Source organism: Pseudomonas sp. I8001, assembly GCF_013385345.1.
Classification (GTDB): domain Bacteria; phylum Pseudomonadota; class Gammaproteobacteria; order Pseudomonadales; family Pseudomonadaceae; genus Aquipseudomonas.
On sequence record NZ_JACAQC010000001.1, the window covers coordinates 155,319 to 212,374 of the forward strand.

General features: G+C 59.9%; 50 protein-coding genes and 1 pseudogene (1 of these 51 only partly in view). 23 read left to right on the plus strand and 28 right to left on the minus strand.

Features of this window, described 5'->3' with window-relative positions; all coding sequences use genetic code 11:
• Positions 1–300 precede the first annotated feature (300 nt).
• The 3 genes from HX839_RS00735 to HX839_RS00745 all read left to right on the plus strand — a co-directional run bounded on the left by HX839_RS00735 (position 301) and on the right by HX839_RS00745 (position 2,801).
• Entirely contained in the window at positions 301–705 is a 405-nt protein-coding gene (locus HX839_RS00735; RefSeq protein ID WP_003214706.1) for a TraR/DksA C4-type zinc finger protein, read from the plus strand.
• Positions 706–1,252: 547 nt separating this feature from the next.
• On the plus strand, positions 1,253–2,473 hold the full coding sequence (locus HX839_RS00740) for a methyl-accepting chemotaxis protein (protein WP_371315616.1): 1,221 nt from the start codon (positions 1,253–1,255) through the stop codon (positions 2,471–2,473).
• A 124-nt stretch (positions 2,474–2,597) separates the two neighbouring features.
• Positions 2,598–2,801, plus strand: a complete 204-nt coding sequence (locus tag HX839_RS00745) for a hypothetical protein (protein ID WP_003214710.1) — start codon at positions 2,598–2,600, stop codon at positions 2,799–2,801.
• Between the two features lie 4 nt (positions 2,802–2,805).
• On the opposite strand, the gene HX839_RS00750 is transcribed toward HX839_RS00745, so the two are convergent.
• The 3 genes from HX839_RS00750 to HX839_RS00760 form a co-directional block, all read right to left on the minus strand.
• Positions 2,806–3,042, minus strand: coding sequence for a DUF2789 domain-containing protein (locus tag HX839_RS00750; protein ID WP_087694069.1), 237 nt, complete (start codon positions 3,040–3,042; stop codon positions 2,806–2,808).
• Between the two features lie 83 nt (positions 3,043–3,125).
• Complete coding sequence (locus HX839_RS00755; RefSeq protein ID WP_003214713.1) at positions 3,126–3,356, minus strand: hypothetical protein; 231 nt, start codon at positions 3,354–3,356, stop codon at positions 3,126–3,128.
• A 141-nt stretch (positions 3,357–3,497) separates the two neighbouring features.
• Entirely contained in the window at positions 3,498–3,752 is a 255-nt protein-coding gene (locus tag HX839_RS00760) for a hypothetical protein (RefSeq protein ID WP_083853233.1), read from the minus strand.
• Between the two features lie 415 nt (positions 3,753–4,167).
• Here HX839_RS00760 and HX839_RS00765 point away from each other — a divergent pair, with 415 nt between their 5' ends.
• From HX839_RS00765 to HX839_RS00775, 3 genes are all read left to right on the plus strand, one after another.
• Positions 4,168–4,617: a hypothetical protein gene (locus tag HX839_RS00765; RefSeq protein WP_003214715.1), complete on the plus strand. Its 450-nt coding sequence runs from the start codon at positions 4,168–4,170 to the stop codon at positions 4,615–4,617.
• Positions 4,617–4,814, plus strand: a complete 198-nt coding sequence (locus HX839_RS00770; RefSeq protein WP_003214716.1) for a hypothetical protein — start codon at positions 4,617–4,619, stop codon at positions 4,812–4,814. The genes HX839_RS00765 and HX839_RS00770 overlap by 1 nt, the downstream gene beginning before the upstream one ends.
• Before the next feature lie 123 nt (positions 4,815–4,937).
• Entirely contained in the window at positions 4,938–5,954 is a 1,017-nt protein-coding gene (locus HX839_RS00775) for an ABC transporter substrate-binding protein (RefSeq protein ID WP_008437166.1), read from the plus strand.
• Positions 5,955–6,110: 156 nt separating this feature from the next.
• On the opposite strand, the gene HX839_RS00780 is transcribed toward HX839_RS00775, so the two are convergent.
• A complete protein-coding gene (locus HX839_RS00780; protein WP_003214718.1) occupies positions 6,111–8,237 on the minus strand; it encodes a TonB-dependent siderophore receptor in 2,127 nt (708 codons plus the stop codon).
• A gap of 95 nt (positions 8,238–8,332) precedes the next feature.
• Positions 8,333–8,722 (minus strand): DUF2946 domain-containing protein, encoded by a 390-nt coding sequence (locus HX839_RS00785; protein ID WP_003214719.1) that lies wholly within the window; start codon positions 8,720–8,722, stop codon positions 8,333–8,335.
• A 93-nt stretch (positions 8,723–8,815) separates the two neighbouring features.
• On the opposite strand from HX839_RS00785, the gene HX839_RS00790 reads away from it, so the two are divergent.
• Positions 8,816–9,253 carry a DUF3995 domain-containing protein gene (locus HX839_RS00790; protein WP_003214721.1) on the plus strand — a complete coding sequence of 146 codons (438 nt, stop codon included), beginning with the start codon at positions 8,816–8,818 and terminating at the stop codon, positions 9,251–9,253.
• An 88-nt stretch (positions 9,254–9,341) separates the two neighbouring features.
• Here HX839_RS00790 and HX839_RS31775 read toward each other — a convergent pair whose 3' ends face one another.
• The 3 genes from HX839_RS31775 to HX839_RS00800 form a co-directional block, all read right to left on the minus strand.
• Positions 9,342–9,725 (minus strand): hypothetical protein, encoded by a 384-nt coding sequence (locus HX839_RS31775; RefSeq protein WP_371315617.1) that lies wholly within the window; start codon positions 9,723–9,725, stop codon positions 9,342–9,344.
• A gap of 106 nt (positions 9,726–9,831) precedes the next feature.
• Entirely contained in the window at positions 9,832–10,236 is a 405-nt protein-coding gene (locus tag HX839_RS00795; protein ID WP_177066605.1) for an Imm50 family immunity protein, read from the minus strand.
• Positions 10,233–10,481: an HNH/endonuclease VII fold putative polymorphic toxin gene (locus tag HX839_RS00800; RefSeq protein ID WP_177066606.1), complete on the minus strand. Its 249-nt coding sequence runs from the start codon at positions 10,479–10,481 to the stop codon at positions 10,233–10,235. The genes HX839_RS00795 and HX839_RS00800 overlap by 4 nt, the downstream gene beginning before the upstream one ends.
• Before the next feature lie 45 nt (positions 10,482–10,526).
• Here HX839_RS00800 and HX839_RS00805 point away from each other — a divergent pair.
• Positions 10,527–10,655, plus strand: a pseudogene (locus HX839_RS00805) (helix-turn-helix domain-containing protein); the annotation flags it as partial.
• A gap of 91 nt (positions 10,656–10,746) precedes the next feature.
• Here the strand turns inward: HX839_RS00805 and HX839_RS00810 are convergent.
• Both HX839_RS00810 and HX839_RS00815 read right to left on the minus strand, forming a co-directional pair.
• On the minus strand, positions 10,747–11,163 hold the full coding sequence (locus tag HX839_RS00810; protein WP_003214727.1) for a hypothetical protein: 417 nt from the start codon (positions 11,161–11,163) through the stop codon (positions 10,747–10,749).
• Between the two features lie 2 nt (positions 11,164–11,165).
• On the minus strand, positions 11,166–15,947 hold the full coding sequence (locus HX839_RS00815) for an RHS repeat-associated core domain-containing protein (RefSeq protein WP_177066607.1): 4,782 nt from the start codon (positions 15,945–15,947) through the stop codon (positions 11,166–11,168).
• Between the two features lie 365 nt (positions 15,948–16,312).
• On the opposite strand from HX839_RS00815, the gene HX839_RS00820 reads away from it, so the two are divergent.
• The 7 genes from HX839_RS00820 (at position 16,313) to HX839_RS00850 (ending at position 23,756) form a co-directional block, all read left to right on the plus strand.
• Positions 16,313–17,716, plus strand: coding sequence for an amidase (locus tag HX839_RS00820; protein WP_032899092.1), 1,404 nt, complete (start codon positions 16,313–16,315; stop codon positions 17,714–17,716).
• Between the two features lie 212 nt (positions 17,717–17,928).
• A complete protein-coding gene (locus HX839_RS00825) occupies positions 17,929–18,687 on the plus strand; it encodes a DeoR/GlpR family DNA-binding transcription regulator (RefSeq protein ID WP_177066608.1) in 759 nt (252 codons plus the stop codon).
• Positions 18,665–19,945 (plus strand): M20 family metallo-hydrolase, encoded by a 1,281-nt coding sequence (locus tag HX839_RS00830; protein WP_177066609.1) that lies wholly within the window; start codon positions 18,665–18,667, stop codon positions 19,943–19,945. Before HX839_RS00825 ends, HX839_RS00830 begins: the two co-directional genes overlap by 23 nt.
• A gap of 8 nt (positions 19,946–19,953) precedes the next feature.
• Positions 19,954–20,910, plus strand: a complete 957-nt coding sequence (locus tag HX839_RS00835) for an aminoglycoside phosphotransferase family protein (RefSeq protein ID WP_177021418.1) — start codon at positions 19,954–19,956, stop codon at positions 20,908–20,910.
• Positions 20,907–21,842 (plus strand): choline kinase family protein, encoded by a 936-nt coding sequence (locus tag HX839_RS00840; RefSeq protein WP_003218516.1) that lies wholly within the window; start codon positions 20,907–20,909, stop codon positions 21,840–21,842. Before HX839_RS00835 ends, HX839_RS00840 begins: the two co-directional genes overlap by 4 nt.
• Positions 21,843–21,972: 130 nt before the next feature.
• Complete coding sequence (locus HX839_RS00845) at positions 21,973–22,227, plus strand: hypothetical protein (protein WP_003218518.1); 255 nt, start codon at positions 21,973–21,975, stop codon at positions 22,225–22,227.
• Positions 22,224–23,756 (plus strand): sodium:solute symporter, encoded by a 1,533-nt coding sequence (locus HX839_RS00850; RefSeq protein ID WP_177029347.1) that lies wholly within the window; start codon positions 22,224–22,226, stop codon positions 23,754–23,756. Before HX839_RS00845 ends, HX839_RS00850 begins: the two co-directional genes overlap by 4 nt.
• A gap of 134 nt (positions 23,757–23,890) precedes the next feature.
• Here HX839_RS00850 and HX839_RS00855 read toward each other — a convergent pair whose 3' ends face one another.
• Positions 23,891–25,717 (minus strand): sigma-54-dependent Fis family transcriptional regulator, encoded by a 1,827-nt coding sequence (locus HX839_RS00855; protein WP_177008211.1) that lies wholly within the window; start codon positions 25,715–25,717, stop codon positions 23,891–23,893.
• Between the two features lie 259 nt (positions 25,718–25,976).
• On the opposite strand from HX839_RS00855, the gene HX839_RS00860 reads away from it, so the two are divergent.
• From HX839_RS00860 to HX839_RS00885, 6 genes are read left to right on the plus strand one after another with little or no spacing between them, the layout of a single operon-like run.
• Positions 25,977–27,071: an ABC transporter ATP-binding protein gene (locus HX839_RS00860; protein ID WP_003218524.1), complete on the plus strand. Its 1,095-nt coding sequence runs from the start codon at positions 25,977–25,979 to the stop codon at positions 27,069–27,071.
• Positions 27,071–28,168, plus strand: a complete 1,098-nt coding sequence (locus HX839_RS00865) for an ABC transporter ATP-binding protein (protein ID WP_177066610.1) — start codon at positions 27,071–27,073, stop codon at positions 28,166–28,168. The genes HX839_RS00860 and HX839_RS00865 overlap by 1 nt, the downstream gene beginning before the upstream one ends.
• The gene (locus tag HX839_RS00870) at positions 28,165–29,031 is read left to right on the plus strand and encodes a carbohydrate ABC transporter permease (RefSeq protein WP_177066611.1); all 867 of its coding nucleotides are present in this window, start codon (positions 28,165–28,167) and stop codon (positions 29,029–29,031) included. Before HX839_RS00865 ends, HX839_RS00870 begins: the two co-directional genes overlap by 4 nt.
• Before the next feature lie 10 nt (positions 29,032–29,041).
• On the plus strand, positions 29,042–29,842 hold the full coding sequence (locus tag HX839_RS00875; protein WP_008433050.1) for a carbohydrate ABC transporter permease: 801 nt from the start codon (positions 29,042–29,044) through the stop codon (positions 29,840–29,842).
• Positions 29,843–29,852: 10 nt separating this feature from the next.
• A complete protein-coding gene (locus HX839_RS00880; RefSeq protein WP_003218532.1) occupies positions 29,853–30,125 on the plus strand; it encodes a DUF2160 domain-containing protein in 273 nt (90 codons plus the stop codon).
• Between the two features lie 35 nt (positions 30,126–30,160).
• Positions 30,161–31,903, plus strand: coding sequence for an ABC transporter substrate-binding protein (locus HX839_RS00885; protein ID WP_003218534.1), 1,743 nt, complete (start codon positions 30,161–30,163; stop codon positions 31,901–31,903).
• A 171-nt stretch (positions 31,904–32,074) separates the two neighbouring features.
• Here the strand turns inward: HX839_RS00885 and HX839_RS00890 are convergent, their stop codons facing one another.
• The 9 genes from HX839_RS00890 to HX839_RS00930 form a co-directional block, all read right to left on the minus strand.
• Entirely contained in the window at positions 32,075–33,715 is a 1,641-nt protein-coding gene (locus tag HX839_RS00890; protein ID WP_177066612.1) for a BatD family protein, read from the minus strand.
• A complete protein-coding gene (locus HX839_RS00895; protein ID WP_177066613.1) occupies positions 33,712–35,454 on the minus strand; it encodes a tetratricopeptide repeat protein in 1,743 nt (580 codons plus the stop codon). Before HX839_RS00895 ends, HX839_RS00890 begins: the two co-directional genes overlap by 4 nt.
• Entirely contained in the window at positions 35,451–36,539 is a 1,089-nt protein-coding gene (locus tag HX839_RS00900; protein ID WP_003218538.1) for a VWA domain-containing protein, read from the minus strand. Before HX839_RS00900 ends, HX839_RS00895 begins: the two co-directional genes overlap by 4 nt.
• A complete protein-coding gene (locus HX839_RS00905; RefSeq protein WP_003218539.1) occupies positions 36,532–37,026 on the minus strand; it encodes a DUF4381 domain-containing protein in 495 nt (164 codons plus the stop codon). The genes HX839_RS00900 and HX839_RS00905 overlap by 8 nt, the downstream gene beginning before the upstream one ends.
• Entirely contained in the window at positions 37,023–37,955 is a 933-nt protein-coding gene (locus HX839_RS00910; protein WP_177066614.1) for a DUF58 domain-containing protein, read from the minus strand. The genes HX839_RS00905 and HX839_RS00910 overlap by 4 nt, the downstream gene beginning before the upstream one ends.
• A gap of 5 nt (positions 37,956–37,960) precedes the next feature.
• Positions 37,961–38,920: a MoxR family ATPase gene (locus HX839_RS00915; RefSeq protein WP_003218556.1), complete on the minus strand. Its 960-nt coding sequence runs from the start codon at positions 38,918–38,920 to the stop codon at positions 37,961–37,963.
• A 311-nt stretch (positions 38,921–39,231) separates the two neighbouring features.
• Positions 39,232–39,588: a hypothetical protein gene (locus HX839_RS00920; protein ID WP_003212949.1), complete on the minus strand. Its 357-nt coding sequence runs from the start codon at positions 39,586–39,588 to the stop codon at positions 39,232–39,234.
• Between the two features lie 83 nt (positions 39,589–39,671).
• The gene (locus HX839_RS00925) at positions 39,672–41,420 is read right to left on the minus strand and encodes an ATP-binding cassette domain-containing protein (protein WP_371315613.1); all 1,749 of its coding nucleotides are present in this window, start codon (positions 41,418–41,420) and stop codon (positions 39,672–39,674) included.
• Between the two features lie 6 nt (positions 41,421–41,426).
• The gene (locus tag HX839_RS00930) at positions 41,427–42,617 is read right to left on the minus strand and encodes a YcaO-like family protein (RefSeq protein ID WP_256344656.1); all 1,191 of its coding nucleotides are present in this window, start codon (positions 42,615–42,617) and stop codon (positions 41,427–41,429) included.
• 1,020 nt (positions 42,618–43,637) lie between these two features.
• Here HX839_RS00930 and HX839_RS00935 point away from each other — a divergent pair.
• Positions 43,638–48,497, plus strand: coding sequence for an NAD-glutamate dehydrogenase (locus tag HX839_RS00935; RefSeq protein WP_102604668.1), 4,860 nt, complete (start codon positions 43,638–43,640; stop codon positions 48,495–48,497).
• 196 nt (positions 48,498–48,693) lie between these two features.
• On the opposite strand, the gene HX839_RS00940 is transcribed toward HX839_RS00935, so the two are convergent.
• The 3 genes from HX839_RS00940 to HX839_RS00950 all read right to left on the minus strand — a co-directional run bounded on the left by HX839_RS00940 (position 48,694) and on the right by HX839_RS00950 (position 51,558).
• Positions 48,694–49,380 carry a GntR family transcriptional regulator gene (locus tag HX839_RS00940; RefSeq protein ID WP_102369279.1) on the minus strand — a complete coding sequence of 229 codons (687 nt, stop codon included), beginning with the start codon at positions 49,378–49,380 and terminating at the stop codon, positions 48,694–48,696.
• A gap of 17 nt (positions 49,381–49,397) precedes the next feature.
• The gene (locus HX839_RS00945; protein ID WP_102369278.1) at positions 49,398–50,102 is read right to left on the minus strand and encodes a FadR/GntR family transcriptional regulator; all 705 of its coding nucleotides are present in this window, start codon (positions 50,100–50,102) and stop codon (positions 49,398–49,400) included.
• A gap of 145 nt (positions 50,103–50,247) precedes the next feature.
• On the minus strand, positions 50,248–51,558 hold the full coding sequence (locus tag HX839_RS00950; protein ID WP_008433031.1) for a C4-dicarboxylate transporter DctA: 1,311 nt from the start codon (positions 51,556–51,558) through the stop codon (positions 50,248–50,250).
• Positions 51,559–51,790: 232 nt separating this feature from the next.
• Between HX839_RS00950 and HX839_RS00955 the strand changes: the two genes are divergently transcribed.
• Positions 51,791–52,420: a DNA-3-methyladenine glycosylase I gene (locus HX839_RS00955; RefSeq protein ID WP_102604667.1), complete on the plus strand. Its 630-nt coding sequence runs from the start codon at positions 51,791–51,793 to the stop codon at positions 52,418–52,420.
• 134 nt (positions 52,421–52,554) lie between these two features.
• On the opposite strand, the gene HX839_RS00960 is transcribed toward HX839_RS00955, so the two are convergent.
• The 5 genes from HX839_RS00960 to HX839_RS00980 form a co-directional block, all read right to left on the minus strand.
• The gene (locus tag HX839_RS00960; RefSeq protein WP_003210770.1) at positions 52,555–52,956 is read right to left on the minus strand and encodes a cupin domain-containing protein; all 402 of its coding nucleotides are present in this window, start codon (positions 52,954–52,956) and stop codon (positions 52,555–52,557) included.
• A gap of 83 nt (positions 52,957–53,039) precedes the next feature.
• Positions 53,040–54,473 carry a PLP-dependent aminotransferase family protein gene (locus tag HX839_RS00965; RefSeq protein ID WP_177066616.1) on the minus strand — a complete coding sequence of 478 codons (1,434 nt, stop codon included), beginning with the start codon at positions 54,471–54,473 and terminating at the stop codon, positions 53,040–53,042.
• Positions 54,474–54,532: 59 nt separating this feature from the next.
• Complete coding sequence (locus HX839_RS00970) at positions 54,533–55,300, minus strand: SDR family oxidoreductase (RefSeq protein WP_003210776.1); 768 nt, start codon at positions 55,298–55,300, stop codon at positions 54,533–54,535.
• A 19-nt stretch (positions 55,301–55,319) separates the two neighbouring features.
• Positions 55,320–56,387, minus strand: a complete 1,068-nt coding sequence (locus HX839_RS00975) for a phosphotransferase family protein (protein ID WP_003210778.1) — start codon at positions 56,385–56,387, stop codon at positions 55,320–55,322.
• A gap of 130 nt (positions 56,388–56,517) precedes the next feature.
• Positions 56,518–57,056 carry the 3' end of a pilus assembly protein TadG-related protein gene (locus HX839_RS00980; RefSeq protein WP_177047336.1) on the minus strand. It continues 1,318 nt past the right edge of the window, so only the last 539 of its 1,857 coding nucleotides appear in the window; the start codon falls outside the window, past its right edge; it ends in the stop codon at positions 56,518–56,520.

Here is a 57,056-nt window from a genome sequence, read left to right on the forward strand (position 1 = left end):
CAAGCCCGCTCCCACATTTAACCGTTTGTCTTCTATATAGCTCCACAACACTGAATTTCTTGCTATAAACGCACTCCGATGACCATTCGCCGAGCCCGTCCTGGTGCCTTTGCGGGTTATCTTGGAAAAAATGCCTGTCATTTCAGTTGCTGAGCCCTCAAGTCGGCCTTAGACTGCCGCCCCTCGTAAATTGAGTGCCGGGTGGCGCTTGAAATGGACGGCGCCTTTCCGAGACCTGCAGAGGTCGGCCGGAACGCTCCCTTATTCGCCTTAATGCACGTATTTTTTATAGAGAAATCAATGACAAAGGAAAAGTTGCTGGCCATGCCGGCGGATGACTACATGAATGCCGAGCAGCACGCTTTTTTCGAGAAGTTGTTGCAGGACATGAAAGTGGAACACCACGAGCGCATCGAGCAGAACCGCATCGCCATTGAAAGCCTGGACACCCCGGCAGACCCGGCCGACGCTGCTTCTGTCGAAGAAGAGCGCACCTGGCTGGTGAACGCCATCGACCGCGACCAGCGCATGCTGCCGCAACTTGAGCAGGCCCTGGGCCGTATCAAGGAAGACTCCTTCGGCTGGTGCGACGACAGCGGCGAGCCTATCGGCCTCAAGCGCCTGCTGATCAGCCCGACCACCAAGTACTGCATCGAAGCGCAAGAGCGCCACGAGCAAATCGACAAGCACCAGCGTCAAGCCTGATGCGGTGAACTGCTGGAGCCGGGTTACCCGGTTCCCAGCAGAAAACAGCCGTTTCCCCCCGTTTATTGATCTGCTGCAAGCCCCCCACTAAAGGCCCATGGATAATGGCCACATAGTGGCGTCTAATGCAGTCACAATAACGACAAGCAGCGGGGTAACGAACATGGCTGGAGACGGATCTCTCATGGGCGCAGCAGTGTCACCACCCGTGGTGGCGCGACAGTTGCCCGGCTGGTTGACGCCGCTCCTGCAAAGTACCGCCCTGGTGCTGTTGCTGTTGGGCCTGGCGTTCGCCCAACTCTCGATTTACCTGTGCCTGCCGGTGGCCCTGCTGCTGATCTGGCTGCCCCGCCTGAAACATCGCACCCACAATGCCGCACCGGCCGAAGCCACCGATGCAATCGGCGAGCTGACCCGCGACCTGTCCTACACCACCAGCCATAACGCACTGTCTGCTGCCGGCGTAGCCTATGCGGTCAAGCAACTGGCGGCCAGGCTGCAATCTCAATTGGGCGCGGCGAAGCAGATCGTCAGCAGTGCCGAAGTGATGATCGGCACCGAGAAGGTCACCTCGCAACTGAGCCGCCAGGCCCTCGGCGCGGCCAGCCAGGCCCATCAGCGCAGTACCGAAGGGCGTGAGGTGCTGGCGCAGTCCATCACCCGCATGCACCAGCTCAGCCAGCGCGCCAACGACAGCCGCCAATTGATCGAGGCCTTGAGCCAGCGCAGCGAAGAAATCCAGCGCGTCACCCTGGTGATCCAGTCGATCGCCAGCCAGACCAACCTGCTGGCCTTGAACGCGGCGATTGAAGCCGCGCGGGCCGGTGAGCATGGTCGCGGGTTTGCGGTGGTCGCCGACGAGGTGCGTGGCCTGGCCGGGCGAACCGCCACGGCGACCGATGAAGTCGGGGTGATGGTGGCGGATATCCAGCAGCGTACCGCCCAGGTGGTGGAGCAGATCCGGCAATTGTCGGCGGATCTGCAATCCGGTGTAGAGCAGGTGGAGCACGCCGGCGAGCAACTGGACAGCATCGCCAGCCTGGCGGCGGATGTCGAAGGCCAGGTCAATGAAATCGCCCAGGGCACCGACACCAACCGCGCCCAACTCGACAGCCTGTTCCATGCGGTGGAGCAGATGCGCAGCGATTTGACCGTCAGCGACCAGCAGACCCAACAGTTGGCTGCCGCCGCCGTACAAATGGAAGGCCAGGCCGAAACCATCAGTGAACGCCTCGCCGAGGTCGGCCTGGACGACTACCACCAGCGCATCTATGACCTGGCACGCGAAGGCGCGAGCCGCATTGCCGCGCAGTTTGAAGCCGACGTCCTGCAAAACCGCATCAGCCTCGATGACCTGTTCGACCGCAGCTATACCGCCATTCCCAACACGCGGCCAAGCAAGTACCACACGCGTTTTGACGGCTACACCGACCAGGTGCTGCCCGCCATCCAGGAAGCTCTGTTGCCCCGGCATGAGGGCCTGGTATTCGCCATCGCCTGCACGCCACAGGGTTATGTGCCGACCCACAACAAGGTGTTTTCCCAAACGTTGACCGGCGATGCCCAAGTGGACGCGGTACAAAATCGTACCAAGCGCAAGTTTGAAGACCGCACGGGAATCCGCTGCGGCAGCCACCAGCAGGCGGTGTTGTTGCAGACCTACACCCGCGATACCGGTGAGTTGATGCACGATCTGTCGGTGCCGATCACGGTCAATGGCCGGCATTGGGGCGGCTTGCGCCTGGGCTACAAACCCGAGGGGCGCTGATTCAGCGGGGGATTGTTGCAGGTAATGCAAGGGAGCTATTCCGGGGATAGCTTTTTCCGACTGGAAGAAAACCGTAGCATGGCGAACATTGTTAGCCAGCTAACTAATTTTCCGGAGGCGCTCCATGCAAACCAAAGTCGATGTGGCTGTGATGATTGGCAGTGGCGTACCGCCCACCCTGCGTGCGCTGGGGCAAAAGGCCTGTTGGGTAGTGTTGCTCAATGGCGAGCAGCGCGGCACGGCGTTCGCCAGTCGCGACGAAGCCGAAGAGTGCAGGGCTGCCTGGGAGGCGCTGTTGCACCTGGAGCAGTCAGACAGCCTGCATTGAAGGCTCAGGGTTGCTGGTGCAGGCGCTGGTTCAGTTCGTCGACCGCGATCGCCCAGACTGCGTCTTCACGCAGTTCATCCTTAAGGAATTGGGCTTGTTGCGGTGACCAGAAATCCGCGTCAATCAGCTTTACGTCATTGGGCAGGGTGTGTTTGCCGATAAAGGCGTCAATCGCCTCGGGGGACGATTCCAGTCCAAGTTGTTCAAACAGGTCTTCGAGGGTGTAGGTCTGCGCTTCCATATCGTTCTCCATGCGGGCTGATCATCGTATGCATGGGAGGGTTGTTGCGGGACAGAGTTCGATCGGATTGTCGCGCCGGGTAATCAGGAGGTCAGCGCGCCGGAATCAACGGCGGCCTTAAGGGCTTTTGCGGCTTCCTTGGCAGCCGTGTTGGCAGCGTCTACGGTTTTGAACCAGCGGTCCTTTTCTACCTGGTGAGTCGTCACGGTGGTCAGGGGAGCCTTGGCCCGCATCACAATCACGGCCTGGAACTCACCGTCTACTTCCCTGGCTTCGCCATGGATGAAAAATTCGCCAATATCAAATTCCGTCACGTATAGCCTTCCCTTGGAGGTAATTGCGCTGATGAAACCTGAACCGCAAGGGCACAAATCTCAATGGACGGACCAGTATGGCAGTTGTTACGCGCTGGCGGCGCAGTAAAGTCAACCAGATGACGAAACGCCAGCCGCGCCTCAGCCGTGTGGCGCTTGCAGGATGGCTTCCAGCTGTCGGGCCAGTTCGCAGGCCTGGCTATGGCCGCTGCGAAAACCTTTGATCCGCCCACTGGGCACTTCAAGGATATGGAAAAAGTTTCTCCCGGCGGGGACTACCCGATAGAGCGCCGAATGCAGACAACTGTCGTGGGTGTATAGGGAGTAGAATTGCCCGTCATCGATAAAAGATGAACCTGTGTTCGAAGGTGTGGCAATCGGTTGAGGTCGTTGCATAATCAGCTCCTGTCGATCGACATTGCGTACCCGCTTGCAGTATTTCGAGTGGTTTTGACCCGTGTTGCTGTTTTAGTATTGTCGTCAGTGTCCGGCGTCCGGTTCCATCCAAAGCATTAGTTTCTGTGTTGGATGTCGGAAACTGCATTTTTTAAAGGGTTATTGTCTGAAGTGGGTCGGCCAGTATTCTCTGGTCGTTAAACCTGTGATTTCCTGCAACGCCTGGCGACCTGCGTAAGGTGCGTCGGGCACGCCTGTACTAGTCTCATGGCCTGGCAGCGTGATCTTCTTCAGTTTTTATCAGTGGATTTGTTGTGTGATCGTGCCGTTTCCGGCCGTTTTTTTGTGCTGCTCGCTTGGGCGGACAGCACCCTTTTGATGTGGGGGCGTTTCCTTGGCAGTCAGTAATCTGGATATGCACGCGTTATTCGTGCTGGGTGATTTGCGCGCAAAGTTGGTCAAGCAGTTTCAATCCCGTTTCGTCTACGTCACTGAGCAGACACCTGAAGGTATCTACATCGCCGAGATCGATACCGAAGCGGCATTGGTGGTGGACGACAAGCCGCGCCTGGAACTCAAGGTCGGTGATCATTTCCGGGCCGCTGTATTGCCCAGCCGCGAAGGCGGCAAGTTCGAACTGAAGTTTCGCGATATCAAGTTGACGGTGTATGGCCTGGGCGATTACGCCTTTGTGTCCTCGGCCGAAGGCCAGGGCATCGTGTTCAAGGAAGGCCACAGCGTGATGCTGGTGTTTGCCGCCAATGAGCAGTTGGTAGAAGGCCTGACCAAGACCCTGAAGGCCGTCACCGGCAAGGCCGCCAAATGGCGCAAGGGTGAACTCGTGACCTTCAAGGCCAGCGAGTAATGAGCCAGGGTAGGGCACAGTTCCACGAGCAGCACCTGCTCGATGCCCAAGCCACGGCGGCTCAATTGTTTGACCGCAAGGCCGAGTTGCAGGGCGCCTGGTTGAGCTGGGTCGCCGGCCAACTGTATGAACTCAAGCCCGCCGAATTCGCCAGCATGGTGCGCCGCGAGTTGCAGCGGCTGAACAATCCTGCGTAAAAACCGGCAACCTGCCATGTTCCCCGGAACCTCTACTACAGTTGAGTTGACTTAAGTATTCAGAGGCTTCGCGGTGTTACAGCAAAGCCATTCGCGATTGCTGTAAGGCATGAGGTGCAAAGCATGAAAGGAATTCGAGCACTGTTGGCAGCCTCACTGACGACCCTGAGTCTGTCGGTGGCGTCGCTGCCGGTATCAGCAGCCCAGGCGCCGATTCATTTTGCCGACCTGAACTGGGAAAGCGGCAGCCTGATCACCGAGGTGCTGCGGGTGATTGTCGAAAAGGGCTATGACTTGCCCACCGACACCTTGCCCGGCACCACCATCACCCTGGAAACCGCCCTGGCGAAAAACGACATCCAGGTGATCGGCGAAGAATGGGCCGGCCGCAGCCCGGTGTGGGTCAAGGCCGAGGCCGAAGGCAAAGTGGTGGGCCTTGGGGATATCGTCAAGGGCGCCACTGAAGGCTGGTGGGTGCCCGAGTACGTGGTCAAGGGCGACCCGGCCAAAGGCATCAAGCCCCTCGCGCCGGACCTGCGCAGCGTGAAGGATCTGGCGCGCTACAAGGACGTGTTCAAGGACCCGGAAGCACCGAGCAAGGGCCGTTTCCTCAACAGCCCGATTGGCTGGACCTCGGAAGTGGTCAACAAGCAAAAGCTCAAGGCCTACGGGCTTGACGACAGCTATGTGAATTTCCGCAGTGGTTCGGGTGCTGCGCTGGATGCCGAGATTGCTTCCTCGATCCGCCGGGGCAAGCCGGTGCTGTTCTATTACTGGTCGCCTACACCGTTGATGGGGCGCTACAAGCTGATCCAGCTGGAAGAGCCGCCATTTGATGCCGAGGCGTGGAAGACGCTGACCGATGCAGACAATCCTGACCCGAAACCTACACGTTCCCTGGCCTCCAAGCTGAGCATCGGTGTGTCCACGCCGTTCCAGAAGGAGCATCCGCAGATCGCCGAGTTCTTTGCCAAGGTCGACTTTCCGATCGAGCCGCTGAACAAAGCGCTGGCCGAAATGAGCGAGAAGCACAGCCAGCCGCGAGAAGTCGCCCAGGCATTTCTCAAGGATCATCCGGAAGTCTGGAAGGCGTGGCTGACTGAGGATGTGGCGCAGAAGGTCGAAGCCAGCCTGAAGTAACACCGATATAACAGCCCGATTGCGATCAAAAATGTGGGAGCGGGCTTGCTCGCGAAAGCGGTTTTTCAGCCAACATTTGTATTGACTGACTCACCGCTTTCGCGAGCAAGCCCGCTCCCACACTGACCTCATTCTTGCCTTGAAACTTGCTGGGCTTTAGAACTTCGTCTGCACCGCCAGCTCAAACGTCCTCGGCGACCCCAGGTAATACGCCGGCGACACATGGGCAAACTCGGCGTACACCTCATTGGTCAGGTTGCGCACCCGGCCCGTCACGGAGGTGTGTTGATCCACCTTGTAAGTCAAAAACGTCCCGAACAAGGTATACGCCGGCACCGTCAGGGTGTTGGCGTTATCGGCATACACCGACGCCACATACCGCGCATCCACACCTCCCTGCCAATCCTCCGCAAAGTCATAGGTCAGCCACAGATTACCCACCTGCCTGGGCACATTGGTCGGCGTATTGCCCTTGCGCGACACCACGGCACCGCTGGCGGTTTTCTCGTTGAAGTCCTCGTATTCGGCATCGACCCAGGCGTAGTTGCCCTCCAGCAATAGCTTGGGCGTGACCCGCAACGAACTGGCCAGCTCGATACCCTTGGACGTCTGCGCGCCCACCGGAATGCTATTGGTCGGGTCCAGCGGGTCGGTGACGGCGAAGTCCTTGCGCTCGATCCGGTAGGCGGCCACCGTGGCGGAGCCGCGACCGTCCATGTAATCGAACTTGCTGCCCACTTCCCATTGCTTGCCGGTGGACACATCGAACACCTGGGTGGTGCTGCTCGGCTGTTCGGCGGCGGTGCTGTATTGCACGTAGACATTGGCTTGCGGGATGAACTGATACGTCAGGCCAATCCGCCCGGTCACCGGCTCCCAACTGCGTTTGACATGCCGCGGATTGCTGGCGGTGATATCCCGGTGGTTGGTGACTTCAAGGTCAATCGCGTCGTAGCGCAGGCCGGTGAGCAACGACAGCTTGTCAGTCAGGCCCAGGCGGTTCTCGAGGAACAATGCCTTGGTGGTGACGGCGTTGGTTTTGTCCGGATCGAAACCGGGCTTGGTGCCCGGGATGTCATAGAAATGCCCGGGATCATAGTTGTTCGGGTCCACCGTACTGTTGCCTGCCACATTCAACGGATTGTTGGTGGTGCTGTTGACCCTGTACTCGAAGCCGCCCGACCACGTGGTGCTCAAGCCGAAGAACGTGTCGTCATGGCGCAGCTCGAACTGGTTGCCGTTCTGCTCACCCTGGTGCCGTACCTGATAGGCCGTCGAGCGATTCACTGCGCTGTTATCAGCGTTGTACTGGTAGGTTTCCAGGTTGCGATAGTCGCGCTGGCTGTCGAGGTGATAGAGGGTATTTTTCAGCGTGGTGCTGTCATTGATCCGGTAGTCGATGATCGAGCGCACCCAGATCGTGCGTTGCTCATAACGACCGTCGGCCACGTTGTAGTTGTTGAAGCGGTTGTGTTTGTCGATCTTCAACTCGCCCGACTTCGGGTTGAGCACCGGTGTGCCCCAGTAGGGGCTGTCCTCGTGTTCGTCCTGATATTCCAGGGCCAGGGTGTGGGACAGGTTCGGGGTGAAATCACTCAGCAGGGAAAACGCCACGCTCCAGGCATCGCGCTGTTGGCGATCGATATAGGTGTGGTTGGTGTTGCGGCTTACGTCCAGGCGCGCGTAATGCTGGACCTCGGCGCCCGGCTCGGTCAGGGCGTGGTTCAGGCCGAAGGCCATTCCGGCAGTGTCGTAGCTGCCATAGGTGAGCTGACCTTCGGCGGCCTGTTCCTCACGGGTGGCCAGCTTGGTCACGTAGTTCAGCGAACCACCGACGGAGCCGGCGCCGTTGATCAGCGAGGAGGGCCCGCCCACCAGTTCGACCCGGTCATAAATCCACGCATCCACGGGGCGAGCCAGGCCGCCGGACACCGCGACGCCATTGAACATCTGGGTAATCTGGCTGCTGGTAAACCCTCGATAGGAAATGAAACCGCCAAACCCCGGCGGCGCGCTGGCGTTGACCCCGGGCAGGGTATTGGCCGCGTCCTGGAAGGTCTTGGCGCCTCGGCGCTCGATGTCATTGCGGTTGGCAATGCTGATGGACGCCGGGGTTTCCCGCACGCTCAGCCCCAGGCGCGAGGCCATGCCACTGGACTGATCCAGGGCCAGGCCGGCATCACCGGTTTGCTCGCCATCAATGGTGGTCGGTGCCAGCTCAATCGCCCAGGTGCTGACAGGCAGGCAGCCGAACAGGCCCGCCAAAAGGGGTAAATGTTTCATGGTTGAATCCTGAAAAACTTGGCTTGAAAACAACCCAGTGCCGTCCGCACTCCCGGGGGAGGCAGCCGCGTGGGCCAATCAGAAAAGCGCAGGTATCAGGCGAAGGCGGGCGGGGCGCGCGGATTAGCCGCAGGCCAGGTGAAGCGGGCAGGGATGTCGGCACTGGCAACGATGGCGGGCGGCGGCGCATGGGGTTGCGGAAGCACCGCCACGTTGAGGCTGGAGTTGAGCGCCGGGCCCATGCCGCCGGTGGAGCACAGCGGGCAACCGAAGGCTTTCGAGAGCGTGGGCAGGGATTCATCGGTGGATTTGTAAGGCGCCGGCGCCTGGGTGCGCGGGTCCACCGTACAGAACTGGCCGCCGATGCCGTTGAGCTGCATCCCGACCATTTGCCCGTGGCCGATGCTGCAGGCGAACACATTGAACAGGACGCAGCAGTAGAGCATCCAGGCAATGAGCGAGCGGTCGGTACGGGCGAGTTTCATGGGGCGGCACTTTACCATCAGCCGCCGACGAATTGCCTGCAAAAAATCTCAAGAGGGCTATCCTCTCTCGGACTTTTCCAAGGATATCCAGCCATGAGCTTTTTAGTCGCGCGATGGATCGTCGGGGTTTTTGGCTTTATCAGCCTGGTGCATTTGTACTGGGCGGCCGGCGGCAAATTGGGTGTGACGGCGGCTATTCCGCAGCTGCCGGGTGAATTCGCCAGCGGGCCGCGACCGGCGTTCAAGCCGTCGGCACTGGGAACGTTGCTGGTGGGTGTGGGGTTGGTGGCGATTGCGGTGTTGGTGTGTTTGCGGGCCGGGCTGTATTTCGAGCCGGTGTCCAACCATGCGTTGCAGTGGGGGATTAGTGCAGTAGCACTGGTGATGTTTGCCCGGGCGATTGGGGATTCAGAGTTGGTGGGTTTTTTCAAGAAGGTCGGCGGGTCGCGGTTTGCGCGGCTGGATACGTTTTTTTACTCGCCGCTGTGTTTGGTGTTGGGGGCGGGGTTGTTGGTGGTGGCGTGGAGTTGAGGGGGAGTGTTTACCGCGAAAGAGTGAGTTTTACGCTGGGTAAACTCGAATGTTCGCCTGGCGACAGCTGGTCAGGGGGTGAGCAGGGTCAAGGATTCAGGAAGTATAGGTTGGACATGGAGTCAGTGATTTTTTGTGCTTTTCCTTGCGCTACATAATTATTGAATTCTAGTTTGAGAGTGTTCTGGTTGGTGTACTTTTTGTACCGGTGTGGTACTTCGCATGCGTAAATGTAAAGCCGCCACGGGTCGAAGCCGTCCACTCTTTCGTCTGGGCCATAGTCGAAATCGATACATACTCCGGAAAAATCGACTCTGCAGCCAATTCCGTGTAGTTCGTAGGAGATGTTGTCAGTGATCCTCCCGCGTTGCGGGATTTCTTTGCTGCGCCATAGCTGGAGTATGTTTTTTGTTCCGAACGTTTGTTCAAGTAAAATGGTCGCCTTTTCGACTTGAGTGAGGTACTCATGAATTAGGGTTTCTAGATTTTGTTTTTTATGTTGTCAAATTTGTGATAAGGCGCTGTTTTTGGTTTTGTATTTAGCATCGTAGTCGTTTCTGTTGCTAGCTAGATCCTTACTAATAGCATGCTGATTCAGGGTCATTTGTATAGACCGATGGGCCGCAAAGCGAAGGATATTTAGTTTTAAGTTCGATCAAAGACTTAGATGATTGAGCGCGAACCAAAAAATAGCTTTCATGCTTTTTGATGGTGAGTTTCATTTTTTGAGTGCTGGGTATATTTTTTATTAGTACGTCGCTAAGGCCGCCGCAACTCAACCCTAATCTGCAAGTGTTGAATTCTGCTGTAACCCATTTTAAAGGTGGATTGTCAGGGACTTCAGAAATGTCAAATGCTATGTGGATGTGTGAGTGATCGTTATTGATGTCTACTGAGAATAAAGTGATTTCTCCAATGGGTATGGGGGTAGTGAACACTTTGTTGAATAAAATGCTTCCGTCAAAATCGTTCCAGAATTTCACTTTTTCACCTCGAAGTAGTAGTGATCGTCTGCGCCAGGCAGTTTTCCAGTTCGAGTATTGCTGATTGGGCGCAGATTGAAATGTGCGCCTTGATCACCTATACCGCCAGGTGCCCCAAACGTGTGTCCGGCACTATGCTCTTGAATTACAACTTTTGAACCGTTGTTGCGAGTGTACTCATACTCTCTAGTAAGGATAACTTTTCCTTTTTCGTCAAGGATCTCGTTGTTCTGCAAGTCTTTCATTCTGATATGTCTGAACTGCTTGATTTGGCCGGTCTCTGCATCAGTGAGTCGATTACGTCGATTGCGTATAAATGGGGGTTTACGGATTCGGCGCACTTTAGTCGCTCGTTCAAGAAGCAGTTTGAAGTGTCGCCGAAGGATTTTCGGGCTGGGCGGTTGCATCAGGTGGGATAGGGGGGGCAGGCATTTCATTGACGTGCACAGCTCAACTGTGGGAGCTGGCTTGCCTGCGATGTCGATTTGGTAGGCGCTAAAAATATTAGAACTACCAAGTAGACCGATCCTCAACGCTCGCTTTTTGAAGTTCCTCCTCCCAATCATTGCTCGCTAATCTATAAATCTCTTCAAAAAAAACTCGCGGCTCATCTATCTCTGTTTCATCCCAAGCCATTGTTATATGTTTGTCGTGATCGCTTTCAAATTCTTTTGAAAAATCAGTACTGGGGTTTTCAAGTGCCTTTTTCAGAACGGAAATTAAAACAAGTCGGTGTCTGTAAGTTAAATATTCAAGATCTTTTAAAATAAATGACTTGATGATTTTTTCTCGATCCTCAGGGTCGTTAGGGTTGTATTGCCAAAGTACTTCGCCTTTAGTTTCTTCTTGATCATATATCGAAAGCGCTCCCAGTATGTGAGAGAGCTTTGGCTCATAGGGTGCATCTATAAATGGGACCTTTAACATTGTTATCTCACAGGGAATGCGGTAAAGGGGCGGCTGACGTTGTTTTTGTCAAACCGGACTTCGGCTTTGTTCATATTTTCCGAATATTTTGGATTTTGTTTGTCTTTACTATTCGGCCTGTATCCATGTCCTGCTCCTGGTAACTCCATAACGACTACTGGGTTGCCTTCATTGTCAAAACCTGTAGATGAAGGATTTTTACCCTGCATCTTATACAAAGCTTTATTGATTGCATGAAGCTGCACTTTCCAACTTTTAAATTGAGAGCTTGAACTTATTTTTCCTTTTTTTCCATTGGTTGGGTTAGTTCCATCTATCGCACGTTGCTTCATAGCCCTGCCCGATATTTCTGGTCCATGCTTGACTACAGTGTGCATGTCGTATTTCTTTTCAAATTCTAATACCCGCCTTTTTGCATTTGCCTCCGTTAGCTCGTCAATTTTTGTCCGGCGCTCGGCTTGCGTTTGTTTGGGTAGAGGCGGCTCGCTGTCATCAACTTTCGCAGTCGGTTTTTCTACGCCTGCACTTGGTTTACACCCATCCCCTCCCGGACAGGTACTTAACCCCAACGGATCCACCCACCCCGTCGGGTTGGGCACGTATTGATATCCGTTCAGCCCACCCGCGAGCTTCGCGGGATCAGGCGTCAGATAGCGACCAACATCCGGATTGTAGTAGCGATGTCGGTTGTAGTGCAGCCCGCTTTCCGGGTCGAAGTATTGGCCCTGGAAGCGCAGCGGGTTGGTAACGGTGTTGACGTCCAGCTTCGCGATTTGGCCGTAGGCGCGGTAGTGCGCTGACCAGACAATTTCGCCGTCGGGGGCGGTGAGTTCTTGTGGTGTGCCGAGGTGGTCGAGTTGGTAGTGGACGGGTTTTACGTCTTCCGGGCCGTAGCCTTTCAGCAGCGCTAATGGGCGAAAGCTGTTGGGTTCGTAGATATAGCTTTGGTGGTGATCAGCACTGTGTTCGGCAATCAGCGTGTCGCCTTGCCAGAAGAACTCGGTGGTTTGGCTTTTTATCGTTTTGGCGATACGCCGTCCAAACGGGTCGTAGCGATATGTGGCTTCGGTGCCGTCCGGCTGGGTGACGCTGATCAGTCGGTGCTGGCAGTCGTAGCGGTATTCGGTAACCAACTGCTGCGCCCGGCCCCGGCGTTCGCGCAGAAGGTTGCCGAAGGCGTCGTAGTCGTAATGGCGGTCACCTTGCATCAACAAGCGGTTGCCTTTGACGACGCTGGGCCCGACGCGGTCTTGCATCAGCAGGTTGCCCGCCGGGTCGTGGACGAAGCGTTCCTGCAGATCGTGCGAGTGGTTGGCGCGGGTCAGGCGGTCGAGTGGGTCGTAGTGGTAGTCGTGCTGACCTTTTCGAGTGTCGAGGATGCGGGTGAGGTTGCCGCGTTTGTCGTAGTTGTATTGGCGGCGCTGGTAGCGTTGTTCCTGTTGGGTGATCGCGTGGGCGTGCAGGCGGCCCTGGTCGTCATAGTGGTAGTGGCTGAGGAGTTGGCCCTGCTGGCGTTGGTGTTCGCGGCCGGATTTGAACAGGTGCGAGGTGAGCAGGTTACCGTTGAGTTCGACGGTGGCGAGGCCGCCGCCTTTGTCGTGGTGAAAGGTGAGGCGGTTGTTATCCGGAAGGCGTAGTTTTTCGAGTTGGCCGCATTCGTCGTATCCATAGCGCAACGTGCCCCAGCCCTGGTGTTCGGCGGTGAGGCGGTTTTGCAGGTCGTATTCGTAATGCAGCGGCCAATGACCGTCGTCGACGCTGAGGAGATTGCCGAGGCGGTCGTAGGTGTAATCGACAATGCTGCGGTCGGGCAGGGTTTTTCTTACGAGGCGACCGGCAGCATCGCGCGCATAACCGGTAACCAACTGACTGCCGTCATCGCCGTATTCGGTCTTTTCCAGCAGATGCCCGGCGAGGTCGTAGGCATAGGCGGTGCGGCGGCCATCAAACCCGGTTTCCTGCTGGATCAGGCCGTTGGCGTGATAGTCGAGCCGATAGGTTTCGCCGACCTCGTTTTCAATCTCGGTCAGTAACAGCCGAACATTGTCATAACGGTATTTAAGCTGCGTGCCGTCCGGATTAATCCGGCGGCTGATCAGGTGCAGACCATCGGCGTATTCGTAGCGGGTGACGCGGCCCAACTCGTCGCGCTCAGCAGTGATTTTTCCGTACGGGTTGTAGCTGAATTCGCGTGTGGCCCCGTCAGGCTGAATCACTTTCAGCAAACGACCCACGGCGTCCCACTGATACTGGGTCAGTGCGCCATGCTCATCCTCGCAAGCCACCTGCCGCCCCAGCTCGTCATAGCGATAACGCCGCACACCGCCATTCGCCAGTTTTTCCTCAATGAGCTGGCCGCGTTCGTTCCAGATAAAGCGTTGGCTGCTGTTATCCGGATACCAAACACCCGTGAGCTTTCCGTGTTGGGTGTAGGTGTATTCGGTGTAATTGCCGTCCGGATCAGTCTTACGGGTGATATCGCCTTGATCGTTACGTTGGTACTTCCACACCGCGTCACCGCGGCGCACAACCCGTACGAAACCGTTGTCATGCTCGTAGGAGGTGGGTGCATCGTCCCCGGGAAACAGCGCAATCAACCGACCGGCTTCGTCGTACTGATAGGCCGTCACCGCCCCCAGCGGATCCTGCTCGACCGTCAGCCGGCCTTTTTCGTCGTAGGATTTGAAGTGCTGCGCGCCGTCCGGATCGATCCGCTGCACCAGCCGTGCGCGCTGGTCGTGTACGTAGACTTCCTGGCTGCCATCGGCGTTGTGCACGGTGACCGTGCCGTTGTCGTCCCACACATACCGCGTGTCCATCTGCGAAAAGCTGGCCCAGTGCCGGACACATCGCGCTGCCTTGCCAGACCGTTCCCACTCCCAGAAGAAACTCGCCCCACCGGCCAGCTCGCGCTCCAGGATCACCTGCTGATCGTCGTACCGATAACGCTCGCTTTCGCCGACAGCGTTGGTCGCTTCAATCAATCGCCAAGCGTCGTCATACCTGTAGGAAACAACGTTCTGTTCGGTAACCCAGTCCAGTTCCCGCTGCACCTGATAGTCGACGGCAACGATATGTCGGCGGTCATACCGCAGCAGCAATCCTTGACCAACGCCGTTATCAATCCGCTGAATCCGCCCGGAATAGTCACGGGAAATACGCAGCCGGTTGTCATACGCATCGCTGATCGCCGTCAGCACACCGTCACGGAAGTGGTAGAAAAGCGACGCCTGAGCCAGCACCCATTCATCCGGCAAAGCACCCAGATAAATCGCCGCTTCCGCCAGGCTATTGGTGATCGCCGGCCGTGCAGCAGAGGGCAGGGGAAAGGTGGTGCTGCGGTTTTCGTGATCGGTCCACACCACCGATTCGCCGCTCACCACCAAGCGCTGCGCCAGCGCATGACTCCAGCCAAACCCCAACCCGCAATCCACTTCCACGGCACTGCTGCGATACAACCGCGTCCAGGCAAATGGCAGGACACCCTCCAACGAGCCGTCTGTGAGGGTCAGCAGTTCCTCACCAGTAACCATCGAAACCGGGCAGCCATTGGTACAGGTATTCGCCGAACAGACCGAAGCATCCCCATTGGGGTTTTTCGCCGAAGCCGGGGCATCATCCACATGTTCTTGCTTCACCAGCGCCGTGCGCGCCGCTTTAGGCTTTCGGACCAGCGCTGCCGGATTCGAAACCTCGTTTACACCGGCCTTCAACGGCACGGCCGCTGCCTTGATCGACACTGGATCATTTTTAAGCGACACCGGCTTAAGCACACTGGGGTGCCAGTCCAGCCGTGGTGCCTCGCCCAACTTGGCCATCTGCTCGAGTAACACCCGTGCCCGGCCGGACCTGACCTTGCCCAGCACCTGCGGGCCCAAACGCACCGCCACACCCATGCCGCCGGTGGCCAACAGCAACAGCAGGTTGAGCAGTACCTCGGAAGTCATTTCCCCCAGCAGCTCGTTCATGTCCGGCGGCGGAAGCAATTGCGCCCAACTGAACATCGCCGACAGATAGATGAACAGCAGCGGTTCATCGCTCAGCACCAGAAGACCGTTGGCAATGGCCTCATTGCTGAGCTTCAACAGCTCTTCAAGCTCGCCTTGGGAGAGGTACTGCAGCAACTTTTCGCTATTGGGTTTGATGTCCGCCAGCCAGTCGTACAGGTTTGGAATACCGTCCCAAAGGCTGTACAGCGTGTTCGTAATCCCTCGCACAAACGCGGCGTCCATCAACTTGCGACGGTCGAGGGCGCTGGCGTTTGAGTACTGTTTCCACTGCTCTTCGAAGGTGCTCGTCCATTCACTGCGCAAGCTGCTTTCCAGCGAGCTGATCACCGACTGATAGGAGGCGTAGAGCGCCTTGACGTGATCCTTGGAAACATCGGGGTAGAAGCTGACCTGATACTGCTGGTCGCGCGTGCAGTCGGTGATTTCGAGGATGCCGCTGGGGCCGATGGTTTTATGAATGGGGGGACCGATCAGGCTGCCGTCCTCGGCGATGGCCTGGAGCATGACCGGCGTGTTGCCGATCGGCACAAACCGCTTGCTCTCAAACATATGCACCAGGGTCAGCGCACCATTGGGTTTGCACATTGCAACGGTGGTACTGGGGGCTTTAGAGGAAACAGGCGCGACCAGCGCGACCTCATCCCCAACCTTGAACACCTGCTCGACTTCCAGCGACGAAAAGCTCCAGAAGCTCTCAGCCCAATCGTCAAACGAGTTAAGGCACTCCCTGAAATTACGAAAGACCGCTTCAACGTCCTTCGTCTCCACATCCATGGGAGCCAGGGCCAACCTGCCTATGGCGGGATTCAAGAGGCAGCCCCATCGGGCAGGGCATTAATCGAAAAAAACATCGGCGTTCCCTCGCGCTGTGTGATCAGGCGAGGGACTTTGCAGAGGTTTGTAAGAGAAAGAAGTCAGAGCTATCCACTGCTACTGATAGGACGTTTCGCCAAATCCCCGGCTAAACCGACCCGTTTTCGTAAGCCAAATCTCCGACAAAAATAAATCCCACAAAACCCACATACGCAACAAATCCAACTTGACAGCTTCCATTCCCTTGGCGTCTATTGACGTACCCGCTGGATCATTTCGCAGATGTCCCAGGATGCTCAATGAAGACTGATACCTCACTGACCCACATGCCCAGCGTCCTGCACGCAGCCGAAAGCATCCGCCAAGGCACACTGACCCCTGTGCAACTGGTCGAGCAAAGCCTCGAAGCCATCAAAACCCACAATCCCACACTGAATGCCTTCGGCGACGTCTACACCGAATCCGCGCGGGAGCAGGCTGAAATCCTGACCGCAGAAGCGCAGGCCAACCAATTTCGTGGCCCGCTCCACGGCATCCCCTTCGGCATCAAAGACCTGTTCTCCACCGCCAATCTGCGCACCACCCGCGGTTCGCTGACCGGCCTGGACAACGTCCCCACCCAGGACGCCCCGATCATCCGCCGCCTCAAGGAGGCCGGCGCGATCATCCTCGGCAAGACCGCCACCACCGAATTCGGCTGGACCGGCGCCAGCACCTCCCGGGTATTCGGCAATGGCCGCAACCCCTGGAACCCCCAGCTCACCAGCGGAGGATCCAGTTCCGGCTCGGCCATTGCGGTGGCAGCACGCATGGTCCCGGCCACGCTGGGTTCCGACGGCGGCGGTTCGGTGCGCATTCCCGGCGCCTTTTGCGGTGCATTCGCTCTTAAAGGCTCTCTTGGGCGCATCCCCACCTGGCCCTGGTCCGCCACTGAAATGCTCAGCCACGCCGGCCCGATCACCCGCACCGTGCGCGACAGCGCGTTACTCTTCGATATCCTCTCCGGGCCCGATCCGCTGGATCACCAGGCCTTGCCCGCGCCCACCGAGTCCTACCTGGCGCGCTGCGACCAACCGCTGGGCCCTGTGCGTGTGGCGTATTGCCCGACCTTGTTCGATACGCCGGTGGACCCGGTCATCGCCGCCACCGTCGAAGCGGCGGTGCATTACCTTGCGGATGAGCTGCCGGTCACCGTCACCACCCTGAACCTGGACTGGCAAGACCCGCTGGCCACCTTCGAAACCCTGTGGGTCGGCGGGCGCGGGATCGCCTATGGCAAATCCCTGGCCGATCGCCTCGACCAACTGGACCCGGGTTTCGCTGCGCTGATCAAGCGCTCCGCCGATTACGATCTGGCGGCCTACCTCAAGGCTGTGCAGCAACGTGCACTGTTCGCCAATCAGGTACACGCGCTGTTTAATGACTACGACGTACTGCTGATGCCGACGATGCCGATCCTGCCGTTCGCCGCCGACCGGGTTGCCCCCGAGGGCTGGCCGGGCGAGGAGGGCGCGGTGCCCTGGGCCCGCTGGACGCCGTTTACCTATCCGTTCAATATCACCGGCAACCCCGCTGCCAGCCTGCCCTGCGGCTTCAGCCCGAGCGGTTTGCCGATTGGCCTGCAGGTGATCGGCCCACGTTTTGCCGACGCCCAGGTGCTGCAATTCTGCGCGGCCGTCGAAGCCATCGCCCCCTGGGATCAGCACCTCCCCCCGATGCTGATGCCCTGATTGATTGCACCCGGAGTGGGCTCAAAAGAAGCCCGCCCGTGATAAACGCTTTGTGTTGTCCTGCCCTTTCACACCCTGATGAGTGAGAGGTACCTGTGACCCTGTCCATGGCTGTATTACGTTCTATGCTCCCCGCTGGACCGGCTCGCGCCGCGTTTCGCCGTGGGGCGCGCAATACCGGCCGCCTGAACCTGCCCTGGAATACCTCTTTTATGCTCAACCAGCCACGTCTCGACGAAATCATGCTCCTGCTCACCCAACACCAGCGCGTCAAGGCGTCGGACCTGGCGCAGGCGCTGTTCGTCTCCGAAGAAACCATCCGTCGCGACTTCAAGTACCTGGAAGAAGCCTGCAAGCTGCGGCGCATCCACGGCGGCGCGATCCTGCCGCGGCTCAACGAAGAACAGCCGCTGCAGGTGCGCAGCCGCATCAAGCCCCAGGCCAAGACGCGTATCGCGGTGTGTGCAGCGAAGCTGGTGAGCGAAGGCATGGTGCTGTTCCTCGACACCGGCACCTCGACCCTGGCCCTGGCCCAGCAACTGACCGCGTTCAGCCAGTTGCGCATCATCACCAACTCCCTGGACATCGCCCGCCTGATCACCGAGCAAAGCGCCAACCAGGTGCTGGTGGTGCCCGGCGATGTGCGCCGCAACGACAACGCGCTGATTGGCGCCCACACCCTGGAATTCGTCCGACAGTTCCACTACGACATTGCCTTCATGGGCATCGGCGCTGTCGACCTGGAGCTGGGGTTCATGGACTACCAGGAGCCCGAGGCGCTGCTGCGCCGGGAACTGACCAAACACAGCCTGCGCAGCGTGATCCTGGCTGATGACGCCAAGTTCGGCCACCGCACCTTTATCAATACGCTGCCGTTCAGCGCCATCACGACCCTGGTCACCAATCGTGCGCCGTCCAACGACTTTGCGACCCGCCTGGAGCAAGCCCATGTTGATATCCTTTACCCCTGAGTTGCTGGTGCCCAGTGAACAGGACCTTGAAACCTTCGAGGCGCTGTTCCGCGACACCTCGGTCATCGGCGCGACCAAGGCCGGTGGGCTGCATCGCCTCGCCGCCTCGGCTGAAGACGGCGCCGTGCGCGACCTGTTCGCGGCCTGGCTGACTGAACGCGGTTTTGACGTGCGTGTGGATGCAGTGGGTAACATGTTCGGTTTGATCACCTTTAATCCAGAAGCGCCCTACGTGCTGTGTGGTTCGCATCTGGACAGCCAGCCGAGTGCCGGGCGTTTCGATGGGGTCTATGGCGTGCTGGCCGGCGCAGTCGCGGTGGCCAGCCTGGCTCGCCAACTGCGCGAGCGCGGCGAAGTACCGGCGTGCAACCTGGCGGTGGTGAACTGGACCAACGAGGAGGGCGCGCGTTTCCAGCCCAGCCTGATCGGCAGCAGCGTGTTCACCGGTGACCTGGCCCTGCAGGACGCCTGGGCCTGCCGCGATGGGGATGGCATCAGCCTCAAGCATGCGCTGCAGCAGATTGGTTATCTGGGGGAGGGCCGCGTCGAGTTGGACGTCGCCGGTTATGTGGAAATCCACGTCGAACAAGGTGATGGCCTTGAGCGCGACGGGCTGGCCATCGGTGTGGTGCGCGACACCTGGGCCGCCCTCAAGCAACGGATTCGGTTCATCGGTGAACAGAACCACACCGGCCCTACGCCCATGGCCGCGCGCAAGGACGCCTTGCTGGCCGCCGCCCACGCGATCACTGCGGTGCGGGCCGAGGCCGACCTGCACGGCGTGCAACTGCACAGCTCGGTGGGGCGCCTGGAGATCTATCCCAATTCCCCCAACGTGGTGCCTTCCAGCGTGACGTTGCATGTCGAGTACCGCTCGCCCGACACCGAATTACTGGCCGCAGCCGGTGCGCGCCTGGACGCCAGCCTCAAGGCCACCGCCAGCGCCACGTCGACTGACTACAGCATCGAAAGCCGCGCCCTGCGTGAGCCGAGCCACCTGCATCACGGTTTTGCCGAGCTGGCCTATGGCGTCGGCCAGCAACTGGGCTTGCCCATCGGCAACAGCGTCACCGTGTCAGGCCACGACGCCATCAGCCTGAGCCGGCATTACCCGGTGTGCCTGCTGTTTATCCCGAGCAGCAATGGCGTGTCCCACAACGAAGCGGAATTCACCAGCGAACAGGACATGCGCAACGGCCTGCACATGCTGACCGCGTTGCTGCACCGCGCCTGTTCCACCCCCAACGCCTACCGCTGAGGTCTGCCATGTCGAGTCGTTTGCAAGCAAAGTCACGGCTGCTGGGCGCCCTGGAGGCCGCCGGCTTGTCCGCCCATGTGGTGGTCGAAGAGGGCACCGCCGGGATTGCCTCGCCGGTACGCCTGGCCACCGAGTGGGCCGGTTTTACCGTCAGCGCACCGTGGGGCCAGTGTTACGCCAAAGTCTTGCATGACGACATGCGCGCGTTGATCGACATTGAACGCACTGCCCGCGCCACCCAACTGGCAGCTGATTGCGACGTGACGCCGGGTGTGCGCCTGGTAGATGCTACGGCCGGCGTGTTGCTGCTGGATGCGTTGCCCACCAGCGAGTGGCGTTGGGCCCGCCTCGACGAATTGATGCAGCCCCAACGCCTGCAAGCGCTCTGGGCCCTGAAGAAACAATTGCACCAAGGCACCTCGCCGGGCTTCGCCCGCTCGCCGCTGCAAGACATCCAGCACCTGCGCGAATTATGCGTGCGCTACAGCGTGGCCTTGCCCATCGACCACGCCTGGATCAGCACCTGCATTGACCTGGCCTGGACCTCGCTGCAACTGAACGCCAGCGACTCGGTGCCGCTGCACGGCGACGGCGTGGCGAGCAACGTGATGATCGGCCCGGACGGCGCCTTGCAACTGATCGACTTCGATTACGCCGGCAGTGGTGATCCCTGGTACGACGTGGCCATCAGCCTTAACGAGTTGTACGTCTTCGAAAACGACTGGCGCGAAGGCATCCATGCCTGGGCCGGCGAGTGCCGTGAAAGCGACTATGCGCGCTGCCGCTTGTACGCCTTGATCAACGATTGGTACTGGACGCTCTGGGGCCTGTGGGTCGGCGCTACCTCGGCGCGGCCGCTGGAGTTTTCCAAGGTAGGGCAGTGGACGCTGTTGCGCTGCCGCCAAAGTCTGCAAGACCCGCGGTTTGAAGGTTGGCTACGTCAGGTACAGGAGGGGCAGGCATGAAAGCGTTAGGTGAGGCGTGTACGCCACAAGAGTGTCAACTGGAAGCGGCGGTGCGCGGGGTTGCCAGTTGGGGCGGCACCGGCATTCGTTATGAACCGGTCAGCGGCGGGATCTCCAACACCAACTGGCGGGTGGAAGTGGCCGGGATCGACACTGCGTATTTCTTCAAGGTGCCGGGCGTGGGCACCGAGATGTTCATCGACCGCCGCACGGCCCACGACGCCAGCCTCAAGGCGGCGCAAACCGGCTATGGCGCGCCGGTGTTCGCATTCCTTGAAGAGTTCGGCGTGGAAGTCTTCGAGTTCATGGAGGGCTGGCGCGCCTCCTCCAACCACGACTTCCTCGACCGCGACGTGCGCCACAACGCGCTGCACGCCCTCAAGGCGTTCAACGACCAGCCGCCACTGGTGCAGACCAAGACCGTGTTCGACATGATTGCCGAGCACCAGCGGCAGGTGGAGCAACTCAACGGCTGCAAGCCCGCCGACGACGCCTGGCTGCGCCGCCAATGCGACCGCGCCCGGGGCGTGCTGCAAGCTTCCGGCATCGACCTGGCTCCCTGCATGAATGACACCCTGGCGGGTAATTTCATGCTCAACGACCGTCGGCAAATTCGTCTGGTGGACTTCGAATACGCCTCCAACAACGACCGGCATTACGAACTGGCGCTGTGGTTCGGCGAGATGTTTTTCACTGATGAAATGGAACTGGCCCTGATCGAGGATTACTTCGGCCAGGTCACCCCGCAGAACCTCGCGCGCATCAAGTTGCACAAGGCCCTGGCGGACATCAAATGGTCGACCTGGGCGATGGTGCAGCACGCGGTGTCGCAGCTGGATTTCGACTTCTACAAATACGGCACCTGGAAGCACATGCGTGCCCGCAGCATCATCAACGATTCGCAATGGGAAACCTGGCTAAGACAGGCTTGAGCCTGCGCCAGACAACAATAATGCATTGAATGAAGTCACTTGGGCGCTGATTGGTGCCTGCGTTTTCACTGCTTGATTTTTGTTTGATCACACAAAAAAACGATCCACAAATTCAAGGAGCACCCGACTCATGAAATCTGATAGCGCACCACCCGGACGCCTGAAAAGCCAACTCTTTGGCGTGTACTTTTTCCTGTTGCTGATGCTCGCCTTATTCCCGCCGTTCTATTTGAGCGTGAGCGGCAGTACCGCGTTGGTACTGGGCATACCGTTGCCGATCTTCTACTGGATCGCCATTGCCGTCCTCGCAGGCCTGGGCCTGTGGGCGTTGTACGTCGCCGAATTGAAGGCCGGCGAAATACCCGAAGAGGGGGATGCGCAATGATCAGCACCGCCAGCGATGCCAACCTCTTTATCACCTTCGGCGTCATCGGCCTGTTCCTGGCCGGGATGATCGCCGTGCTGTACGCCACCAACCGCGAGAGCACGAGTTTTTCCGATTACGCCGTGGGCGGGCGCTCCTATGGGCCGTGGTACATCGCCATGTGTTACACCAACTCGTGGTGGCCGGGCTCGACCTTTACCGCGTTTTTCGCCCTGACCATCGGCGGCGCCCTGGGCTTCTACGGCATGGTCTACGCCACCCTTGGCGTGACGGCAATGTACCTGATGGCCCGCCGCGCGTGGACCTGGGGCCAGCGTTTCAACCTGCGCACCCAGCCGGACTTGCTCGGCATGCGCTTCAACAGCCCGGTGGTCAAGCGCGTGGCCTCGATCATCGGCATCATCTCGGTATTCCCGTGGGTGGTGATGGGCATCCAGGCGTTGGCGATGTTGTTCCAGTTCGCCAGCTTCGGCCGCTGGGGCGTCACCACCTGCCTGGTCGCCGGCGTGGTGGTGGTTCTGGTGCGCCAGTACTGGACCGTGAGCATGGGCATGCGCGGGCTGATCATGACCGACATGTTCCAGGGCCTGATCGCCTATGTCGTGTGTGCGGCGCTGTGTGTGTTCCTGCTGTTCGGTGACCAGGCGTCGTTCTCCAACCTGTCGCACCTGCCGGCGAAAATGTTGCTGATTCCCGGCGCCAGCGGCACCGGTTACGGCCCGCTGTACATGTTCAGCCTGATCTTCACCGGCGTGATCGGCTCGATGTGCTGGCCCATGAGCTTCCAGCGCATCTACACCGCCAGCGGCGTCAAGGCGGTGAAGAAAGGCACGCTGTACACGATCCTGTTGGTGGGTGGTTTCTACGGGATTCTGATGCTGTTTGCCGCGGCCATCAGCCAGGACCCGAACGTCATCGCGCACCCGCAACAAGGCTGGTTCCTCTCGCTGTTCGACATCGGCGGGCCGTGGATGCTGGCGCTGGCGATCGTCATCGTGCTGGCGGCGAGCATCGGCCACGTCGACGGCTGCGTGCAGGTCTGCGGCACCCAGTTCGCCAACGACCTGGCTACCTGGAACACCCCGCGTACCGATCGGCAACTGACGCTGTTGGCCAAGTCCGGGATGGTGGTGTTTATCGTTGCCGCCTCGGTGCTGGCATACCTGACCTTTGATTACGCGCGACTGCAATTGCTGGCGCAGATTTCCTACCAGGGGATTATCCAGTTGGCGGTGCCGCTGTTCTTCGGGATCTTCAGCCGCCGCGGCAACAAGGAAGGCGCGATTGCCGGGATGCTGGCGGGGATTGTGGTGGCGATTGTGCTGACGACGATGTATCCGGACGACATTCCCGGGCTGGGGTCGTTGACCAGCGGGATTGTGGGGCTGGTGGTCAATGCGGGGATTTTTGTGGCGTGTGCATTGGCGATCAAACCGAGTGCGCAGGAGAGTGCTCGGGTGGAGCAGTTGTTTGAAATGGCGGCGCCAGGGCGCAAAGTGCCAATGGGGGCAAGGCCGGTCCTGAACTGAACCCACTTCTCTAACCCAATGTAGTTCCAATGTGGGAGCGGGCTTGCTCGCGAATGCAGACTGTCAGTTAAAGCATCAGCGACTGATATACCGCATTCGCGAGCAAGCCCGCTCCCACATTTTTGATTGTGTTTCTACACAGAATTCCCGTTTTGTCGCAGGCGTTTGTAGAGGGTATTGCGGCTGACGCCAAGTTCTCTGGCCAGGTGAGAGATATTCCCGCCCACCGCCTTCAGTCGCTCATTCAGGTCCAGACTGTCATCCACTGCATCACACACCGGCACCACCCCATTCAAATCCACAAAAAAATCATCCGGCAAATGTTCCGCCCGAATCGGCTGCTCTTCCGCCATGGCCAGTGCCACCTGCAACACGCTGCTCACCTGGCGTAGGTTGCCCGGCCACGGATGCTGTTCAAACAAGGCCAGCACCTCGTTAGTCAACCCGGCCCACTGCGTCGGCTCGCGATGCTGTTGCCACAGCTGCTTGAACAACGCCTGTTTATCCGTGCGCTCCCGTAGCGGCGGGAGCTCCAGGGTCAGGCCGCCGATGCGGTAATACAGGTCTTCGCGAAAACGCCCGAGCTGTACCTGTTCGCGCAGCGAGCGGTTGGTGGCGGAGATGATCCGCAAATCCACCGGGTACAACTCGCTGCTGCCTACAGGCTGCACACAGCGTTCCTGCAATACCCGCAACAGCCGGGCCTGGGTCGGCAGGGGCATGTCGCCGATCTCGTCGAGGAACAGCGTGCCTTTGTCTGCCTTGCGGATCAGCCCGATGCTGCCTTTCTGGTTGGCGCCGGTGAATGCGCCTTTTTCATAGCCGAACAGTTCCGACTCCACCAGTTCGGCGGGGATCGCTGCGCAGTTGACCGCGATAAACGCTTGTTGGCTGCGAGAGCTGGCCTGGTGCAGGGCTTTGACGAACACTTCCTTGCCGACACCTGTTTCACCGTGGATCAGCAACGGAATATCCTTTTCCAGCAGGCGCTCGGCCTGACGCACGGCCTTTTCCACGCGGGCATCGCCGAAGTGCAGGGTCTTGAGACTGATGGCCGTGGGGCCAGGTTCGCGGGGCTTTTTCGTTTCCACAAACACGCGAGCCTGCACTGGCGCCTGTTTCGGCCGTTTCAGCAGGCACTGGAAACGGTTGCGTCCGGCGGCTTGCAGCGAGAAGGGCAGGCCTTCGGGCTGGTTGAGCAGTTCCAGCAGCGAGACCTTGAACAGGCTGTCGATCAACACCCGCGACAGGCTGATGCCCAGCAGGTTGTCGGCCCGGCGATTGGCCGACAGTACCTGGCCGCTTTCATCAAAAATCAGCAGCCCGGCCCACTGGCTGTCGAGATTGTTCAGCCCGGTGTTGAACGTCAGCTGGAAATGCTCACCGCGAAACAGGTTGAGGATCAGCCGGTTCTCGACGGTCTGGCTCATCATCTTGACCATGCCGAGGGTGTGGGAAGGCGGCAGGTAGCTGTCGCTGGACACATCCAGCACCGCGATGATTTCCCGCTGCGCATCGAAGATCGGCGCTGCCGAGCCGGTCATGAAACGGTTGGCCTTGAGGAAGTGTTCGTCATGTTCGATATGCACTGCCTGGGCACAGGCCAGGGCGGTGCCGATGGCGTTGGTGCCGCTGGAGCGCTCCATCCAGCTGGCGCCGGCGCTGAAACCACGGGCCAGCTTGGGGTCGATAAAGCGTTGGGTGCCCCACGAAGTCAGCACCTGGCCCTGGTTGTCGGCAAGCATGATCAGGCAGTTGGAATTGCTGAGGATGTTTTCGTAGTAGGGCAGCACTTCCTGGTGGGTGGTCTGCACAAGGGAATGCTGGCTTTCCAGCAACTGGCTGACGCCGTCTGCGGGCAGTTGGTCGAAGCTCGGTGTGCTCTGGTGATCCAGGCCATAGGCCCGGCAGCGGCGCCAGGAGTCCTGGATGATGGCATCGTGCGCCAGCGGTGTGCTCATGGCGGTGACCCTGTCTTATTGTTGTTCTGGGCTCTATCTCTATGCAGGAGCGAGCTTGCTCGCTCCTGCAAAGTGTTGTTCAGAACTGTTCATTGTCAACCCGCCGATTGTTCAGTTGTTCAGCCTGACCTGTTCATTTCTGTTCAGAGGCGAATCGCTGTTTTGCCTAACTCGTTGACCGGCCTGAGGTTTGGGTTGTTGGCACGGAACTCGCTCTGTGCTCCTGCCAGAACCATTCCAATAATAAAAAGGTCGTGTCATGTCATTGACCCTGGAGCACGTCACTCGCGTTGTCGAAGGCCAAACCTGGATCGACGACGCCAACCTGCGTTTCGAAGCCGGTTCCTTCAATGTATTGCTGGGCCGCACGCTCTCCGGTAAGACCAGCCTGATGCGCCTGATGGCCGGCCTGGACAAGCCTGACAGCGGGCGCATCCTGATGAATGGCGTGGACGTCACCCAGAAGCCGGTGCGCCTGCGCAATGTGTCGATGGTCTATCAGCAGTTCATCAACTACCCGACCATGACCGTGTTCGAGAACATCGCCTCGCCGCTGCGCCAGGCCGGAGTCTCTGCCGAGCAGATCCAGAGCAAAGTCCTCGAAACCGCGAAAATGTTGCGCATCGAGAAATTCCTCCAGCGTCACCCCCTGGAACTCTCCGGCGGCCAGCAGCAACGCACCGCCATGGCCCGGGCGCTGGTCAAGGATGCCGAGCTGATTCTGTTCGATGAGCCCCTGGTGAACCTGGACTACAAACTGCGCGAAGAACTGCGCCAGGAAATGCGCGAGCTGTTCAAGGCACGCCATACCATCGCCATCTACGCCACCACCGAACCCAACGAAGCCCTGGCCCTGGGCGGTACCACCACGATTCTCCACGAGGGCCGGGTGATCCAGAGCGGCAAGGCCGCCGAGGTCTATCACCAGCCGCAAACCGTGCTGGCGGCCGAGCTGTTTTCCGAGCCGCCGATCAACCTGATGCCCGGGCGCATCAGTGGCAATGAAGTGAGCTTCGCCAACTTCGTGCACTTCCCGCTGAACGTCGACCTGCGGCCCATCGGCGAAGGCGAGTTTCGCTTTGGCGTGCGTCCCAGCCATATCAGCCTGGTGCCGAGCAACGACGATGACCTGGAGCTGGCAGTGACCGTGGAAGTCGCCGAGATCAGCGGCTCGGAAACCTTCCTGCACGTACGCAGCGAACACTTCCTGCTGGTGCTGCACTTGCCCGGGGTGCATGAGTACGACGTCGACGCGCCGATCCGCATCTATATTCCCACCCACAAACTGTTTGTGTTCGATGGCCAGGGACGGCTGGTCCAGGCCCCCGGCCGACGTGTCGCGAGGGTTGCCTGATGGCCGAGATCCATTTGCAGAACCTGGCCCACAGCTACAGTTCAAAGCCAAACGGCCCCGAGGACTACGCGATTCGCGAGATGAACCACGTCTGGGAGCAGGGCGGCGCCTACGCGTTGCTGGGGCCGTCGGGCTGCGGCAAGTCGACCTTGCTCAACATCATCTCCGGCCTGCTCAGCCCATCCGAAGGCCAGGTGCTGTTCGACGCCAAGGTGGTCAACGAACTGACCCCGGAAAAACGCAACATCGCCCAGGTGTTCCAGTTTCCGGTGGTGTACGACACCATGACCGTGTTCGATAACCTGGCTTTTCCCCTGCGAAACCAGGGCATGGCCGAGGCGAAGATTCACAGCAAGGTGCAGGAAATTGCCGAGGTGCTCGACCTGCAAAACCTGCTGGACAAAAAGGCCCGCAACCTCACTGCCGATGAAAAACAGAAAGTCTCCATGGGCCGCGGGCTGGTGCGGGATGACGTGTCGGCGATCCTGTTCGACGAACCGCTGACGGTGATCGACCCGCACCTGAAATGGAAGCTGCGGCGCAAGCTCAAGCAGATCCACGAGCAGTTCAACATCACCATGGTCTACGTGACGCATGACCAACTGGAAGCCTCGACCTTCGCCGACAAGATCGCGGTGATGTATGGCGGGCAGATCGTGCAGTTCGGTACGCCCCGGGAGTTGTTCGAGCGGCCCAGCCACACCTTCGTCGGCTATTTCATCGGCAGCCCTGGGATGAATCTGATTGAGGTGCAGGCAGAGGCGGGCGGTGTGCGCTTTGCCGGGACACATCTGGCGTTGCCCGAGGCGTTGCAGCAGCGCATTGGCGAAACGCCTTACAAAACGCTGCAGGTCGGCATCCGCCCGGAATTTATTCATGTGTGGGATGAGCACAATCCCGACGCGCTACAGGCGCAAGTCACCCATGTGGAAGACCTCGGCACCTACAAGATCATGACCCTCAACCTCGATGGCGCACCGTTGAAAGTGCGCCTGGCCGAAGACAAACCGGTGCCCGAGGGCCAGGCGTCCATCAGCTTTCCGGGGCAGTGGCTGATGGTGTATGCCGATGACTACTTGCTGGAGGTGCAGCCATGAACAAGGTGCAGAACAACAAGGCCTGGTGGCTGGTATTGCCGGTGTTCCTGCTGGTGGCCTTCAGCGCGGTGATCCCGATGATGACCGTGGTCAACTACTCGGTGCAGGACATCTTCGACCAATCCAGCCGCTACTTCGTCGGCGCCGACTGGTACAAACAGGTGCTGCTGGACCCGCGCCTGCATGACTCGCTGCTGCGTCAGTTCATCTACTCGGCGTGTGTGCTGTTGATCGAGATTCCGCTGGGCATCGCGATTGCCCTGACGATGCCCACCAAGGGCCGCTGGTCGTCGCTGGTGTTGATCGTAATGGCGATTCCGCTGCTGATTCCGTGGAACGTGGTCGGCACCATCTGGCAGATCTTTGGCCGTGCCGACATTGGCCTGATGGGTTCCACGCTCAATGCGATAGGCATCAGCTACAACTACGCCGCCAACACCATGGACGCCTGGGTCACGGTGCTGGTGATGGACGTGTGGCACTGGACGTCCCTGGTGGCGCTGCTGTGTTTCTCGGGGCTGCGGGCGATCCCGGATGTGTACTACCAGGCGGCGCGGATTGATCGGGCGTCCAGCTGGGCGGTGTTCCGACATATCCAGTTGCCAAAACTGAAGAGCGTGCTGTTGATCGCGGTGATGCTGCGCTTCATGGACAGTTTCATGATCTACACCGAACCGTTTGTGCTGACGGGCGGCGGGCCAGGGAACGCCACCACCTTCCTCAGCCAGACGCTTACCCAGATGGCCGTAGGCCAATTCGACCTGGGCCCGGCGGCGGCGTTTTCGCTGGTGTACTTCCTGATCATCCTGTTGGTGTCCTGGCTGTTCTACACCGCCATGACCCACTCCGACGCCAACCGCTGAGGCCGCCAACATGAGCAAGCGCAAGGTAATCCCGCTGCTGGTCTACATCCTGTTCCTGCTGGTGCCGATCTACTGGCTGCTGAACATGTCCTTCAAGAGCAACACCGAAATCCTCGGCGGCCTGACCCTGTTTCCGCAGGACTTCACCTTCGCCAACTACAAGGTGATCTTCACCGACCCGAGCTGGTACACCGGCTACCTCAACTCGCTGTACTACGTCAGCCTCAACACCGTGATTTCCCTGAGCGTGGCGCTGCCGGCGGCCTACGCGTTCTCGCGCTACCGCTTCCTCGGCGACAAGCACTTGTTCTTCTGGTTGCTGACCAACCGCATGGCGCCGCCGGCAGTGTTTTTGCTGCCGTTCTTCCAGCTGTATTCGTCCATTGGCTTGTTCGATACGCATATCGCGGTGGCCTTGGCCCATTGCCTGTTCAACGTGCCGCTGGCGGTGTGGATTCTCGAAGGTTTCATGTCGGGCGTGCCCAAGGAAATCGACGAAACGGCCTACATCGACGGGTACAGTTTTCCCAAGTTTTTCGTGAAGATCTTCATCCCGCTGATTGGCTCGGGGATCGGCGTCACGGCGTTTTTCTGTTTCATGTTTTCCTGGGTCGAGCTCCTGCTGGCACGCACGCTGACGTCGGTGAACGCCAAACCCATCGCCGCAGTGATGACCCGTACGGTTTCGGCCTCCGGCATCGACTGGGGCGTGCTGGCGGCGGCGGGGGTGTTGACCATTTTGCCGGGCATGCTGGTGATCTGGTTCGTTCGCAACCATGTGGCCAAGGGCTTTGCCCTGGGCCGGGTCTGAGGAGTCGATGATGGAATGGATGGCCTGGACCACCCCGACTGCACTGTTCTTTGCCGCGATCGGCCTGCTGCTGGTGGGCATGACGACGTGGGAGTTGCGCTCGCCGAGTATCCCCCGGCGCGGCTTTTTACCGATCAGCACCACCCGTGGTGATCGCTTGTTTATCGGTCTTCTCGGCAGCGCCTACCTGCATTTGTTGGTGATCGGCGTAACCGGCTGGAGCATCTGGGTGGCGTCCGCGCTGTCTCTGGTGTGGCTGTTGTCTGTGATGCGTTGGGGCTAGCTGCCCCTTTTGAACCCCAAAACCAGGAGGTCTCTATGTTCGATAAAAACAATAAGCTGCGACATAGCATTTCATTGGCGGCCGTGCTGGCGCTCAGCGGGCTCAGTGCTGCGGCCTGGGCGGATGCTTATGAAGACGCTGCAAAAAAATGGATCGGCAGTGAGTTCAAACCGTCGACCCTCACCGAAGCCCAGCAGCTTGAAGAGCTGAAGTGGTTTATCAAGGCCGCGGAGCCGTTTCGCGGGATGAAGATCAACGTGGTGTCGGAAACCCTCACCACCCACGAGTATGAATCCAAGGTGCTGGCCAAGGCCTTCAGCGAAATCACCGGGATCAAGCTGACCCACGACTTGCTGCAGGAAGGCGACGTGGTGGAAAAGCTGCAAACCCAGATGCAGTCCGACAAGAATATCTATGACGGCTGGGTCAACGATTCCGACTTGATCGGTACGCACTTTCGCTATGGCAAGACAGAATCCATCACCGACCTGATGGCCAACGAAGGCAAGAACTTCACTTCACCCACCCTGGACATCAAGGACTTCATCGGCATTTCGTTCACCACTGCGCCCGACGGCAAGATCTACCAATTGCCCGACCAACAGTTCGCCAACCTGTACTGGTTCCGCGCCGACTGGTTCGAACGGGCAGACCTGAAAGCCAAGTTCAAGGAAAAGTACGGCTATGAACTCGGCGTGCCGGTGAACTGGTCAGCCTATGAAGACATCGCCAAATTCTTCAGCGAAGACGTCAAGGAAATCGACGGCAAGCGCGTCTACGGGCACATGGACTACGGCAAGAAAGACCCGTCCCTGGGCTGGCGCTTCACCGATGCCTGGTTCTCCATGGCCGGTGGCGGCGACAAGGGCCTGCCCAACGGTTTGCCGGTGGACGAATGGGGCATTCGCGTGGAGGACTGCCACCCGGTGGGCTCCAGCGTCACCCGTGGTGGCGACACCAACGGCCCGGCGGCGGTGTATGCCACGCAGAAATACGTGGACTGGATGAAAGCCTATGCACCACCGGAAGCGGCGGGCATGACCTTCTCCGAATCCGGTCCGGTGCCGTCCCAGGGCAACATCGCCCAGCAGATCTTCTGGTACACCGCGTTTACCGCCGACATGACCAAGCCGGGCCTGCCGGTGGTCAACGCCGACGGCACGCCGAAATGGCGCATGGCGCCATCGCCCGTCGGGCCTTACTGGGAAAAGGGCATGAAGAAGGGCTATCAGGACGTAGGTTCCTGGACCTTCCTCAAGTCGACGCCCGAGAAGCAGAAACTGGCGGCCTGGCTGTACGCGCAGTTCGTGACCTCGAAAACCGTGTCGCTGAAGAAAACCATCGTTGGCCTGACGCCGATTCGTGAGTCTGACATCAACTCCCAGGCCATGACCGACCTGGCGCCGAAACTCGGTGGGTTGGTGGAGTTCTACCGCAGCCCGGCCCGGGTGGAGTGGACCCCGACCGGCACCAACGTGCCGGACTATCCACGGTTGGCGCAATTGTGGTGGAGCCATATTTCGGAGGCGGCCAGCGGAGAGAAGACGCCGCAGCAGGCGCTGGACGGGTTGGCCAAGGATCAGGACGCGATCATGACGCGCCTGGAACGCTCCAAGGTGCAGCCGATTTGCGGGCCGAAAATGAACGAAGAACGGGATGCGCAGTACTGGTTCGACCAGCCGGGCGCGCCGAAGCCTAAGTTGGCAAATGAGAAGCCACAGGGTGAGACGGTCAGCTATAACGAGTTGCTGAAGTCGTGGGAGGCGGCGCGCAAGTAACCCAGACGCCGCAGATCAAAATGTGGGAACCCGGTTTGTGTGGGAGCCGGGCTTGCCCGCGATGGCATCACCTCGGTCTGTCAGTCAGACCGCGGTGATGCCATCGCGGGCAAGCCCGGCTCCCACACAAGCCCGGTTCCCACATTGGGTTTTGGGTGTTTCTGAGAGGGGCTATTTGGGATACAGCGGCGGCAAGCTGGTGCTGTCCCCCGCAGGGTCCTGCTCGCGCTCCGCCATCGGAATCGCCTTCACCGCCCGCCACAATTCCTCTCCCTGCCAATACTGCCCACTCTCGCTGTACAGCGCGCCGTTCAACCCATCCAGCGCATCCGACAACGGCACAAACCGCGCCGCCATATCCGCCAGGGTCTCCGGCTGCTGTCGCGCCCAGGCATCCAGCGCCTGACGCGTAGCCTGCGGGTCATTCGCCTGGCTCGCCCGCTTGAGGTCGTCCAGCAAGGTACGCGGGCTCGGGCCGGTTTGCGCGGCACGCAAAATCGCCGGCTGCCAGCGTGCACGCCACCACAAACCGAAGCCCAGCAGGGTGGTGCAGGCCAGGATCAGGCTGGTCAGTTGCCAGATCCACAGGCTGTCGTTGTCCGGCGCGGTGATCACGGTCGGGCTGGCCGGCGTGTCCACGATCAGGCTCGGGTTGGTCGCCACTTGCAGGGTGCGCGCCGGCAGGCTGGTGCGTTCCAGATGGTCTTCGTGGGTGTTCCACCACACCACGTCCACCGCCGGCAGTTCAAGCGCGCCAACGCGGTTGGGCACCAGCGCTTCGCGGTCTTCACGGCTGCCGATCAGGCCACGGTCGTTGTTCTGGTTGCTCAGCACCGGCTGGTCCGGGTAGCGGCGCAGGCCGGGGATGTCGCTCAGTGCCAGCGGTGGCAGTTGCGCGCCGGCCAGGCCTTCGGCTTTCAAGGTCAGGCTGCGGGTCAGGGAGTCGCCCACCTGTACGTGATCGGGCTCGGGGTTCCAGCTTTCCGTGAGGGTCAGGCTGCGGGCCGGCAGCCAGGGAGCGTCGGCCGGGTACATTGCCGGCTTGGCCTTGACCGTCAACGACAGCTCCGGCGAACTGACGTGAATCAGCTTGCCGGGCTTGGAACCCTGGGGGTTGTTGTCCTGGGCGGGCCGTGGCTCTACCAGGGTGGCGCTGAACGTCTGCGTCGGAATGGTCAGCGTGCCGCTGTGCTGCGGGTAGATGGCATAGCGGGTTTCGATCACACCGTGGCGGATGCCGTTGATGACTTTCTCGTAGGTGCGCGACTCGCCCAACTGCTCGATGCGCGTATCGGCGATCTGCAACGGCGTGAGGCTGCTGTCGTCATACAGCGACACCGAGTGGTAGACGCGCACGGTCAGCAACGCCTGGGCCTGGACGTAGACGCTGTCCTGGTCGAGGTTGGTTTCGATGAACACCGGGGCCAGTTGAGCCTCGGTGTTCTGGCTGACGGTCTCCACCACTTGCAGGGTGATCGGCTGGGTCTTGAGTTCGCCGATCTGCAACGGCGGAATCACCACGGTGCCGTTCTCCTTGGGCAGCAAGGTGATGATCCAGCGGGTTGTGGCATGGTTATCGCCACCCAGGGTGGTGAGCTGGTTGATCTGGCGCGTGCCGCTCACTTCAAACAGCGGGTCCAGCGGCGCCAGGTCCGGTTTGCCGAACAGCGTGACGTCGTTGGATTCCACCGTCAGTTCCACCGTCTCCCCGGAATTGATGCGGCTGCGGTCGACACTGGCCACCAGGCCGGCGGCCTGGGCCTGGCTGGCCCACAACGCGAGGGTGAGAAGAAAGGCGGTGCAGCGGTTCATCGAGTCTTGTCCTGATGTTGTTGCTGTTCGTACCAGAATTTGCGTCGCAGCAACTCGCCGGGGTTGTCCGGGATCTGCCGCAGCCATTGTTCCAGGGCCTGGCGCTGCTCGCCTTCAAGCGTGCCGTCGACCGGGCGCAGGGGCGGGGTGGTGGTTTGTTCATCACCCAACTCGCTGCCGGGTACCTCGTTGCTGCCGGCGTGGGGCGTGGCCCCGGTTTGCGTGTCGGTCGCGCCGGGCTGGCCCTGGCCTTGGGCCGTCTGCTCGCCACCGGTGGCGGTCTGGCTGCTGGCGCCCGGTTGCGCAGTCTGGCCGGGTTGGGTGGTTTCGTCATCCTCGTTTTTTGCAGGCTTGGCCGGCTCGGTTTTTTCCGGTTCCTGTTGCATCAGGCTTTCCACCAGCGCCTTGTTCTTCAGCGCCGGCTGCAAGTCTGGCTGGGCTTCGAGGGCTTGTTCGTAGGCATCGATCGCCGCTTCCAGCTCGCCGCTTTTGGCCAGGGCATTGCCTCGATTGTAGTGGGAGTAGGCGTCGCTGCCTTCGGCAAACCGCTTGGCGGCTTCGGCATAGTTGCCCGCTTCATACAGTGCGACGCCTTGCCATTGCGGGTCTTCGAAATGTTCGGCTGCTTCGGCCGGGCGTTTTTTCTTCAGCAGCAGTTGGCCCTGTTGGTCGGGGCGCAGCCACAGGTCCTGGAAGTCGAAGGCATAGCTGGGCTGCGGCGCGCCCAACAGCAGCAACGGCAGGAAGAACAGCCAGCCCCGGCGCCCGGCGCAGGCGGCCAGCAGCAATAGCGGTAAGAGCAGCCAGTAACCCTGGTCGGCCCAGGTATCGAGGTGCAGCAGTTGGCCGTCATTGCGCAGGTTTTGCGGGCCATCCAGCAGGCCGAGGTGGCGCAGGTCCTTGTCGTCCAGGCGGGCCTGGCGGTAGCGGCCACCCATTTCGCTGGCGAAGGCCTTGAGGGTCGGGCTGTCCAGGCGCGGCACGAGGATCGCGCCCTGGGCGTCCTTGAGGAACTCGCCGCTTTCCTGGGTCACCGGCGTGCCTTCGCGGCTGCCAATGCCGAGGATCGACAGGCTCGGCGCCTGGTTGCCTTGCAGCTGCAGGCGGATCCCCTGGCGTTCCTGCTTGGACAGCGACGAACCGATCAGCAGCAGCCGACCCTGGCCGAGGCCGCCATGCTTGAGCAGGCTCAGGGCCTTCTCCACGGCCAGGTCGGCACGGTGGCCGGGCTCGGGCATGATCGAGGGGCGCAGGGCTTCCAGCAGGTTATGGCTGGTGGCCAGGTCGTCCGAGAGTGGCACCAGCGTATGGGCGCTGCCGGCGTAGACCACGATGGCGGTCTGCGCATCGCTGCGGGCCTGAAGCAGGTCGAACAGCTTGCGCCGTGCCTGTTCGAGGCGGCTGGGCGGGCTGTCGGTGGCGAGCATTTCCGGGGTCAGTTCCAGCAGCACCACCAGCGGGTCGGCGGGCTTCTGGCTGGACTGTTCGACGCGTTCCCAGCTCGGCCCCAGCAACGCCAGCACGGCCAGCAGCCAGGCGATGCCGAGCACCACCCATGGCGACTTGCTTTCGCGGCCACTGCCGCCGCTGAGCAACGCGGCATGGAACGCTGGCGGCAGAATCATCTGCCAGCGCCCGGCGCGTTTCTGGCGGTGCCACAACTGCCACAGCAACCAGCCGAGCAGCGGCAGCAGCAACAGCCACCAGGGACGGAACCAGTGCGGCCACAGGGCGATCATCGACGCCTCCGCAAACGCAGGCGTTTGAGGCGTTCACGCCATTCAGGATTGGGTTGCAGGAAGCGGCCCTTGCTTGAGAGTTTGTTGAACAGGCGTTGCAGGGCGTTATCCGGCCAGCGTTCCTGGATCACCAGCAGCATGCTGAGGATCAGCGCCAACGCCAGCGGCGCGCTGTACAGCGCCTGGGCGGGGCGGGCCTGGGTGGGTTGCTGGGCCACGGGTTCGAGCTGGTCGAGGGTTTCCTTGATCTTCAGCAGTTCGTTGCCGTCGCGGGCGCGGAAGTAGCGGCCGCCGGTGGCCTCGGCGATGGCCTTGAGGGCCGGTTCGTCGAGGTCGAGGCTCGGGTTGACGCCGAGGATGCCCAGGGAGCCGGTTTGCTCGGGGTCTGCGCCGATGCCGATCGGGTAGATTTTCACCCCTTCTTCGGCGGCCAGGCGGGCGGCGGTCAGCGGGTCGATTTCGCCGGCATTGTTGGCGCCGTCGGTGACCAGGATCAGCACCCGGCTTTGCGCCGGACGCTGGCGCAGGCGCTTGAGGGCCAGGCCGATGGCGTCGCCAATCGCGGTGTTTTTACCGGCGATGCCAATCCGTGCCTCATCCAGCCAGGTGCGCACGGTGCGCCGGTCAAAGGTCAGCGGCGCTTGCAGATAGGCCTGGCTGCCGAACAGGATCAATCCCACGCGATCACCTTCGCGGCCCTCCAGGAAATCTCCCAGCAGGTGCTTGACCAGGCTCAGGCGGCTGACGTCTTCGTCTTGCCATTGCATGTCGGGGAAGTCCATCGAGCCGGAAACGTCCACCGCCACCAGCAAGTCGCGGCCGCTGGCTGCAATCGGCAAGGGTTCGCCCAACCATTCCGGGCGGGCGGCGGCGGTCAACAGCAGCAGCCACAGGAACACAAACGGTGCTTGCTGGCGCCATCCCGGCAGGTTGACCCGCGCGCGGCGGCGGGCCAGGCCTTCGAGGTCGCTGAGGAAGCTGACTTTCAGCGCCGGTTCGCCGCTGTCGGCCACCGGCAGGATGAGGCGCAGCAACCAGGGCAATGGCAACAGGGCAAAGATCCACGGCCAGGCGAACTCAAACATGTTTGCGAATCCAGGTGTCGACGGCCTGGGTCAGGCCGGCGATGGCCTTGTCGTCGAGTTTGCATTCGGGCTTGTAGGCGCCTTCCACCAGCACCATCCAGCGGGTCAGGCCGGCGGCGGGGCAGCGGTTGTCGAGGAACGCCAGCCACTTGCGGCCGTTGAGGGTGTGGCTCTGGCTGTACGGGTAGTCGTTGCGGCACAGGCGCTTGAGCAGGCCGTTGAGCTGTTGCAGCCAGGCACCGGCCGGTGCGCCGTCGTAGGGTTTGGGCATCAGCGCCAGTTCGGCGAGGGCGGCGATGCGCAGCGGGTCCAGGGGTTGTTCGGCACGGGCCAATGGGCGCTTGGCTGGCAGGAAACGGCGCAGCCACCACAGGCCCCAGCCCGCCAACGGGATGATCAGCAGCAACAGCCACCAACCCGGCGCCGGCGGCCAGAAGCCGATCACTGGCGGGGCGATCAGGGGTTGCAGTTGGTCGAGGCTGCTCATTGCTTTTTAACCGGATGTTGCGGGTTCAGGTATTCGCGCAGTTGCTCGACCATTTCACCCTGGGTACTCAAGGGCATCAACAGCACCCGCAGCTTTTGCGCGAGCAGTTCCCAACGTGCGCTGCGGGCTTCGGCCTGGGCCTTGTAGGCCTGGCGCAGATCAAAATTCAGAGTGTCCAGTTCCAGCTGTGCGCCGCGCTCGGCGAAGCGCAGCAGCCCGGCAGCGGGCAAGGCGTGGTCCAGCGGGTCGGACACCGGCAACAGCAGCAGGTCGCAATGCCGTGACAGCAGGCTCAGCTGTTGCTCGGCGCCTTCGGTCAGGGCGCGCTCGTCACAGATCACAATCACCAGGCTGCCCGGGCGCAATACTTCCCGGGCTCGGCGCAAGGCCATGCCGAGGGCGTCGGCTTCGGGGCGGCGTTCGGTGTTGAGGCTCTGGTTGACCCGTACCAACCGGTTGAGCAATTGCAGCAGGCTTTGCTTGCTGCGCCGGGGTTTGATTTCGTAGTGCTCGCTGTCACCGAACACCAGCCCGCCGACCCGGTCGTTATGGCCCAGCGCCGCCCAGCCGATCAGGCTCGCCGCCTGAGCCGCCAGCACCGATTTGAACATCTGCCCCGAGCCGAAAAACAAGCGGCAGCTTTGCTCCACCATGATGAAGATCGGCCGTTCGCGCTCTTCATGAAACAGCTTGGTGTGGGGCTCCTGGGTGCGTGCAGTGACGCGCCAGTCGATGGTGCGCACATCGTCGCCGGCCTGATACACCCGCACCTGGTCGAAGTCGACCCCGCGCCCGCGCAGTTTCGAGTGGTGCAGGCCGATCAGCGGGCTGCGCTGGCTCGGCGTGGAAAACAGCTGCACTTCCCGCACGCGATGGCGCATCTCGATCAATTCGCTCAGGGTGACACGGGTTCCATCGCCAGCGTTCATGGACGTCAAGCGACGGCAACGACGTCGAGAATGCGTTGCACCACGCGGTCCTGGTCGATGCCGGCCGCTTCGGCCTCGAACGACAGAATGATGCGGTGGCGCAGCACGTCGAACAGCACCGCCTGGATGTCTTCCGGGCTGACGAAATCGCGGCCGGCCAGCCAGGCGTGGGCCCGGGCGCAGCGGTCCAGGGCAATCGAGCCACGAGGGCTGGCGCCATAGGCAATCCATTCGGCCATTTCCGGATCGAACTTGGCCGGGGTGCGAGTGGCCATGACCAGTTGCACCAGGTATTCCTCCACCGCATCGGCCATGTATAGGCCGAGGATTTCCTTGCGCGCGGCGAAGATCGCCTGCTGGCTGACGCGCCGCTCGGGCTTGGTTTCACCGTTGAGGGCTTCGCCACGGGCCTGCTGCAGGATGCGGCGCTCGACGGCGGCATCGGGGAAGCCGATTTTCACGTGCATCAGGAAACGGTCGAGCTGGGCTTCGGGCAGCGGGTAGGTGCCTTCCTGCTCGATCGGGTTTTGCGTGGCCATCACCAGGAACAATGGCGACAACTCGTAAGTGCTGCGCCCCACGCTGACCTGGCGCTCGGCCATGGCTTCGAGCAATGCCGACTGCACCTTGGCCGGGGCACGGTTGATTTCGTCCGCCAGCACCAGGTTGTGGAAGATCGGGCCTTGCTGGAACACGAAACTGCCGGTTTCCGGGCGATAGATCTCGGTGCCGGTGATGTCGGCGGGCAGCAGGTCGGGGGTGAACTGGATGCGATGGAACTGGGCCTCGATCCCTTCGGCAAGCTCCTTGATGGCCTTGGTCTTGGCCAGCCCGGGAGCGCCTTCAACCAGCATGTGGCCATCGGCGAGCAGGGCAATGAGCAAGCGCTCGATGAGTTTTTCCTGGCCGAGAATCTGCGTTGAAAGAAAGGTTCGCAGCGCAAGCAGCGCTTCACGATGTTCCATCGATGACGGTTCCTGGAGAGGTGAGACTGGGCATTGCGAAAAATGCCAGGCCTGGGGGCGTTACTTTAATGCATCGGAGGGGGTGGAGACTAACGGCGCGGGGGGTATTTTTCGGGAAATGTGGGAAATGTCTGAGGTTTTTTCCGATAGGCGCCTGCCTTTGTGGCGAGGGAGCTTGCTCCCGCTGGGTTGCGCAGCAGCCCCAATAAGGCTGTCAAGTTTTTCCAGGCAGGGCGCAGTCGGCTGGATTGGGGCCGCTTCGCAGCCCAGCGGGAGCAAGCTCCCTTGCCACATTTGTGCGGGTTTGGCAACTAGGCCCGGATATAGGTCCCGGTGCCCTTGAGAATGTTCTGCAGGGTTTCTTCCACTTCGGCCAGATCCGACTCGGCGGTGCCGTGGGTGATTGCCAATTGATCGTGGCCGCCCAATGCATCGGCATCCGCCGCGCCAATCTCCACCAACAGTGTCGTGGCACTCAGGGTGATCTTCAGCCCGTCCAGGGTCGACGGCTCGTAATCCCAGGTGACTTCCACCTCGTCCTCGTCCGGATAACGGGTCACCATGAACATCTCGCCCTTGTCGCCGTGGCAGCAGAGCATGGCCATGTTGTCTTCTTCGTCATCGCACGGGTTGACGATCAGGTGGGCGGTGGTGAGTTGCAATGGCATGGTTAATCCTGTCTGGGGGAGGGCGAAGCAGGGCAATTGTGCCATTGCGGCGAATTTTGTGCTGCACCGTGTATGAGGGGCTCCTAGCTGTTGCCGGTTTGGTTTTCCAGATCAAAGTCACTTAACAGCGTCAAGATCGACGTTTTGTTAGCCAACTCGCTCCAAGGGCCTTGATCAATGATTGCTCCGTTTGACATGACAATAACCTGATCAAAACGGTGCAGGTGGCGGACATCATGTGTGACGCATATCAATCCGCGTTTGCCGAAGGTATCGAACAGCAGATCCCACACAGGCGTGGCCAGTTTTTGTTCAATGGACGCGCTGGGTTCATCGAATAAATTGAATTCCCCGGGCCTGTTGACGAGGCGCAGCAGGGACAGACGCTTTGCTTCGCCTCCTGAAATATTGGACGCGTCTTCGCTGAGGCTGCGGTTTAAAACGATTTCTTCCAGGTTCAGTTGCTCAATTGCGTGGTTCAAGTGTGGGGAGGGGGGGATTCCAAACAGTACGGAGTGATCAAAGTAGCCTTCCAGGAACTGGGGCGACTGGGGGCAATACCTCAGGTACCTCAAATGCGCTTGGGCACTCAGTTCGCAAATGGGCTTGTCGTCGATAAGCAACCTGCTTGTCAGTGAGGGGTTCAAGCCTGCCAGCACTTCCAGCAAGGTAGATTTCCCCGCTCCACTTGGCCCAGTGATGGCAACTGACTGACTTTGAGTAAATTCGATGGCTGTCTTGATGGTCAAGCGGATGGAGCTGGTGTCAGTCACGATGCAGGGATTAAGTATTAACGTTGATTTGGGCTGTAGCGGTATTTCGAGTTGGCCGTTGTCGTCGCCAAAATTTGGTAACGACAGTAGGTGCAGGAGTCGGCGCTGGTCTGCGAGAAATTGATCCAGTACCCGGTAGCCTTCTGTAAGCGCAGTAATGTTGATTAAGAAGCTGCCAGCGATTGAGAATGTCGCAACTAATTGCCCAAGACTAATAACGGGTTGTCCTGAAAGCTGATCCAATACCCCCCAGCCAAGTAGCCCTCCGGTGGCAAGGCTGATGAATAGGATCTTTACACCGTTTAAAAAACCGCCGGAGCTTGTAACTGTTACCGCGGCATTGGCGTATTGGGTGAAAGCTTCATTCAAAGGGTGTGTGGCAGTATGTTCTGCTCCTTCCAGTTTTATAGACTTCCCCGATTTTAAAGTGTTGAACAGAATGGCACCCAGCTCATCTTCTTGTTCGTTGATCCTGTCAATGTGCTTTCTCCGCCATCTTATGATTTTGTGGGCTGTAAAAAGATAGATAGCACTCAGGCCGATCACAGCGAGGAACACTCCGCTACCACCCATATACAAAAAGGCTCCCCCAACAATTAGCAACTCCAGGCACATAGGAAATGCGACAGTGACGAAAAACGTAAGCAATTTTTCGTGAGCCGTGATTCCGCGTTCCACAGACTTTATGAAGTGGCCAATGCGCCATGAGCTAAAGTGATGAAAGTCTTTGTGCAGTAATTGCCCAATCCAATTGATCGAAGCATCTCTTACGATTTGTTGGATTAGCTTGGATAATAGGAATATTTGCGCAGGGTTTACTAAGGCCTGAATGCATCCGGCCAGAATGAAGCCTGCAATCAGTATGAATAAGGTGTTCATTGTTGGCTGGTTGTTGCTAAGTGCGTCTACGACTTCTCCTAGCAGTAAAGGTGGCGCGAGCGCTATAAATTTAAGCCCTATTGTGGTAAGGACGGTAGACGTAAGCAGAGCTGTATGCTGTTTGCATGCTATTTTAACAAGTGTTTGCATTTGGTCGCCTATAGGCATTCTTCGCTGCATTCATACTTATAGTGTAGGGGTGGGGCAGCTGAGTAGAGTGTGCTGGGGCGCTACCAAGTTTCCACTTCTAATAATGTTGAAGCGCTCAAGGCTGGGGATGTAGATTTGTATAACGCTACAGCCGTTGGCAAACTTGGTGAGTGTTCTGAAAAATATTTTCTTTCCGTCATTGGAAAGGCTGTTTTGTAATATTTGCAGCTGATGCGGAACGCTTGCTGAGAATTGTTTGTGTTGATGTTTAATGAGGGGCAGTCTCAAGTTCTTTATTGAGGAGAACTCAATGAGAGGTTTGAGCTTTTCTGAGCTAGACAGCAGCTCCAGGGTTTTCTTGTCCAGCTCCTCTCCTGCAGAGTCATACAGTTCGTTTGCTTGGAATTGCTCCGTCACCGCTCGCTGCAAAGCTACGTTAACGTCCAGCGAGCAACCTGAGCCAACAGATGCAATATGTAGATCGCCTGCGCCCGCTCTGGGGAAAGCTGCTGCAAAATAAACGCCTAAAAAATCTTTAATGACCACGATCTGGAGACGTTGGGCAGATTTTATTGCATACGGATTGTTATGTAGTGCCATCGCAAGGAGGGATGTGGACGGGGAGTATAAATTTATGGGTGGGCCGATTTTGCAAATTGCCATATAAAAAAGCGATAGAATGTGTCGCTCAATGACTTCGAGAATGCCGTGCAAGAGGGCCTCGTCTTCCGTACATCCGAATGCCATACCTGAATTGGATGAGTAGCGGGCTAGAAAATTTAAGTGAGAGTTTCCTTTGGGATGTTTGTTTTTGGCGATGGCTGGGCAGAGGAGCGCGTGTGGGACTAATAATTTTTCCTTTTTATCAAGGGTTGTGAGCGTTAAGCATTCAAGAGGCTCCTTGATTTGAGAGCAGTTGAAGAGTAAGCCATCGATTTTTGCTGGCGCTTGTGCAGCAACTGCCTTGCAGTGACACGTCGTAATACCAAGGGCGATTGGTTGGCCCGCGATAAGGTGTTCTAAGCTTTCAGCGAGTGCTCCAATAAGTGATTCGGGCCCTTTGCCTGCGCCCGATGCGACTAGTTGGCTATTTGCGTCGTACAGTTCCGTTGTCGCTACTAGGTTTTCTTTGTTTGCATACTGCGTAATCGCAGTTAGGCCAAGGCTATGAATGGTCTCTTTTATTTTTGATAGAGCATTGGTTGGGCTTAGTTCTCGCTCTGACATGCTTGCCTCGTTATTTTTGAATGCCGAAAGGATTTCCTTTCGGCATTTTTTAGCGGGTGCTTCATTTGTATGGAATGTCAGTTTGTGAGTGTGGCGAAGAAGTGGACCTCGGTCGCTAGTAAGCTTTCGGATGCGCCTGCGTTTTGCGGAAAGCCAGTCGGGATGGTTATTTCGGAGCGTTTATTACCCATTTCAATCACCTCGTTTCTATTTTGAATGAGAGGCACTCGATAGTGAGTTCCCCACTTGCGCGTAATTTCGCAAGTGATCAATTAATAGCAGTGGCCCTACCTCGATTCAATTGGTGTGAAGGCGCGAGCGTCCTGTGTTTGTGTAGGAATTATCTCGTCGGGGCGTGGGATGATAGTTGTCTATGTTTGATTTTTTGGCTTAGCTGCGGTTGTACGCAGCTGTTTCAATGGTTTGTGATGTTTATGGTTTTGTGAGAGGTAGGCAAACTAAGAGCGGTTCGACAAATCACTCATTTAGCTTTTGATGTGATTGGGAGTTCAGCCTCTCTATTGGGAAGGGGGCGACCACCGAGAATTTACCCTGATGATTCACTTTCTCAGGAGGCGTGCGGCATGCTGGCGAAAATGCGGCGAATTTTGTGCTGCATCGTGTGTCAGACCTTGAGGCATGACCTGGCGGGCAATATCAGTCATTTCCGGTACTCGGCGCCCCGGGATTTCTCCGAAAACGCCCGGTTGCCCAAGTCGCAACCCGCCGGCAGCGTGCCGATGACCGAATATGTCGCAGCGTCGCAAGCAGCTTGCTTCCTACACTCGTTAAGCTGCGCAACGGATGTGCCTCGCCAGGAGTCTGACCTGCCCGTCGTACCGTCACCTGGCAAGGTGCGCATCTTATGGAAGTTGAATGTGACCTCATTGTCTTGTCCAGCTTCACCCACCTGTCACTCTGAATTCGTTACTGTAGACCGCGAACAGAGCTGACGGTCTCCCCGCAAGGGGATAACACGCGACGCTTCCATCAATAACAAGCCCAAGCGGAGTACCACAGATGGCGTTCTTCACCGCAGCCAGCAAAGCCGACTTCCAGCACCAACTGCAAGCGGCACTGGCGCAGCACATCAGTGAACAGGCACTGCCACAAGTGGCGCTGTTCGCTGAACAATTCTTCGGCATCATTTCCCTGGATGAACTGACCCAGCGTCGCTTGTCCGACCTGGCCGGTTGCACCCTGTCTGCCTGGCGCCTGCTTGAGCGCTTTGATCACAACCAACCGCAAGTGCGGGTCTACAACCCCGATTACGAACGTCATGGCTGGCAATCGACCCACACCGCGGTCGAAGTGCTGCACCACGACCTGCCATTCCTGGTGGACTCGGTGCGTACCGAGCTGAACCGCCGTGGCTACAGCATCCACACCCTGCAAACCACCGTACTCAGCGTGCGTCGTGGCAAGAAGGGCGAACTGCTGGAAATCCTGCCCAAAGGCACCCAGGGCGAAGACGTTCAGCAAGAATCGCTGATGTACCTGGAAATCGACCGCTGCGCCAACGCCGCCGAGCTGAGTGTCCTGAGCAAGGAACTTGAGCAGGTGCTGGGCGAAGTGCGCGTCGCTGTCGCCGATTTCGAACCGATGAAAGCCAAGGTCCAGGAACTGCTGGCCGGTATCGACGCCAGCCCATACGTGATCGACGGCGAAGAAAAAGCCGAGATCAAGAGCTTCCTGGAATGGCTGGTGGGCAACCACTTCACATTCCTCGGCTATGAAGAGTTCGTGGTACGTGACGAGGCGGACGGCGGTCATATCGAATATGACGCCAACTCGTTCCTCGGTCTGACCAAACTGCTGCGCCCGGGCCTGACTACCGACGAGCTGCGCATCGAAGACTACGCGGTGAACTACCTGCGTGAGCCGGCCGTGCTGTCGTTCGCCAAGGCTGCACACCCAAGCCGCGTGCACCGCCCGGCCTACCCGGACTACGTGTCGATCCGCCAGATCGACGCCGACGGCAAGGTCATCAAGGAATGCCGCTTCATGGGCCTCTACACCTCCTCGGTGTACGGCGAAAGCGTGCGGGTGATTCCTTACATCCGTCGCAAGGTGACGGAAATCGAGCGTCGCTCGGGCTTCCAGGCCAAGGCGCACTTGGGCAAGGAACTGGCCCAGGTGGTCGAGGTGCTGCCCCGCGATGATCTGTTCCAGACCCCGGTGGACGAGCTGTTCAGCACCGTGATGTCGATCGTGCAGATCCAGGAACGCAACAAGATCCGCGTGTTCCTGCGCAAAGACCCGTACGGCCGTTTCTGCTACTGCCTGGCCTACGTGCCGCGGGACATCTATTCCACCGAGGTGCGCCAGAAGATCCAGCAAGTGCTGATGGATCGCCTGAAAGCCTCGGACTGCGAGTTCTGGACGTTCTTCTCCGAGTCCGTACTGGCTCGCGTGCAGTTGATCCTGCGGGTAGACCCGAAGAACCGCCTGGACATCGACCCGCTGCAACTGGAAAAAGAAGTGGTGCAGGCCTGCCGCAGCTGGCAGGACGACTACTCCAGCCTGGTGGTGGAAAGCTTCGGCGAAGCCCACGGCACCAACGTGCTGGCTGATTTCCCGAAAGGTTTCCCGGCCGGCTACCGTGAGCGTTTCGCCGCGCATTCGGCCGTGGTCGACATGCAGCACTTGCTCAGCCTGACCGAAGCCAACCCGCTGGTGATGAGCTTCTACCAGCCGCTGGGCCAGGTTTCCGGCCAGCGCGAGCTGCATTGCAAGCTGTATCACGCCGATACGCCGCTGGCGCTGTCCGACGTGCTACCGATCCTGGAAAACCTTGGCCTGCGTGTCCTGGGTGAATTCCCGTACCGCCTGCGTCATGCCAATGGCCGCGAGTTCTGGATTCACGATTTCGCGTTCATCGCCGCCGAAGGCGTGAACCTCGATATCCAGCAATTGAACGACACCCTGCAGGACGCATTCGTGCATATCGTGCACGGCGATGCCGAAAACGATGCGTTCAACCGCCTGGTGCTGACGGCCGGCCTGCCATGGCGCGACGTGGCGCTGCTGCGTGCCTACGCCCGTTACCTGAAGCAGATTCGCCTGGGCTTCGACCTGGGTTACATCGCCAGCACCCTGAACAACCACACCGACATCGCCCGCGAGTTGACCCGGTTGTTCAAGACCCGTTTCTACCTGGCGCGCAAGCTCACCGCCGAAGACCTCGAAGACAAGCAGCAACGCCTGGAACAAGCGATCCTCACGGCCCTGGACGACGTTCAGGTGCTCAACGAAGACCGCATCCTGCGTCGCTACCTGGACCTGATCAAGGCCACCTTGCGGACCAACTTCTACCAGGCTGACGCCAACGGCCAGAACAAGTCGTACTTCAGCTTCAAGTTCAACCCGCACGCGATTCCTGAGCTGCCCAAGCCGGTGCCGAAGTTTGAAATCTTCGTCTACTCGCCACGGGTTGAAGGAGTGCACCTGCGCTTTGGCAACGTCGCTCGCGGCGGCCTGCGCTGGTCTGACCGTGAAGAAGACTTCCGCACTGAAGTGCTGGGCCTGGTAAAAGCCCAGCAAGTGAAGAACTCGGTGATCGTGCCGGTGGGCGCCAAGGGCGGTTTCCTGCCGCGTCGCCTGCCGTTGGGCGGCAGCCGGGACGAGATCGCGGCCGAGGGCATCGCCTGCTACCGCATCTTCATTTCGGGCTTGCTGGACATTACCGACAACCTGAAAGACGGCGCCCTGGTGCCACCGTTGAACGTGGTGCGCCACGACAACGATGACCCGTACCTGGTGGTGGCCGCGGACAAGGGCACTGCGACCTTCTCCGACATCGCCAACGGCATCGCCATCGACTACGGCTTCTGGCTGGGTGACGCGTTCGCTTCCGGTGGTTCTGCCGGTTACGACCACAAGAAAATGGGCATCACCGCGAAGGGCGCGTGGGTGGGTGTGCAGCGTCACTTCCGTGAGCGCGGCATCAACGTCCAGCAAGACAGCATCACCGTGGTGGGCGTGGGCGACATGGCCGGCGACGTGTTCGGCAACGGCCTGTTGATGTCCGACAAGCTGCAACTGGTCGCCGCCTTCAACCACCTGCACATCTTCATCGATCCAAACCCGAACCCGGCCAACAGCTTCGCTGAACGTCAGCGCCTGTTCGACCTGCCGCGCTCGGCCTGGACCGACTACGACACCAGCATCATGTCCGAAGGCGGCGGTATCTTCTCGCGCAGCGCGAAGAGCATTGCCATCTCGCCGCAGATGAAAGAACGCTTCGACATCCAGGCCGACAAGCTGACCCCGACCGAACTGCTGAATGCCTTGCTCAAGGCGCCGGTGGACCTGTTGTGGAACGGCGGTATCGGCACCTACGTCAAGGCCAGCACCGAGAGCCACGCCGATGTGGGCGACAAGGCCAACGACGCCCTGCGCGTCAATGGCAACGAGCTGCGCTGCAAGGTGGTGGGCGAGGGCGGTAACCTCGGCATGACGCAGCTGGGTCGTGTGGAATTCGGCCTCAATGGCGGCGGTTCCAACACTGACTTCATCGACAACGCCGGTGGTGTGGACTGCTCCGACCACGAAGTGAACATCAAGATCCTGCTCAACGAAGTGGTGCAGGCCGGTGACATGACCGACAAGCAGCGCAACCAGTTGCTGGCGAGCATGACCGACGAAGTCGGCAGCCTGGTGTTGGGCAACAACTACAAGCAAACCCAGGCCCTGTCCCTGGCTGCCCGCAAAGCCTTCGAGCGCGTGGCCGAGTACAAGCGCCTGATGAGCGACCTGGAAGGCCGTGGCAAGCTGGACCGTGCCATCGAGTACCTGCCGACCGAGGAGCAGCTCAACGAGCGCGCCGCTGCGGGCAAGGGCCTGACCCGTCCGGAGCTGTCGGTACTGATCTCCTACAGCAAGATCGACCTCAAGGAAGCGTTGCTCAAATCCCTGGTGCCGGATGACGACTACCTGACCCGTGACATGGAGACCGCTTTCCCGCCGAGCCTGGTGGCGAAGTTCTCCGAAGCCATGCGTCGCCACCGTCTGAAGCGCGAGATCGTCAGCACCCAGATCGCCAACGACCTGGTCAACCACATGGGCATCACCTTCGTTCAGCGCCTCAAAGAATCCACCGGCATGAGCCCGGCGAACGTGGCGGGCGCCTACGTGATCGTGCGAGACATCTTCCACCTCCCGCACTGGTTCCGTCAGATCGAAGCCCTGGACCACCAGGTCTCGGCCGATGTGCAACTGGAGCTGATGGACGAGCTGATGCGCCTGGGCCGCCGTGCCACGCGCTGGTTCCTGCGCAGCCGTCGCAACGAACAGGATGCGGGGCGTGATGTTGCGCACTTCGGCCCGCACCTTGCCGCGCTGGGCCTCAAGCTCGACGAACTGCTGGAAGGCCCGACCCGCGAAGGTTGGCAGAACCGTTACCAGGCTTACGTCGAAGCCGGTGTGCCGGAGTTGTTGGCGCGCATGGTTGCAGGCACTACCCACCTGTACACCCTGCTGCCAATCATCGAAGCCGCCGACGTGACAGGCCAAAGTGCGGCAGACGTCGCGAAGGCTTACTTCGCCGTCGGCAGCGCCCTGGACTTGCCGTGGTACCTGCAGCAGATCAGCAGCCTGCCCGTGGGCAACAACTGGCAGGCCCAGGCCCGCGAAGCCTTCCGCGATGACGTGGATTGGCAGCAACGGGCGATCACCATTTCCGTACTGCAAATGGCCGATGCGCCAGAAGACATGGAAGCCCGCGTGGCCCTGTGGCTTGAGCAGCACCAGGACATGGCTGATCGCTGGCGCACCATGATGGTGGAGATTCGTGCTGCAGTCGGCACGGACTACGCCATGTACGCGGTAGCCAACCGTGAGTTGCTGGACCTGGCGATGAGCGGCCAGTCGGTGCTGTAACGGGTCTGACTGAGCGTTAAAACAAAAAGCCCGGTATCGAAAGATATCGGGCTTTTTTGCATTTGATTATCGGCGTGTTATCTCAACTTGTGGCGAGGGAGCTTGCTCCCGTTGGGCTGCGCAGCAGTCCCGGTTTTGGGGCCGCTGCGCGTCCCAGCGGGAGCAAGCTCCCTCGCCACAGGTTAAAACAGTGTGATCAATTGCTGCGTAGTAGCTTGGCTTCCAGATGATCCAGATGCCGGGTCATCAAGTTGACGGCTTTGCCGGCATCGCCATGCTCCACCGCATCCACAATCGCCCTATGTTCCTGCCATGCGCAATACGTGCAAGCCTTGGCCTCAAACTGCGCAATCGCCAATGAGGTCAGCGGCACCAGGCTGTTGAGAAACTGTGCCAACGGTGCATTCCCGGCGATGGCTGCCAGTTGCAGGTGAAATTCCCCGGAAAGGCGAATCGCCGGGCCACGTTCGTCACGCTCGATGCAGTCGCGCTCCCGTGCGATCAACTCCCGCAGTTGGCGGATCTGCGCCGGTTTCGCCTGGGCACACGCCAACTGCACCACGGTGATTTCCGTCAGGCGTCGCGCCTCGAGAATCTGCTGGGTCTGTTGTGCATCCGGTGCCGCCACCTGGGCGCGGTGGTTGGGCCGCAGGATGATCACTTGCTGGTGCGACAGCCGCGCCAGCACCCGGCGAATCACGCTGCGGCTGACGCCAAAACTTTGCCCGAGGCTCTCCTCGGTAAAACGGCTGGCGGGGGCGATGCGTTGCTCAAGAATGGCGTCGAACAGTGCCGGGTAGATGTCGTCCACCGAGAGTTTCGGCTTGCCCACCAGGCGCAACGGCGTAAAGGGGAAAGGGGTGTGCAGGGCGTGAGCGGTCATGCGCGGTCTCCTGGAAGTCAGCTACCCAGATGGTCATCCGGGATGTTCAAGCGAATGCCCATGCGCAAGCCTTCCTGCAGGATATGCCGGCGCATTTCGGCGCTGGCCAGGGCGCTGTTCTTGTTGCGGATCGCGCGCACCACGGCGTCGTTTTCCTGCAAGCGTTCCGCCAGGTGTTCGGGGGAGTTGCGCAGCACCTGGGCGCTTTGCTTGAGGGCGTTGCTGGTTTGTTGCACCACGTTCTGGAAGATCGGGTTGGAGGTCAGGGCGAACAGTTCTTCGTGGAACGCGATGTAGGCGTTCATCCCGGCTTCGCTGTCGCCGGCGTCGAGGGCTTCGCGCATGTCCATCAGGGTCAGGCGCAGTTGCCCGACTTCCTTGCTGCTGATGGATTGCGCCACTAAACCTACGATAAAGGGCTCGAGGGTGTAGCGCAGTTGCAGGATGTCTTCGAGGCTGGCGTCGGCCACGCCGCTGTCCTGGGCCTGGGATTCGTTGAGGGTGGTTTCCAGCACCACCACGCCCTTGCCGGGCATGGAGCGCACCAGGCCGAGGGTTTCCAGCACGATCACCGCTTCGCGCAGGCTCGGGCGGCTGATGCCCATTTGCTCGGCCAGTTCACGCTGGCCGGGCAGCATCTCGCCGCGCCGCCACTGACCCCTCGCCAGGGCGGCGCGCAGTTTTTCTACCACTGAATTGACGACGGTTGACGAGGTGATCACGTGTGGCTCCCTTTAAATTGAACTGTCTGCTTGGTGTGGCGAGAGAGCTTGCTCCCGCTGGACTGCGCAGCAGGCCCATTTTTTGGGGCCGCTTCGCGCCCCAGCGGGAGCAAGCTCCCTCGCCACAGGGGGTGAGTCTGTCTCATCAGAACTCTTGGTGGGCGGGCAGCACCGGTTTCTTGGCCTGGAAGGCATACCCTTGTTGACCGTCCAGCACCTTGTTGGCGCGCTGGATATCGATGTCTTTTTCCCAGCGGGCGATGGCCACGGTGGCGACGCAGTTGCCGATCAGGTTGGTCAGCGCCCGGCCAATGCCCATGAACCAGTCCACCGCCAGCACCAGCACCAGGCCCACCACCGGAATCGCCGGGATTGCGGTGAGTGTCGCCGCCAGAATCACCAGTGCCGAACCCGGAATCCCGTGGGCGCCCTTGGAGGTGATCAGCGACACCAGCAGGATGGTCAGCAGGTCGGTCATCGACAGCGGTGTGCCGGTGGCATTGGCGATAAACACGATGGCCAGGGTCAGGTAGATCGAGAAACCGTCGAGGTTGAACGAGTACCCGGTCGGAATCACCAGGCCCACGGTGGAGCTGCCAATGCCAAGGTGTTCCAGTTTACGCATGATCTGTGGCAACACGGCATCGGAGGACGCGGTGCCCATCACGATCAACAGTTCTTCCCGCAGGTACTTGAGCAGCGGCATCATCCGCAGGCCCGACAGGCGCATCACCAGCCCCAGAATCACCGCGACGAACAGGAAGCACGTAAGGTAGAACAGGCCCACCAGGCTGCCCAGGTGTTGCAGGGAATCCAGGCCGTAGGTGCTGGTGGTGAAGGCGATGGCGCCGAACACGCCGATGGGCGCCAGGCGCACGATCATGCCCATGATGCGGAAGATCACGTGGCTCAGCTCGTTGATCAACCGCGAGATGCCGGAAGCGGCTTCGCCCACCAGGTTCAGTGCGCTGCCGAACAACACCGAGAACAACAGCACTTGCAGCACGTTGTTGTCCGCGAAGGCGCCGATCACCGAGTTGGGGATCAGGTCCATCAGGAACTGGCTGGTGCCCTTGATGTGTTGGCCGCGGTCTGCCAGTTCATTCAGGCCGGCAGACGACAGTTGCTCCAGGTGGATATTGGCGCCGGTGCCGATCCCGGTGCTGAAGGCCATGATCAGGCCGATCACCAGGGCCACGGTGGTCAGTGCTTCGAAGTAGATCACCGACTTGAGGCCGATGCGCCCGACTTTCTTCAAGTCGCCGGCACCGGAAATACCGCTGACCACCACGCAGAAGACGATCAGGCCAATCAGCATTTTGATCAGCTTGATAAAGCCGTCACCCAGAGGTTTGAGTTGCGAGGAGAATTCGGGGAGGGCGAGGCCGCAGATTATGCCGATCACCAGGCCAATCACGACTTGCAGAAAAATCGAACGCGAGCACCATCTGAGCATGGGAAGGATCTCTATTCGGTGCCCTGGTGGGTCCAGGGCTTAATTGTTGTGGTCTGACCGGTATGTCCAGTGCGGGGCCAGTCTACGCTCGGTTTTTTTCAAGTCGCAAGTAAATATTACGCGGATGGCAGGTCCCGGTCTGACCAGTTGGTCCGCAAGGTTCGTACTTGAGCGGTTGGCGGCCCGGAATTTTTTTCGCTTATCATCCCGGGCTTGGTTCACAGGGTGAGTTATGGATATTCCAGGATTGATCACGGACGCGGCGGGCGTCACCAGCTGTACGTGGCGCACGGCGGCGCCGGAGTACCCGGATTACCACGACCACGAATGGGGCGTGCCGGTGGCCGATGACATTGCGCTGTACGAGAAGATTTGCCTGGAAGGTTTTCAGGCGGGCATGGCGTGGATCACCATCCTGCGCAAGCGCGAGGCGTTTCGCCGGGCGTTCGAGGGCTTTGATTTTCGCCGGGTGGCGCAGTACACCGAGCAGGACATCGAGCGATTGATGGCCGACCCGGGCATCGTGCGCAATCGCGCCAAGATCGTGTCCACCATCAACAACGCCCGGCGCGCCTGTGAGCTGGTGGATGAGACCGGTTCGCTGGCGGCGTGGCTGTGGTCGTTTGAACCGGCCGCCGATGAGCGTCCGGCGGTGGTGGACATGGCGTACTGGACGGCCAACCCCACGTCAGCCGCGTCAACACGTTTGTCCAAGGCCCTGAAGAAACGTGGCTGGAGCTATGTGGGCCCGACCACGATGTATGCGTTCATGCAGGCGATGGGCATGGTCAACGACCACCTTGAAGGCTGTACCTGCCGGCCTCGAATCGAACACCTGCGCCACCACTTCAAACGACCCTGAGCCACTGACTGTGCGCGGTTAAAACTGTGGGAGCTGGCTTGCCTGCGATGGCGGTGCATCAGACACAGTTGTGTTTGCTGATCCACCGCCATCGCAGGCAAGCCAGCTCCCACAGGAGGGTGCGGTGGCGCGGGTTAGTGGGGCAGCGGCGTGAGCACGTCGGCCTTGTCATCCATCACCATCACTACCAGCAGTTTCGCCGGTTGGGTCTGGCTGGCATTGCTGGATTCAAAGTGCCGCGAGCCGGCAGGTTCATAGAACGACTGGCCGACCTTGTAGGTGATCGCCTTTTCATCGTTGACCCGCGAGGTGATTGCACCTTCCAGCACATAGGCCACGGCCGTGCCGGTGTGGCTATGGGGCACGGTGGCCTGGCCCGGGGCGTAGTCCACGGTGAGCATCACGGTTTTCTTGCCGGGGACGTTGGCCAGGGCGTGTTCCTGCAACACGTTGATCTTCTCCTGGTTGTACACCGGGTCGTGGGCAAAGGCGCTTAACGAGGCCAGCAGCAGGGTGGTGCCGAGCAGTACTTTCATGGTGAGGCTCCGAGTGAGTCGAGACCCGTTCACCCTAGGCCCCGATCCGGATTTGACCAATAGCCAATCCGGCGGAAATTCCCTCAGCCAATCTGTCGCAGGATATCCCGCACCACGTCCAGTGCCGGGTCAATGTCCAGGGTTTCGATCGCGCCAAACCCGATCTTCAGTCCCTCGCGTACCGGTGTGTCGTGGAAAAACACGCTCAGCGGATAGAGCCCCACGTCAGCCTCCCGTGCCAATTGGGTAAGCTGCGGAATATTCACCGGCACCTTGCACAGTGCGGCCAGATGGAACCCGGCCACGGTGGGCACCACGTCGAACCACGGCGAGAGGTCCCCCCCCAGGCGCTGCAGAATCCGTTCCCGGCGCCCGGCATATACCCCATGGCAGCGCCGAATGTGCTTGAGCAGGTAGCCTTCGCTGATGAACTTGGCCAGGGCCCATTGCGGCAGGGTGGAGCTGTGCTGGTCGGTGAGTTGCTTGGCCTTGAGCACCGCGCCGAAAATCGCCGGCGGCAACACCGTGTAGCCCAGGCGCAACTCCGGCAGCAGGGTTTTCGAGAAGGTCCCGACGTAGGCGACCACGCCGCGGGTGTCCATGCTTTGCAGGGAGTCGGTGGGGCGGCCCTCGTAGCGGAATTCGCTGTCGTAGTCATCCTCGATCACGATGGCGCCCAACGCCAGCGCACGTGCCAGCAACGCCTCACGGCGCGGCACGCTCATGGGCATGCCCAGGGGGAACTGATGGGACGGTGTCACGTAGATCAGCCGCGTGCCGTCGGGAATCAAGTCGACCCGCAGGCCGTGTTCGTCCACCGGCACGCCCACCACGGTCGCCCCCATGGCGTCGAACATCAGTCGCACCGGGGTGTAGCCGGGGTCTTCCATGGCGACGACGGTGCCCGGTTCCAGCACCACGCGGGCGATCAGGTCAAGCGCCTGCTGGGCGCCGTTGGTGACTACGATGTCGTCTTCGCTGCACCTGACCCCACGGGAAAATGCGATATGCCCGGCGATTGCATTGCGCAGGGCCGGCAAGCCTTCCGGCCGGCTGTAGAAGCCGCTGTCCTGTGAGATACGGCGCAAGGCATCGAGGGTGCAGCGCCGCCATTCATCCTGGGGGAACTGGCTGCGGGCGGTGGCACCGCCGATAAAGTCCCGGCTCGGGCGGGTTTCACGGTTGGGGTGACCCATGGGCGCGGGAAGGGCTTGCCACTTGGCCAGGTTGGCGGCGCAGGCAAGGTCGGCGGCACTTTGCAGGTGTTCGCGGCGCGTGGCCCAGGCGTTGACGAACGTGCCACGGCCGATCCTGCCGACCAACAACCCTTCGTAGGTCAGCGCCGCGTAGGTGTCTGAGACTGTCTTGCGCGACACGCCCAGTTGCAGGGCCAGCAAGCGGCTGGGAGGCAATTGCGACCCGGCCACCAGTTGTCCCGACTCAATGGCCGTGCGCAATTGCTGGTAAAGCTGTTCGGCCAGGTCCTTGCGGCCCTTGATAACGACGTGCAGTTCCATGTTTCATCCAGAGGCAAGCAATCACCCGCAAGATTACCGCAAGTCACCCGCCAGCCGAATCAGGACAGGAAACCACCGTCCACATTCAGCGATACACCGGTGGTGTAGCTCGACGCGTCGCTGGCCAGGTACAGCACCGCGCCGGCCATCTCGCTCGGGTCGGCCACGCGCTTGAGGGGAATCTGCGCCAGGGCCATTTTCAGGATCGAGTCGTTCTTCACCAGCGCGGAGGCGAACTTGGTGTCGGTCAGGCCCGGCAGCAGTGCGTTGCAACGAATGCCGAACGGCGCGCATTCCTTGGCGAAGACTTTGGTCATGTTGATCACGGCGGCCTTGGTCACCGAGTAGATGCCCTGGAATACGCCCGGCGAAATCCCGTTGATCGAGGCCACGTTGATGATGCTGCCGCCACCGTTCTCGCGCATCAGCTTGCCGGCTTCCACCGACATGAAGAAGTAGCCGCGGATGTTCACGTCGACGGTCTTCTGGAATGCGCCCAGGTCGGTGTCCAGCACGTTGCAGAACTGCGGGTTGGTGGCGGCGTTGTTGACCAGGATGTCCAGGCGGCCGAACTGTTCGCGGATCGCGGCAAACACGTTGGTGATCTGTTCCATTTCGCCGATATGGCAGGCAATTGCCGTGGCCTTGCCGCCGTCGGCGATGATCGCGTCGGCCACGTGCTGGCAGCCGTCGATCTTGCGGCTCGACACGATCACGTGGGCGCCTTGCTGGGCCAGCAACTTGGCGATGGCCTCACCGATACCGCGGCTGGCGCCGGAAACGAAAGCGATCTTGCCGTCGAGGTCGAACAGTTGGGTCTTGGACATGGTTTTTCCTTGAAGAGGGTCAGAGGGAAGACTGTTTGATGACATTCAGGCTCATCTGCTCAAGCAGCTTGTTCATGTGAATGAACTGCGCAAAGCGTTTGTCCTGGGTCTGGCCATGGAAGAAGCGGTAGTAGATCTGCTGCACGATGCCGGCCAGGCGGAACAGGCCGTAGGTGTAGTAGAAGTCGAAATTGTCGATCTGGATCCCGGAGCGTTCGGCGTAGTAGTCGACGAACTGGCGGCGGGTAAGCATGCCGGGGGCGTTGCTCGGCTGGCGGCGCATCAGTTGCACCGGGGCCGGGTCGGCCGCTTCGATCCAGTAGGCGAGGGTGTTGCCCAGGTCCATCAGCGGGTCGCCGAGGGTGGTCAGTTCCCAGTCCAGCACGCCGATGATCTGCATCGGGTTATGCGGGTCGAGGATCACGTTGTCGAAGCGGTAGTCGTTGTGGACGATGCTCGAGGTGGGGTGGTCGGCCGGCATCTTGTCGTTGAGCCAGGCACGTACCGCTTCCCAGCTTGGGGCGTCGGGGGTCAGGGCTTTTTCGTAGCGGTCGCTCCAGCCGCGAATCTGCCGCTCCACGTAACCTTCGGGCTTGCCCAGGTCGGCCAGGCCGCAGGCGCTGTAGTCGACCTGGTGCAGCTCGACGAACTTGTCGATAAAGCTTTTGCACAAGGCTTCGGTTTTCGCCGCGTCCAGGCCCAGTTCCGGCGGCAGGTCCGAGCGCAGGATGATCCCGTTGACCCGCTCCATCACGTAGAACTCGGCGCCGATCACTGACTCGTCGGTGCAGTGCACGTAGGCCTTGGGGCAATACGGGAAACCGTCCTTGAGCTGGTTGAGAATCCGGTATTCGCGGCCCATGTCGTGGGCGGACTTGGCCTTGTGGCCAAAGGGCGGGCGGCGCAGCACGAATTCCTGGCCGGGGTATTCCAGCAGGTACGTCAGGTTGGAGGCACCCCCGGGGAACTGGCTGATTTTGACGCTGCCGCTCAAGCCCGGGATATGGGCCTTGAGGTAGGGATCGATGAGGCTGGCATCAAGTTCTTCGCCGGGGCGAATCTGGGTCGATTGGTCATTAAGCGCCATGCTTATCCCTTCTGCTTATTCTTAAGGCCTTGGACTATTGGCTAATCTAATGCGCGCGGCCGCCAAGCCACAAGGTTGGGGCGGCTTAATAGGTTAGCGTGTTGGCCGATGATCAGCGGGCTTGATGTGCTCAGATCACCAGAACTGCGCGCCCGCCGGGGTTGCAGGACAGGTTGGCACCGATTTCGACTTTCGCCAGGTCGATGCCCAGGCCGGCGAGCAGGTTATTGACCAGCGGGTCGAGGAGCGGGCTGAGCAGTCCGGAGATGATGCCGCTGAGCAGATTCAGTACGCCGGTGACCAGGCCGACCACCAGGTTCAGCACCAGCCCAATCAGTCCGCCCTGTGTCGGTGGATGGTTGATCAACTGGATGCCATTGAGGGTGTTGCTCAAGCTGCCCACCACGTTGTTGGAACTGAAACTGAAGTAATCCGGGGGGCTTTTCACCTCGGGCGGCGACAGGTAAGTGTGGTTCCGGACGGTCTTGGCCACGCTGCTGTCGATCTTCAGGCTGATGCCACCCACGCCATACGGTTGCCGGGGATCGCAGACACCGTTGCTACAGGTCTTCACCCCAAGGTCGAGTAATGGGAATTCGTCAACGTTCAGTGGTGCTGTGGAGGAAAACAGGTTTTTTGGGTCGATCTGGCCCACCATCAGCCTAACCG

Excerpts from the sequence above, each read along its gene's own strand:
- HX839_RS00915 (WP_003218556.1), bottom strand. The coding sequence starts at position 38,920 with ATGGAACATCGTGAAGCGCTGCTTGCGCTGCGAACCTTTCTTTCAACG.
- HX839_RS00870 (WP_177066611.1), top strand. The coding sequence starts at position 28,165 with ATGAACAAGGTGCAGAACAACAAGGCCTGGTGGCTGGTATTGCCGGTG.
- HX839_RS00970 (WP_003210776.1), bottom strand. The coding sequence starts at position 55,300 with ATGTCCAAGACCCAACTGTTCGACCTCGACGGCAAGATCGCTTTCGTT.
- HX839_RS00920 (WP_003212949.1), bottom strand. The coding sequence starts at position 39,588 with ATGCCATTGCAACTCACCACCGCCCACCTGATCGTCAACCCGTGCGAT.
- HX839_RS00910 (WP_177066614.1), bottom strand. The coding sequence starts at position 37,955 with ATGAACGCTGGCGATGGAACCCGTGTCACCCTGAGCGAATTGATCGAG.
- HX839_RS00975 (WP_003210778.1), bottom strand. The coding sequence starts at position 56,387 with ATGGCGCTTAATGACCAATCGACCCAGATTCGCCCCGGCGAAGAACTT.
- HX839_RS00785 (WP_003214719.1), bottom strand. The coding sequence starts at position 8,722 with ATGAAACTCGCCCGTACCGACCGCTCGCTCATTGCCTGGATGCTCTAC.
- HX839_RS00770 (WP_003214716.1), top strand. The coding sequence starts at position 4,617 with ATGAGCCAGGGTAGGGCACAGTTCCACGAGCAGCACCTGCTCGATGCC.
- HX839_RS00885 (WP_003218534.1), top strand. The coding sequence starts at position 30,161 with ATGTTCGATAAAAACAATAAGCTGCGACATAGCATTTCATTGGCGGCC.
- HX839_RS00800 (WP_177066606.1), bottom strand. The coding sequence starts at position 10,481 with ATGAAAGACTTGCAGAACAACGAGATCCTTGACGAAAAAGGAAAAGTT.
- HX839_RS00935 (WP_102604668.1), top strand. The coding sequence starts at position 43,638 with ATGGCGTTCTTCACCGCAGCCAGCAAAGCCGACTTCCAGCACCAACTG.
- HX839_RS00860 (WP_003218524.1), top strand. The coding sequence starts at position 25,977 with ATGTCATTGACCCTGGAGCACGTCACTCGCGTTGTCGAAGGCCAAACC.
- HX839_RS00750 (WP_087694069.1), bottom strand. The coding sequence starts at position 3,042 with ATGGAAGCGCAGACCTACACCCTCGAAGACCTGTTTGAACAACTTGGA.
- HX839_RS00810 (WP_003214727.1), bottom strand. The coding sequence starts at position 11,163 with ATGTTAAAGGTCCCATTTATAGATGCACCCTATGAGCCAAAGCTCTCT.
- HX839_RS00830 (WP_177066609.1), top strand. The coding sequence starts at position 18,665 with ATGTTGATATCCTTTACCCCTGAGTTGCTGGTGCCCAGTGAACAGGAC.
- HX839_RS00850 (WP_177029347.1), top strand. The coding sequence starts at position 22,224 with ATGATCAGCACCGCCAGCGATGCCAACCTCTTTATCACCTTCGGCGTC.
- HX839_RS00760 (WP_083853233.1), bottom strand. The coding sequence starts at position 3,752 with ATGCAACGACCTCAACCGATTGCCACACCTTCGAACACAGGTTCATCT.
- HX839_RS00895 (WP_177066613.1), bottom strand. The coding sequence starts at position 35,454 with ATGATCGCCCTGTGGCCGCACTGGTTCCGTCCCTGGTGGCTGTTGCTG.
- HX839_RS00960 (WP_003210770.1), bottom strand. The coding sequence starts at position 52,956 with ATGAAAGTACTGCTCGGCACCACCCTGCTGCTGGCCTCGTTAAGCGCC.
- HX839_RS00950 (WP_008433031.1), bottom strand. The coding sequence starts at position 51,558 with ATGCTCAGATGGTGCTCGCGTTCGATTTTTCTGCAAGTCGTGATTGGC.
- HX839_RS00925 (WP_371315613.1), bottom strand. The coding sequence starts at position 41,420 with ATGCAGCGAAGAATGCCTATAGGCGACCAAATGCAAACACTTGTTAAA.
- HX839_RS00880 (WP_003218532.1), top strand. The coding sequence starts at position 29,853 with ATGGAATGGATGGCCTGGACCACCCCGACTGCACTGTTCTTTGCCGCG.
- HX839_RS00940 (WP_102369279.1), bottom strand. The coding sequence starts at position 49,380 with ATGACCGCTCACGCCCTGCACACCCCTTTCCCCTTTACGCCGTTGCGC.
- HX839_RS00840 (WP_003218516.1), top strand. The coding sequence starts at position 20,907 with ATGAAAGCGTTAGGTGAGGCGTGTACGCCACAAGAGTGTCAACTGGAA.
- HX839_RS00775 (WP_008437166.1), top strand. The coding sequence starts at position 4,938 with ATGAAAGGAATTCGAGCACTGTTGGCAGCCTCACTGACGACCCTGAGT.
- HX839_RS00735 (WP_003214706.1), top strand. The coding sequence starts at position 301 with ATGACAAAGGAAAAGTTGCTGGCCATGCCGGCGGATGACTACATGAAT.
- HX839_RS00745 (WP_003214710.1), top strand. The coding sequence starts at position 2,598 with ATGCAAACCAAAGTCGATGTGGCTGTGATGATTGGCAGTGGCGTACCG.
- HX839_RS00790 (WP_003214721.1), top strand. The coding sequence starts at position 8,816 with ATGAGCTTTTTAGTCGCGCGATGGATCGTCGGGGTTTTTGGCTTTATC.
- HX839_RS00820 (WP_032899092.1), top strand. The coding sequence starts at position 16,313 with ATGCCCAGCGTCCTGCACGCAGCCGAAAGCATCCGCCAAGGCACACTG.
- HX839_RS00930 (WP_256344656.1), bottom strand. The coding sequence starts at position 42,617 with ATGTCAGAGCGAGAACTAAGCCCAACCAATGCTCTATCAAAAATAAAA.
- HX839_RS00855 (WP_177008211.1), bottom strand. The coding sequence starts at position 25,717 with ATGAGCACACCGCTGGCGCACGATGCCATCATCCAGGACTCCTGGCGC.
- HX839_RS00835 (WP_177021418.1), top strand. The coding sequence starts at position 19,954 with ATGTCGAGTCGTTTGCAAGCAAAGTCACGGCTGCTGGGCGCCCTGGAG.
- HX839_RS00900 (WP_003218538.1), bottom strand. The coding sequence starts at position 36,539 with ATGTTTGAGTTCGCCTGGCCGTGGATCTTTGCCCTGTTGCCATTGCCC.
- HX839_RS00865 (WP_177066610.1), top strand. The coding sequence starts at position 27,071 with ATGGCCGAGATCCATTTGCAGAACCTGGCCCACAGCTACAGTTCAAAG.
- HX839_RS00815 (WP_177066607.1), bottom strand. The coding sequence starts at position 15,947 with ATGGATGTGGAGACGAAGGACGTTGAAGCGGTCTTTCGTAATTTCAGG.
- HX839_RS00890 (WP_177066612.1), bottom strand. The coding sequence starts at position 33,715 with ATGAACCGCTGCACCGCCTTTCTTCTCACCCTCGCGTTGTGGGCCAGC.
- HX839_RS00740 (WP_371315616.1), top strand. The coding sequence starts at position 1,253 with ATGATCGGCACCGAGAAGGTCACCTCGCAACTGAGCCGCCAGGCCCTC.
- HX839_RS00875 (WP_008433050.1), top strand. The coding sequence starts at position 29,042 with ATGAGCAAGCGCAAGGTAATCCCGCTGCTGGTCTACATCCTGTTCCTG.
- HX839_RS00965 (WP_177066616.1), bottom strand. The coding sequence starts at position 54,473 with ATGGAACTGCACGTCGTTATCAAGGGCCGCAAGGACCTGGCCGAACAG.
- HX839_RS00955 (WP_102604667.1), top strand. The coding sequence starts at position 51,791 with ATGGATATTCCAGGATTGATCACGGACGCGGCGGGCGTCACCAGCTGT.
- HX839_RS00780 (WP_003214718.1), bottom strand. The coding sequence starts at position 8,237 with ATGAAACATTTACCCCTTTTGGCGGGCCTGTTCGGCTGCCTGCCTGTC.
- HX839_RS00765 (WP_003214715.1), top strand. The coding sequence starts at position 4,168 with ATGCACGCGTTATTCGTGCTGGGTGATTTGCGCGCAAAGTTGGTCAAG.
- HX839_RS00845 (WP_003218518.1), top strand. The coding sequence starts at position 21,973 with ATGAAATCTGATAGCGCACCACCCGGACGCCTGAAAAGCCAACTCTTT.
- HX839_RS00825 (WP_177066608.1), top strand. The coding sequence starts at position 17,929 with ATGCTCAACCAGCCACGTCTCGACGAAATCATGCTCCTGCTCACCCAA.
- HX839_RS00905 (WP_003218539.1), bottom strand. The coding sequence starts at position 37,026 with ATGAGCAGCCTCGACCAACTGCAACCCCTGATCGCCCCGCCAGTGATC.